The organism is Microbacterium sediminicola (assembly GCF_039531125.1).
In the GTDB taxonomy this organism is placed as follows: domain Bacteria; phylum Actinomycetota; class Actinomycetes; order Actinomycetales; family Microbacteriaceae; genus Microbacterium; species Microbacterium sediminicola.
In genome coordinates this window covers 974,853-1,032,137 of record NZ_BAAAPL010000001.1, presented here as the reverse complement: position 1 = coordinate 1,032,137, position 57,285 = coordinate 974,853, and the positions used below count along the sequence as shown (strand labels likewise).

Genomic DNA, 57,285 nt, shown 5'->3' with positions numbered 1-57,285 from the left:
CACGTCGAGCTCGCCGAGCAGGTCGTCTCGGTCGGCGAAGAGGTCTTCGTCAAGGTCATCGACATCGACCTCGAGCGTCGCCGCATCTCGCTGTCGCTTAAGCAGGCCAACGAGTCCATCGACCCCTTCGGTGTCGAGTTCGACCCGGCCCTCTACGGCATGGTCACGGAGTACGACGAGAACGGGGAGTACAAGTACCCCGAGGGCTTCGACCCCGAGACCAACCAGTGGAAGGAAGGCTTCGACGAGCAGCGCGAGAAGTGGGAGCAGGAATACGCTGCTGCCCAGGCGCGCTGGGAAGCCCACAAGGCCGCTGTCGCCAAGGCCGCCGAGGCCGAGGCAGAGGCTGCAGCCAACGCCGCCCCCGGCGCCGAGCGCGGGTCGTCGTCGTACTCCTCCGAGTCCAACGGCGGCACCCTGGCTGACGACGAGGCACTCGCGGCTCTCCGCGAGAAGCTCGCCGGCCGCTAAGACCCGGCACCACCTGCGTCACAGCCGGTAGCACCACACAGCAACGAAAGGCCGGGATCCCTCACGGGGTCCCGGCCTTTCAGTGTGTTCGGGGCGTTTCGTCTCGCTGCGCTCGCTCAACGACCAGACGAGGGCGTGCGCATGAAGCGGGCCGCGATCACCGCGGCGACGGCGGTCACCACGGCTGTGCCGAGGGTGATGCCCACGCGCAGGATGTCGCCGGCAACGGCATCCTGCGGGGTGAAGCTGGTGAGCACGATCGTCACGGTCAGCGCACTCGCGTAGATCCAGTACGCGATGCCCATGAGCATCGTGATCACGGTCGCAAGGCCCGCCGCGGCGCCGAGCACCGTGACCAACATGGGTGGCAGCCAGAGCACGGCCGCGAGCGCGACGGCGCCGCCGAGCACGGTCCCTGCGACCCGGGCGAAGAGCTTCTCGCGCATGTGGGCGCCGGTCGGCTGCAGAATCACGGCGACTGTGAGCACTGACCACCACGCGTTCGTGCCCGGAAACCACGTCAACGTCACGAACGTGAAGATTCCGGCGAGCACGGCCAGCAGCGTCGTGTAGGGCATCGTCGGTTGGGCGGCGTGGTGCTTCGGGATCTCGGACCTGCGAAGGATCACACCGACCACGGCGATCGTCCACGCGCAGGATGCCGCCACCAGCAGTCCCAGGACTACCGCATCCATCGCGAGAGGGCCGTCGATGACGGCGGATACCGGCCCCGAGGGTGCGGCCATGATGTACACCGCCAGCACGATGATGATCGCTCCGGTGCTGGCGCGGCCGATCTTCACCAGGGGCGAGGCAAGAAGCGCCAGCACGAGGACGAGCGCGGTCCCGAGCCAGGGGAGAAGCGCGCCCGTTCCGGTGAGGAGTACCGCGAGCATCGACACGACGGCAGCAACGGCGCCGGTGGTCGCCATGGCGCGCACGCCGGCGGTGGCGATGCCGAGCAGCGGCATGAGCCCCAGCAACACGACACCCGACAGCGCCGCCCATGGCGTGAGGGACACCACGATGAACGGCAGCGCCGCGATGATCGCGACGAGGAAGAGCTTGACGACGGTGCGGGGCGAGGGGGCCATCTGGCAGAACCGGCCTAGGAGACGAACGCGAACTGCAGGAACGGCACGACGAAGATGAGCACCGCGACCTGGATGGCGAGGAAGATCACGCCGAGGATCACAGCGATCTTCGCCGGGGTGTTGGTGACGCCGTTCTTCTTGCTCATCGACTGGGCGACGATCCCGAGGATGAGTCCCACGACCGAGAAGAAGAACACCGCGACCAGCGCGACGATGCCGAGGGCCTTCCCCGGTTCGGGCGGAGTCGGGGCGGGGCTGGCGTACGCGGTCATCGGGACTCCCGTCTTCGTGGGGTGACGATCGGTGTCTTGGCTCTTGCTGTCTTGGGGATCGTATCGGGGGAGGAGCGAGGCGACGAGACGAAACGCGTGATCGCTAGAGTGTGCGAGTGACAGCTGCCGCAGCATCCACACCGTCCGCACCCGCAGGGGAAGCGCCGGCGAAGGCGCCGTTGATCCTCACCGCGCTGATCCTCTCGGCGCTCGTGTGCAACATCAACCTCGCCTCGGCCAACATCGCCCTCCCCGACATCGGCGATGCATTCGGGGCCACGCAGACGCAGCTGAACCTCGTCGCGGTCGGCTGTGCGCTCGGCCTTGCGATGTCGGTGATGTACCTCGGCGCTGTCGCCGACCGCTACGGCCGCAAGCAGATCCTGCTGCTCGGCCTCTCGCTCACCGTGATCGCGAGCTTCTTGGCCGCCTTTTCGGTGTCGGTCGAGATGCTCATGGCCGCGCGTCTGTTCACCGGCATCTCGGCCGGTATGGCCTACCCGACGACGCTGTCGCTCATCAACGCACTCTGGAAGCCCGGCGCCAAACGCACCCTCGCGATCGCGCTGTGGTCCTCGATCTCGGCGACCGCCACGGTGCTCGGCTCGATCACCGCCGGCGTGCTGCTGCTGTGGTTCTGGTGGGGGAGTGCGTTCCTGGTGGCAGCCCCGATCGCGCTCATCGCGCTGCTGCTCGTCTGGTTCTTCGTCCCCTCCCACGTCGCCGAAGACGACCGCCCCGTCGACCACGTCGGCGGTGTCATCTCGGTGCTGATGGTCGCGTCCCTGGTCGTCGGTCTGTCGACGGTGTTCCTGCCCGAGACTTTCGTGCTCGGCGCGATCCTGCTCAGCACCTTCGTCGTGATGCTCGTGCTGTTCGGCTGGCGACAGGTGAAGACCCGCTTCCCGCTGTACGACCTCACGATCGCCAAGCGTCGCCTGTTCTGGGCGCCGGCCACCGGCGGCCTGATCGTCTTCGGCTCGCTGATGGGAGCGATGTTCGTCGGGCAGCAGTTCCAGCAGAACATCCTCGGCTACTCGACCCTGCAGGCTGCTCTTGCGGCCGTGCCCTCCGCCGTGGGCCTGCTGCTCGTCGCGCAATTCTCCGCCCGGCTCGTCCTCTCGCGCGGATCCCGCTTCACGATGCTTCTCGGCTACAGCCTCGTGCTGCTCGGGTTCGTGACGATGCTCTTTTGGGGTGAGAACACACCGTTCTGGTACGTGGCGCTCGGCTACTTCTTCATCGGCTGTGGCGCCGGGTTCGCGATGACACCGGCGTCGCGATCGATCACGCAGTCCACTCCCGTCAAGAAGGTGGGGATGGCATCCGCTACCGCTGACCTGCAGCGAGACCTCGGCGGATCGATCATGCAGGCCGTCCTCGGCGCGATCCTCGCCGCCGGCTTCGCGCACGCGTTCGGCAAGCTCATCGCGGCATCCAGCGAGGCATCCTCGATCAGCGCGCAGGTGACCACGGCGCTGCAGGCATCGTACGCCTCGGCGCTGCACGTGGCCGATCAGTACCCGCAGTACAAAGACCAGATCCTGCAGGGGGCCAGCGAGAGCCTGGTGTCCGGATCGATCGCCGCCTACGCGGTGGGTGCGGTCGCGATCTTCGGCGGGGCGCTCGTGGTGGGGATCTTCCTCCCGAAGCACTCCAAGGAGCTTGAGCTCATCCAGGCCTATGAGAAGGCCGACGCGGGCGTCTGAGGCGCCGCAGCGCGGGCGCCACCACCGCTGTGCGCGCTACGCCCCGACGTAGGCGGCGAGGTGCTCGCCGGTGAGGGTCGAGCGGTCCTCCACCAACGCTGACGGCGTGCCCTCGAACACGATGGTGCCGCCGTCGTGGCCGGCGCCCGGGCCGAGGTCGATGATCCAATCCGCGTGGGCCATCACGGCCTGGTGGTGCTCGATGACGATCACCGAGATCCCCGAGTCGACGAGGCGATCCAGCAGTCCGAGCAGGTTGTCGACATCCGCAAGGTGGAGACCGGTCGTCGGCTCGTCGAGGATGTAGACGCTGCCCTTCTCGCCCATGTGCACGGCGAGCTTCAGCCGTTGCCGCTCACCGCCGGAGAGGGTCGGCAGGGGCTGGCCGAGTCGGATGTAGCCGAGCCCGACATCCTCCATCCGCTGCAGGATCTTGTGGGCAGCGGGCACCTTCCCCTCGCCCTCGCCGAAGAACGCGGATGCTTCGGCGACGGACATGTCGAGTACCTCGACGATGTTCTTGCCGCCGAGGGTGTATTCCAGCACGGTGTCGGCGAAGCCCTTCGCATCGCACACGTCGCACGGCGTCTCCGCGGTCTCGAGCGGTCCGAGCTGGGTCACGATCACGCCCGACCCGTTGCAGACCGGGCAGGCGCCCTCGGAGTTCGCGCTGAACAGGGCCGGCTTCACGCCGTTCGCCTTCGCGAAGGCCTTACGGATCGGTTCGAGCATCCCGGTGTAGGTCGCGGGACTCGAGCGGCGCGACCCCTTGATCGCACCCTGGTCGATCGACACGACGCCTTCGCGGCCGGCCACGGAGCCGTGGATGAGTGAGCTCTTGCCCGAGCCGGCCACACCCGTGATGGCGACGAGCACGCCCAGAGGGATGTCGACATCCACGCCCGTGAGGTTGTGGGCGTCCGCGCCGCGCACCTCGATCGCACCGGATGCCTCGCGCACGGTGGTCTTGAGCTGCGCGCGATCGCCCAGGTGGCGGCCGGTGAGCGTGTCGGCCTCCCGCAGCTCATCGACGGTGCCTTCGAACACGATCTGTCCGCCGTTCGTGCCCGCGCCGGGCCCGAGGTCAACCACGTGGTCGGCGATCTCGATCGTCTCCGGCTTGTGCTCGACCACCAGCACCGTGTTGCCCTTGTCGCGCAGCTGCTCGAGCAGCGTGTTCATCCGCTGGATGTCGTGGGGGTGCAGTCCCACGGTCGGTTCATCGAAGACGTAGGTGACATCGGTGAGGGCCGATCCCAGGTGCCGGATCATCTTCGTCCGCTGCGACTCCCCGCCCGAGAGGCTGCCCGAGGCCCGGTCGAGCGAGAGGTAGCCGAGGCCGATTCCGACGAACGCGTCGAGCAGGTGCGTGAGGTTCTTCAGCAGGGGAGCCACAGTGGGTTCGTCCAGCCCCTTCACCCAGGCGGCGAGATCGGAGATCTGCATCGCGCAGGCATCCGCGATGCTCAGTCCTGAGATCTTCGCGCTGCGTGCGCCCGCGTTCAGGCGCGTGCCGCCGCATTCCGGACACGGCATGAACGCCACGGCACGCTCGACGAAGGCCCGGATGTGGGGCTGCATCGACTCGACATCCTTGGAGAGGAACGACTTCTGGATCTTCGGAACCAGCCCCTCGTAGGTCATGTTGATGTTCTCCATCTTGACCTTGCGGGGTTCGCCGTAGAGGAAGTCCTGGCGCTGCTCGTCGGTGAAGTCGACGATCGGGACATCCATCGGCACGACCGCGCCGAAGATGCGGACGTACCACCCGTCGGCGGTGTAGCCGGGAACCGTGAGGGCTCCGCCTTCGAGCGACTTCGTCTCATCGAAGAGCTGATCCAGCGCGATGTCGCTGACCTGACCCATGCCGTCGCAGTGCGGGCACATGCCGCCGGTCACCTGGAAGGCCTTGCGCTCGACCTTCTTGCCGGAAGAGGTCTGCATCGTCACCGCGCCCTTGCCGCTGACGGATGCCACGTTGAACGAGAACGCCTGCGGACCGCCGACGAACGGCTGGCCGACGCGGCTGAAGAGGATGCGCAGCAGCGCGTTCGCGTCGGTGGCGGTACCGACGGTGGAGCGGGAGTTCGTGCCCATCCGCTCCTGGTCGACGATGATCGCGGTGGTCAGCCCCTCGAGCACGTCGACGTCGGGGCGGGGCAGGGTCTGCATGAACGACTGCACGAAGCTCGGGTAGGTCTCGTTGATCATCCGTTGCGACTCGGCCGCGATCGTGCCGAAGACCAGCGAGCTTTTCCCCGACCCCGAGACGCCCGTGAAGACGGTGAGGCGGCGCTTGGGAAGCTCGACATCCACGTTCTGGAGGTTGTTCTCGCGGGCCCCGTGCACACGGATGACGTCGTGCGTGTCGGCGGTGGGCGTCGATTCAGACATGACAGAACGGTATCTCCCAGCATCCCTAAAGGTCTCGCGCTTAGCGTGAACAGTCCCCACCTGACCCACGGAGGAGACCATGGGATTCCTTGACCGCCTGTTCGGCACCGAGCCCCAGGCCGCACCGGCCGGCCGCACCTACGACCAGCAGAGCTACGCCCCGCGTTCTGCGGCATCGACACGCACCGAGGACGAGATCGCGATCGAGCGCTATCGGTACCTCCTTCGCACCGCACCTCCGGAGACCGTGGAGCAGGTGCACGCCGAGGCTTTCGGCAAGCTCACCGACGCGCAGCGCCAGCAGGTGCTCACCGAGATGGCCGCGACCCTCCCGGCATCCGAGCAGCCCCGCTCCGCGGACCCCGACGAGATGGCCCGCGCCGCCACCCGCGCCGAGTACATGAACCCCGGCACGATGGAGCGCACACTCGGCTCCCAGCGCCAGGGCCCGTCGTTCGGTTCGATGGTCGGGTCGTCACTTCTCGGCACCGTTGCCGGCTACGTCATCGGCTCCGCGATCGTGTCGGCGTTCATGGCCCCCGTATACGCCTCCGACGCGGGCGCGACGGATGCCACCACCGACGCATCCGCCGACGCCGGCGGGGACTTCTCCGCGGATTCCGGCTTCGGTGACTTCGGCGGAGATTTCGGGGACTTCGGCTTCTAGCGGCGCCCGTATCGGCGGTGACACGACGTCCCGCGACGAATTGTGGTCGCCGGGGCCGCCGTCATGGCCTGTCCGCGCCGCGGAGCCCGCGCGGCGCGATACCGTCAGTGCATGGAGTCTTCGGCGTCTGAGCGTGCAACGCGTCTGTCCGACGCACGCGGCGTCCTCGCTCGAATCTGGGTGATCCTCAAGAGCGGGAGCCCCGCCCGCGAAGATGAGACCCGCGCGCGGACTGTGGTGCTTCAGCAACTGATGCTCAGCGGCGCGGTCGTCGTGCTGTTTCTGATCGGCATGCTTCTCGAGCAGCACCTGAGCGATCCGCTTTTTCTCACCGGCGCATTCGGCATCCTGCTCCTGACGTTCGTCGCGTTCGCGGTGCCGTGGAATCGCTACCCGGTATGGGTCAGCATCGCCCTTCCCGCGCTCGATGCTCTCGGTGTGCTGGCCATGCGTGTGGCGGAGCCGACCTCGGGCGTCGCGATGCTCTGGGTGTTCCCGGCGATCTGGCTCTCATCCTCGTTCGGCGTGCTGGGGTACCTGCTGGCGTCGTTCGGGATCTCGGGCATGTACTGGTTCGCGATTCGATACACGGGCGCCACCCCGAGCGTCTTGGGCAACATCATCCTGCCGATCATGGTGATCGCGGTCTCGACCTCGACGTACTTCAGCTTCCGCCGCTATCACGCACAGCGACAGTTGCTCGACAAGCAGGCCACGCTGCTCAGTCGCACCCTGGAGCGCACGCAGCATCAAGAGCGTCTGGTCACACAGGTGCTCGACTCCGTCGATTTCGGCGTCATGCTCATCGGTATCGACGGCACCATTGAGGTCACCAACGAGGCTCACGACCGCGTGGACCGGAGTCTGCGCGATGCTCAGGGCGAGCGACTGCCGATCTTCGCCGCCGATGGCCGTACTCCCGTCGCTGACGCCGATCTTCCGCTGCAGCGCGCGCAAGACGGAGAAGTGTTCGATGACAGCATCATCGTCGTCGGCGCACCCGGCTCTCCCCAGCGCTCGATCAGCGTCAGCGCGCGGCGACTCGTCGACAGTCGGGGCGTGGATGCCGGCGCCGTCGTCGTCGGCCGGGATGTGACGGCCGAGCGCACCGCGCTGCAAGCGCGCGACAACGTCGTGGCATCCATTTCGCACGAGCTGCGTTCGCCTCTCACCGCGATCCTCGGCTACATCGACCTCGCGCTGGAACGAGACGATCTGCCGAGCGGTGTCAGCGACGACTTGCAGATCGCCTCCGACAGTGCCGAGCGGATGACGTCGATCATCTCCGAGATCCTCGCCGCGTCGTCGTCGTCGAACGCGACGATGGATGTGACGATCTCCCGCAGCGACGCCGATCTCGGCATCCTGGTGCTCGAGGCAGCGCAGGCGTGGGAGCCGGCCGCGTCGGCCCGCCATATCCAGATCATCACGACGGGTGTCGACTGGCAGATCCGCGCCTACATGGATGCCCCGCGCATCCGGCAGGTGATCGACAACCTCATCAGCAACGCGATCAAGTACGGCCGCGACGGCGGTGCGATCTGGCTGGACGTCTACGGCGACGAGATCGAGAGCTGGGTGGCCGTGCGTGACAACGGCATGGGAATCGCCGAGGAAGACCAGCAGCGGCTGTTCGGGCGGTTCGTTCGCGCCAACACAGAGGTGGGTGGAACAGGCCTCGGCCTGGCGATCAGCCGCGACATCGCACGCGCCCACGGCGGGGAGATCTACCTGGGCAGCACGGTCGGGCAAGGCTCGGCGTTCATCCTGCGACTGCCGGCCCGCGTCGACGTGATCCTTCCTCCGATCACGGCAGCCGATGCGCTGGCGATGCGCGGCGCACAGACCCCGGACGAAGCCTCCGAGGGCGTGTGACGATGCAGCTCGATCTGTTCTCCGTCTCGGTGATGACGGCCACGGTGGTGATCGTGACGGGCATCGTCTATGTGGTGGACACCCTCGTCCGCCGTGACGAGTCTTCCGGTCGCCACTGGTCTCTGGGATTCTTGGCGGGGATCATCACGACACTGGCCTACGCGCTCTGGGCTGCGGGCGACCACACCTGGATCACGATCGCCATCGGCAACGTGGCCTTCCTCGCCTCGGTCGGCTTCGTCTGGTTGGGATCGCGTAAGTTCAACGAGCGACCCATGGCATCGGCCTACATGGTCCTGACCGTCCTCGCCGTGATCGTGTTCGCAGCCGTCCCCCTGTCGGGGGACATCGACGGCGGGTGGGCAGGAGCGGCGTGGCTCTATGCGGCGCTGATCATCGTGCTGAGCGCGGGTGCGTTCGAGGCTCTTACCGGCGACATGGCACGTCTTCGCACCACCGTCGCTCTGGCCGTGGTGCTCATCGTCGCGGCTCTCTACACGCTGATTCGACTGATTACCTTTCTGACGCTGGGTCCCGGTGACCCCGTCTTCGACCAGTGGTTCTCCACCATCCCCTCCAGCTTCGTCACGATCACGCTCGTGATCATCAGCGCCATCATCACCTCGGTGCTCCGTGCCGGCCGGGCCGCGGCCCGCGGCTACGCCCACATCGGCTCGGCTGACGGATTCGACCGCGTGCTCTCGGCTCGACACTTCGCCTCGACCGTGGCCGATGTGGCGGAACGCTCGGAAGAGACCGGACTCATCGTCGGTGTGGTCACGATTCGCCTCGATGACCTCGAGAACATCGCAGCGGCTTTCGGCGGCGACACGGCGCGACGGGTGGCGCTGGCCGCGCGAGGAGCCGTGCGTTCCACCGTGACCCCGCTCGCAGTCGTCGGCGAAGACGGCGGGTCATCGCTGCGGGTCTGTTCCACCTTCACCGTCGCCGGCGACGCGCGGCAGAAGGCCAAGCGGCTCGCTGCCGCGGTGCTCGACGCGCTCGGTCGGGCCCAGAACGCGGTGATGCCGATCGTGGGGGTCGGTGTCGCGGTCAGCGCAGACTTCGGATACGACGCGCAGGCGCTCATCGCGGCGGCCGATACGGCGGCAGCGGCATCCACGGCGCGCGCGGATTCGTCGGTGCAGGTGGCGACGACCGATGCCAGCCGCACCACCGTTCTTCCCATCGATGCGGGGCAGCCGTTGATCGACCCGACGGTGACGGAGGGCTGACGTGCCCCTCATTGCTCTCACCGGGGGGATCGCTTCGGGAAAGTCGACCATCGCCGGCCGTCTCGCAGAGCACGGCGCCGTGATCGTGGATGCCGATCGGGTCGTCCGCGACGTGCAGCGGCCCGGGTCGCCCGTGCTCGACGAGATCGCGGCGGCGTTCGGCGACGACATCCTCTCTGCCGACGGATCGCTCAATCGCGCGGCGCTCGGGGCGGTGGTGTTCGGGGATGCGGAGAAGCTCGAGGTGCTCAACGGCATCGTGCATCCGGCGGTGCGGGCCGAGTCGGCCCGGCGCTTCGCCTCGGCGTTCGCGAACGACCCCGGCGCGGTCGTCGTCTACGACGTGCCGCTTCTCGTCGAGGCGCGGGTCACGGATCCCTGGGAGCTGATCATCGTGGCGCACGCTCCCGCCGAGGTGCGTGCCGAGCGGCTCGTCGAACTGCGGGGGATGACGGCCGAGGAGGCATCCGCGCGCATCGCATCGCAGGTCTCCGACGATGCGCGTCTGGCGGTCGCGGATGTCGTCGTGGACACCTCCGGCACGTTGGCCGAGACGATCGCTCAGGTCGACGAGCTCTGGGACGCGTTGGCGGCCCGGATCGCTGCCCGCGCATCCCGCTGACGTTTCACGCGCGGGATCAGGATCGCCGCGGTCACGATCGCACCCACGAGCAGGATGATGCCGACGATCGGCAGCACGATGGCGAAGATCGAAAGACCGAGGCTCGTGGCATCCTCCGCGGTGCTCACCACCGGGGCGGCGACCCCGCCGGTGGCGGCGTTCGCGAAGGGGCGGAAGGTCGCCTTGAAGATGTGGACCGCCAGGGCGATCACGACTCCGAAGGCGATCGGGACCCAGTTGACGTTCTCGAAGAACGTCGCCGGGTCATCCACGCGGATGGTTTCCGATGCCGCGCCCGCGCCGAAGACGATGCCGCCGGATGCCGGGCGGATGACGGTCTGGATGGCGTCGTTGACGGTGTCGACGACCGGGATCTTGTCGGCGACGAGCTCGAGCACCAACAGGATCCCGATGATCCACAGCGCGAGGTCGCTCGAGAGCCACGACCACGCCTGCGGCAGCTGCACTGCGTCGAAGAAGCGGGCCGCCAGGCCGAGTGTCAGCAGCGGCATCCAGGCATTCAGCCCCGCGGCCGCCGCCAGTCCCGCACCGACGAAGAACTCGATCACCCTCCCAGGGTACGCACGCATGGTCCGGTTGTCCGAGGGGGTGCCTACGCTGGAGGGGTGCAGCCCACGCGTTCCGTCCGCCCGTTCGAGGTCGTCAGCGAGTACGAGCCCTCCGGTGATCAGCCCCAGGCGATCGCCGAGCTTGCCGCGCGCATCACAGCCGGTGAGACCGATGTCGTGCTCCTCGGTGCCACCGGAACCGGAAAGTCCGCGACCACCGCGTGGCTGGTCGAGGCGGTGCAGCGCCCGACGCTGATCCTCGCGCACAACAAGACCCTCGCCGCGCAGCTGGCGAACGAGTTCCGCGAGCTGATGCCGAACAACGCCGTCGAGTACTTCGTCTCGTACTACGACTACTACCAACCCGAGGCGTATGTCCCGCAGACCGACACCTTCATCGAGAAGGACTCGTCGATCAACGCCGAGGTGGAGCGCCTGCGCCACTCCACGACGAACTCGCTGCTCTCACGCCGCGACGTCGTCGTGGTCTCCACCGTCTCGTGCATCTACGGCCTCGGCGCGCCCGAGGAGTACCTGCGCGCGATGGTCGCGCTGCAGGTGGGGGAGCGCTACGACCGCGACGCCCTCATCCGCAAGTTCATCGCGATGCAGTACAACCGCAACGACCTCGACTTCTCGCGCGGCAACTTCCGCGTGCGCGGCGACACGATCGAGATCATCCCGGTGTACGAGGAGTACGCGATCCGCATCGAGCTGTTCGGGGATGAGATCGAGGCGCTGTATCTGCTGCATCCGCTCACCGGCGATGTCATCCAGAAGATGGATTCGGTGCCGATCTTCCCGGCATCCCACTATGTCGCCGGCACCGACACCGTGCAGCGGGCGATCGGCACGATCGAGGACGAGCTGACGCTGCGGCTGAAAGAACTCGAATCGCAGAACAAGCTGCTCGAGGCGCAGCGCCTGCGGATGCGCACCTCCTTCGACCTCGAGATGCTCGGCCAGCTCGGGTTCTGCTCGGGTATCGAGAACTATTCGCGGCATCTCGACGGGCGTCAGCCGGGGGAGCCGCCCCACACGCTGCTGGACTTCTTCCCCGACGACTTCCTGCTCGTCATCGACGAGTCCCACGTGACCGTGCCGCAGATCGGCGCAATGTACGAGGGGGATGCCTCCCGCAAGCGCACCCTCGTCGACCACGGCTTCCGCCTGCCATCCGCGCTCGACAACCGCCCGCTGCGCTGGGACGAGTTCAAGAACCGGGTCGGGCAGACCGTCTACCTCTCGGCGACACCGGGCCGCTACGAAATGGGCATCGCCGACGGCGTCGTCGAACAGATCATCCGCCCGACCGGCCTCGTCGACCCCGAGATCGTCGTGAAGCCCTCCAAGGGCCAGATCGACGACCTGCTCGAGCAGATCCGCCTGCGCGTCGAGCGCGACGAGCGTGTCTTGGTGACCACCCTCACCAAGAAGATGGCCGAAGAGCTCACCGACTTCCTCAGCGAGCACGGTGTGCGCGTGCGTTACCTGCACTCCGACGTCGACACCCTCCGCCGCGTCGAGCTGCTGACAGAGCTCCGGGCCGGCGTCTACGACGTGCTCGTCGGCATCAACCTGCTGCGCGAAGGCCTCGACCTGCCCGAGGTGTCGCTCGTGTCGATCCTGGATGCCGACAAAGAGGGATTCCTGCGCTCGGGGACCTCTCTCATCCAGACGATCGGTCGCGCCGCCCGAAACGTGTCGGGCGAGGTGCACATGTACGCCGACACGATCACCGACTCGATGCGGTCGGCGATCGACGAGACCAACCGTCGTCGCGAGAAGCAGGTCGCCTACAACCTCGAACACGGCATCGATCCGCAGCCGCTGCGCAAGAAGATCGCCGACATCACCGACGCGCTGATCCGCGAGGGTGCCGACACCACGGCGATGCTGAACCGCAAGGATGCCGCGGCGTCGAAGAACGGCAAGGGCAAGAGCCCGACGCCGAACCTCCGGCGCGAAGGGATCGCCGCCGAGGGCGCGCAGCAGCTGGAGGCGACGATCGCCGATCTGTCGGACCAGATGTTGGCTGCCGCATCCGAGCTGAAGTTCGAGCTCGCTGCGCGCCTGCGCGACGAGGTGCAGGACCTGAAGAAGGAGCTGCGCGCCATGGAGCGCGCCGGCCACGCCTGAGCTCCGCCCAGCGCGCGCACAGCGCATCGATGTGGAGACGTTACCTCCCCCGGCCGGGGAGGGCCGACCCGTCTGGTTGGCTGGAATGCGGAGCCCACAGCACACGGCGCTCCCACCCGCACCCCCTGCCCCGCATCTCCCGCAAGGAGCTCGCATGCCCTCCCGCCGTCGTACCCTGCTCGCAGCATCCGCTCTCATCGCCGTGGCGGCGCTCACCGTCGGATGCGCGGCCGAGACATCTGGCACCGTGCCGCTGGTGGTGGGGGCGCAGCCCGGGCAGGACGTCGTCGCGCTGCCCACCGACCTCGACACCGCGATAGAGAACGCGCTGGCGCAGGTGCCCGAGCTGGCACAGACACTGCTCGATGACTCGGGTGTGCCGGGGATGGCCGTGGCCGTCGTCCACGGCGGTGTGACGATCTTCGCCGAGGGCTTCGGGGAGAAACTCGTCGGCTCGGGTGAGATGGTCGACGCCGAGACGGTGTTCCAGATCGCATCGCTGTCCAAGTCCCTCGCCGCGACCACGGCGGCCAAAGCTGTCACGGACGGCGCGATCACGTGGGACACCCCGGTGATCGAGGAGCTGCCGGAGTTCACGATGAGTGACCCCTACGTCACCGAGAACGCGACGATCGGCGACTACTTCTCGCACCGCTCCGGCCTGGCGACGGGCTCAGGAGACATCCTCGAAGACCTCGGCTACGACCGGGAGTACATCCTCGCCCGCCTGCAGCTGCTGCCGCTGGCGCCGTTCCGCACCACCTACCAGTACTCGAACTTCGGCTTCACGGTCGGCGGCGAGGCGGTGGCCGCCAGCGTCGGGATGAGCTGGGAGGATGCGGCCGAGCAGCTGCTCTATGAGCCGTTGGGGATGACATCCACGTCGTCGCGCTACGCCGACTTCGTGGCACAGACCGACCGCGCCACGATCCACGCCCTCACACAGGACGGGTATCAGCCGCTGTACGAGCGAAACCCCGATGCGGAGGCACCGGCAGGATCCGTGTCGTCCAACGTCATCGACCTGGCGGCCTGGATGAACCTCGTCCTTGCCCAGGGCGAGCTCGACGGTGAGGCGTACATCGCCCCGGAGGCGCTGCTCGCGGCGACCTCGCGGGAGGTCATCTCCAGTTATCCGTCTTCGCCCGAGGTGCGGGTCGGATCGTACGGATACGGGTTCAACATCGGCAGCGGCGCGAGCGGGCGTGTGCGGATCAGCCACTCCGGCGCGTTCGTGCTCGGCACCGGCACGAACTACCAGCTCGTTCCCGACCTCGACCTCGGCATCGTGGTGCTCACCAACGGATCGCCGGTGGGGATCGCGGAATCGCTCACCGACGAGTTCCTGGATCTCGTGCAGTACGGATACCTCACCCGTGACTGGGCACCCGGCTACGAGGCGGTCTTCGCGCCCTACTTCATCCCGGCCGGTGACCTCGTCGATGCGACCCGCCCGACCGGGGCAGCGAGCTCCGCATCGCTCACCGACTACGTCGGTACGTACACGAACGAGTACTTCGGTGATCTGGTCGTCAGCATCGAGGGCGGCATCCTGATCGGCGCGATGGGTCCCGGCGGCGGGTACACGTTCCCGTTGGAGGAATGGGACGGCGACGAGTTCGCCTTCATCCCGACCGGTGAGTCCGCCCCCGAGGGGTCGCTGTCATCCGCCGTTTTCGCCCGCACCGATGGCGCCGTGACCAGCGTCACCATGGCCTACTTCGACACCCAGGGCTGGGGCACCTTCGCCCGCGTCGGCTGACCACCCCACCCACCCCACCCACCCCACTCCACCCCACCTCGCCGAACCCACCACTTTGTTGCGAACCCACACGTTTGTGGCGCGATCAACTGGTGGGTTCGCAATCAACAGGTGGGCTCGGCGCCGGAGAAGGCGCGAGCTGGCGTGGGTGCGCGATTCCTCCACTGGGGGGAGGCCCGTGGGGAGATTCGACAGGCGCGTGACGCGCATGAGTGTGGTCGCGGCGGCTGGCTCATGATCGGCGAATGGATGAAGAGCCGCCGCGCGATGCGATTGAGGCCGTGCTCCAGGCGAGGGGTGACATCCTCACCACGTCACACCTGATGCAGAGCGGCCTCTCTGGACGCGCGATCGCGCGAGCCGTCGCGACGGGTGAATTGCACGTGCTTGGTCGCGGGACGTATGTGCTCGAGACGGTGTGGGCAGAGCTGTACGGTGAGGCTCGCCATCGGCTTGAAGTCGTCGCAGCGTCGATGCGCATGTTCGGTTCGAGCTTCGCGTTCTCGCACGTCTCCGCGGCGGTGCTCTGGGGGCTGCCGTTGTTCAGGCACCCGGCGCGCGCGGTCCATCTTGCCGGCGTCGGCTCTGACGGCGTCGCTCACGGGCGGTTCCGTGGGATCGCGCGGCACGATGTCGACCTGGACGCAAGAGACCGCGCCGAGGTCGCCCATGTGCCCTGCACGAATCTCGAACGGACCGTCTATGACGTCATTCGGACGACGCGGCTCGAGACGGCGGTGACGGTGGCGGATGCCGCACTGCGCCTCGCCGGGGCGGACCCGACGCACGGCGGCTATCAGGCCGACCGTGCCGAGGCGTGGCGTCTCGGGCTATGGCGGCGCATTGCTCGGCATCCAGGTGCTCGCGGCATCAGACAGGCGCGAGTGGTCGCGGGATTCGCCGACGGTCGTGCGCAGCTTCCAGGAGAGAGCGTGAGTCGTCTCTACCTGCGTGAGTTGGGGTTTGATGCCCCGCGTCTCCAGGTGCCCGTTCCTACGCGGGCGGGAACCACGTACTACGTCGACTTCGGGCTCGACGATGTCCACGCGTGGGGCGAGTTCGACGGCGTAGGCAAGTACACCGATCCGGGCATGCTTGCCGGCCGGAGCGGGCGAGAGGTGCTGCTGGCAGAGAAGGAGCGCGAAGACTGGATTCGCGCCACCACAGGACGCCCGGTCGTCCGGTGGGGGATGCCGCAACTCAGCTCGCCCCAGGCGCTGCGCACACGCCTCGCCGAGTCCGGCATCCACCCGCCCCGCTAGACCGTGCCTTCGCCGAACCCACCACCTTGTTGCGAATCCACACCTTCGTTGCGCGCTGAACTGGTGGGTTCGCAAGGAAGTGGTGGGTTCGGCGAAAGGGAAGGGGTGGGAGAGGTGGGGGAGGTGGGTGAGGTGGGAGCGGAGCCGGTGTCGGTGGGCGCTCCTACACTTGACGGGTGCCTATCGTGCCCGTGTCCTCCTCTGCCCACTCGAGCGGAACGCTCAGCGTCCGTGGCGCGCGCGTCCACAATCTGCAGGATGTCGATCTCGACATCCCTCGCGACTCGCTCGTGGTCTTCACGGGCCTGTCCGGCTCGGGTAAGTCCAGCCTGGCGTTCGACACGATCTTCGCCGAGGGACAGCGGCGCTACATCGAGTCGCTGAGTTCGTATGCCCGCCAGTTCCTCGGCCAGGTCGACCGTCCGGATGTCGATTTCATTGAGGGCCTCAGCCCGGCCGTGTCGATCGACCAGAAGTCGACCAACCGCAACCCGCGTTCCACCGTCGGCACCATCACCGAGATCCACGACTACATGCGCCTGCTCTGGGCGCGCATCGGTGTGCCCCACTGCCCCGAGTGCGGGGCGCAGATCCAGCGCCAGACGGTGCAGCAGATCGCCGACCAGCTCGCCGATCTCCCCGAGCGCACGCGGTACCAGATCGTCGCGCCGATCGTCACACAGAAGAAGGGGGAGTTCGTCGACCTCTTCAAAGAGCTCACCGCCAAGGGCTACGCCCGTGCGGTGGTGGACGGCGACCTCATCCAGCTCGCCGAGCCGCCGACGCTGAAGAAGAGCTACAAGCACGACATCGCCGTGGTGGTCGACCGTCTGGTCGCCGGTCCCGACATCCTGGGGCGCATCACCGACTCCGTCGAGACGGCCCTCGGCCTTGCCGGTGGCATCATGCAGGTCAACTTCGTCGACGAAGAGGGGGATGCCGCCTGGCAGTCATTCAGCGAGAAGCTGTCGTGCCCTAACGGCCACCCGCTGCAGCTGACCGAGATCGAGCCGCGCACCTTCTCGTTCAACGCCCCTTTCGGCGCGTGCCCCACCTGCTCGGGCCTGGGCACCCGGATGTCGGTGGATGTCGAACTCATGCTCGGCGATCCCGACCTCTCGATCCGTGATGGCGTCATCATCCCCTGGACGACACAGGGCAAGGGCCTCTACCAATATTACGACCGGCTGCTCGAGGGCCTCTCGGCGGATCTCGGGTTCTCGCTGGACACCGCGTGGCGTGAGCTCCCGGTCGAGGTTCAGAACGCGGTGCTCCACGGCGAGAACTTCAAGGTCAACGTGAAGTGGAAGAACCGCTACGGCCGCGAGATGCGCTACACCTCCGGCTTCGAGGGGGTCGTGCCCTATATCGAGCGCCAATACACGCAGGCCGAGTCCGACACGCAGCGTCAGCGCTGGTCGGAGTATCTGCGCGAGGTGCCGTGCGCGGCCTGCGACGGAGATCGCCTGAAGCCCGAGGTGCTGTCTGTGCTCGTCCACGGGCACTCGATCGCGGATGCCTCGCGGCTGAGCCTCGCCGAAGCCCAGGCCTACTTCGCTGAGCTCGAACTCACCGAGCGTGAGGCGATGATCGGTGCGGCCGTGCTCCGGGAGATTCGCGCGCGCCTGGACTTCCTCATCCAGGTGGGTCTGAACTACCTCAACCTCAGCCGCTCGGCAGGCTCGCTCTCCGGCGGCGAGGCGCAGCGCATCCGCCTGGCCACCCAGATCGGCTCGGGCCTGACGGGCGTTCTCTACGTGCTCGACGAGCCCTCGATCGGCCTGCACCAGCGCGACAACCGGCGCCTCATCGAGACGCTCGTCAAGCTCCGCGATCTCGGGAACACGCTGATCGTCGTCGAGCACGACGAGGAGACGATCGGCGCCGCCGACTGGATCGTCGACATCGGCCCGCGCGCGGGTGTGGACGGCGGCAACGTCATCCATTCCGGTCCGCTCGACCAGCTCCTGGCCGACCGCGCCTCGATCACGGGTGACTACCTGGCCGGACGCCGTGCGATCGAGGCTCCCGCGAAGCGCCGCAAGATCGACAAGAAGCGCATGCTCGAGGTCATCGGTGCGCGGGAGAATAACCTGCAGAACGTCTCGGCCGCTTTCCCGCTCGGTGTCCTCACCGCTGTCACCGGCGTGAGCGGGTCGGGCAAATCCTCGCTCGTGAACGACATCCTGTACCAGGTGCTCGCCGCGCGGCTCAACGGGGCGCGCACGGTCCCCGGCAAGCACACGCGCGTGACGGGGCTCGACAACCTCGACAAGGTCGTCCACGTCGACCAGGCTCCGATCGGCCGCACCCCGCGCTCGAATCCCGCCACCTACACCGGCGTCTTCGACCGCATCCGCACCCTGTTCAGCGAGACGCCGGAGGCGAAGGTCCGCGGCTACCAGCCGGGTCGCTTCAGCTTCAACGTGAAGGGTGGCCGCTGCGAGGCGTGCGCGGGCGACGGCACGATCAAGATCGAGATGAACTTCCTCCCCGACGTCTACGTCGACTGCGAGGTGTGCCACGGCAAGCGCTACAACCGCGACACCCTGGCCGTGCACTACAAAGGCAAGAACATCGCCGAGGTGCTCGAGATGCCGATCGCCGAGGCGGCGGAGTTCTTCGAGCCGATCCAGGCCATCCACCGGTACCTGAAGACCCTCGTGGATGTCGGACTTGGGTACGTCCGCCTGGGGCAGTCCGCGACCACTCTGTCTGGTGGGGAGGCGCAACGCGTCAAGCTCGCCACCGAGCTCCAGCGCCGCAGCAACGGTCGCTCGATCTACGTGCTCGACGAACCGACCACCGGTCTGCACTTCGAAGATGTTCGCAAGCTCCTCGAAGTGCTCGGGGGGCTCGTCGACAAGGGCAACACCGTCATCGTCATCGAGCACAATCTGGACGTCATCAAATCCGCCGACTGGATCATCGACCTCGGGCCCGAGGGCGGCTCCGGCGGAGGGCAGATCGTGGCGACGGGCACACCCGAGCAGGTCGCCAAGGTCACCGAAAGCCACACCGGCCGGTTCCTCGCCGAGATCTTCACCGCCGCCGCGATGACCGGTCGGGGCGTCGCCTCCACGTCCCGCAGTCGCTCGACATCCCCGGCGCGCAAGGCGGGCTGACCGTGGCGCGCGCCACCCACCCGCAGCTGTCGTACCGCCCGAAGCCCGGGGAGATCCCGACCGATCCGGGCGTATATCGGTTCCGCGACGCGAACGGCCGGGTGCTCTACGTCGGCAAGGCCAAGAACCTGCGCGCCCGCCTCTCGAACTACTTCGCGCCGCTCCACACGCTCCACGAGCGCACCCGCCGGATGGTCACCACGGCCACCTCCGTCGAATGGACCGTGGTCGGCAGCGACGTCGAGGCGCTCCAGCTCGAGTACATGTGGATCCAGGAATATAGTCCGCCGTTCAACGTGCGGTACAAGGACGACAAGTCCTACCCGTTCCTGGCTGTCACCCTGGCCGACGAGGCGCCACGGGTGATCGTCACCCGCAACCGCAAGATCCGGGGGGCGAAGTATTTCGGGCCCTACCCCAAGGTCTGGGCGGTGCACGAGGTCATCGACCTCATGATCAAGATCTTCCCGATCCGCACGTGCAGCGACTCCTCGTACAAGCGGGCGATGGCCACCGGGCGACCGTGCTTTCCCGGCCAGATCGGACGCTGCGGCGGGCCGTGCTCCGGGAAGGTCACGATCGAGGAACACCGGGCGATCGTCGACGACTTCATCGCGTTCCTCTCCGGCAGTGACCAACGCTTCGCCAAGCAGATCGGCGCGCGCATGCGCGAGGCATCCGCCGCCCTGGACTTCGAATCGGCCGCCGTCTACCGCGATCAGCTGCAGGCGATCGAGGCGGTGCTGAACAAGAGTGCGCTCGTCTTGCCGGATGACACGGATGCCGACCTGTTCGGCATCGCGGAGGACGAGCTGGCAGCCACTGTGCAGCACTTCGTGATCCGCGGTGGGCGCGTCCGCGGCGTGCGGGCGACGACGATCGAGAAGGAGCTCGACATCTCGGGGGGAGAGCTCGTCGACCAGATCCTGCAGCGCACCTACGGCAACGCCGCGCGCGACGACATCCCCAAACAGGTGCTCGTTCCCGAGCTGCCCGACGACGCGACCGAGCTCGAGACCTGGCTGCGGGAGCGTCGCGGAACGAACGTCACGATCCAGGTCGCTCAGCGCGGCGCCAAGGCCGATCTGCTGCGCAACGCCACGATCAATGCGCAGCAGGCCCTCGTGCTGCACAAGACGCGGCGCACCAACGACTATGTCGCGCGCACGCAGGCCCTCACCGACCTGCAGCAGGCACTCGATCTGAGCGAGGCGCCGCTGCGCATCGAGTGCTACGACATCTCGCACCTGTCGGGCACGAACGTCGTCGCCTCGATGGTCGTCTTCGAAGACGGCCTGCCCCGCAAGGATCAGTACCGCACCTTCTCGATCGCAGAGACGACCGACGACACCGACTCGATGTACCAGGTGCTCACTCGCCGCCTGCGCTACCTCGACACCGAACCGGACGAAACCGCGCCAGCAGCGGATGGTGGGGTCGCAGTCGTCAGCTCCGAGCCGACGGCCGAGGGCGCCGTCGTCACCGAGCGATCCCGCCCCCGCTTCGCCTACCCGCCGCAGCTTCTCGTCGTCGACGGCGGTGCCCCGCAGGTCGCCGCTGCCGCCCGTGCGCTCGAGGATGCCGGGCACAGCGACATCGCTCTGTGCGGCATCGCGAAGCGCCTCGAGGAGATCTGGCTGCCGGGGGAGGACTACCCGGTGATCCTGCCGCGCACCAGCGAGGCCCTGTACCTGCTGCAGCGACTGCGTGACGAGGCCCACCGCTTCGCGATCACCCACCAGCGCAAGCGCCGAAAGCGCGACATCCAGACGGTCCTCTCGGAAGTGCCTGGCCTGGGCGAGGCGCGCATCAAGGCACTCCTGCGTCACTTCGGGTCGGTCACCGCCCTCAAGGACGCGACGCCCGAGCAGATCGCGGAGCTCCCCGGCATCGGGCCGACGCTCGCGAACGCCGTCCACAGTCATCTGGCATCCCGCTAGGCTGGCCGCGCAGGTCCGAACCGACAGCAGGCGGGCCCGATCCGACAGCGGAATGACGGCCCGACCCGACAGCGGAGTGACGATGGACGAGACGACCCACACCGCCGGCGATGTGCTCATCGTCACGGGCATGTCCGGCGCGGGACGCTCCACCGCCGCCAACGCGCTCGAAGATCTCGGCTGGTATGTCGTCGACAACCTGCCGCCCCAGATGCTGGGGCCGCTGCTCGAGCTCACCGAGCACGCCGCCGCCACCCTCCCGAAGGTGGCCGCCGTCGTCGACGTGCGCGGCCGCGACCTCTTCGACCAGTTGCCCCACGAGATCCGGGGCCTGCGTTCCCACAGCAACGCCCGCATCGTCTTCCTGGATGCCTCGAATGAGGTGCTCGTGCGACGCTTCGAGGCCGTCCGTCGCCCCCATCCGCTGCAGGGCGCGGGCACGCTGGTCGACGGCATCCGCAAGGAGCGCGAGCGGCTGGCCGAGATCCGCGAGTCCGCCGACATCGTCATCGACACCTCTTCGCTGAACATCCATCAGCTCGCAACGCGCGTGTTCGAACTCTTCAGCGACGAGCGCGCCGCTCGCCACACGCTGACCATCATGAGTTTCGGCTTCAAGTACGGCCTCCCCACGGATGTCGACATGGTGGCCGATATGCGCTTCTTGCCGAACCCGTTCTGGAACGAGGAGCTGCGCGGCCTGACCGGTCAAGACGAGCGCGTGAGCGAGTACGTGCTGTCCCAGGAGGGTGCTCCCGAATTCGTGGATGCCTACGCCGCCGCACTGCGGCCCGTGCTGCAGGGCTACCAACGCGAGAACAAGCGCCACGCCGTCGTGGCGGTGGGCTGCACCGGGGGAAAGCACCGTTCCGTGGCCACGGCGGAGGAGCTTGCCCGGCGTCTGTCCGACGAGCCCGGGGTCGCCGTGCGGGTCATGCATCGCGACCTGGGGCGCGAGTAGGCTGGAGCGTCGCGCTGGTCACAAGCCGGCGCTGTGTCGAAAGGAGTTCCGTGTCGCTGACGGCGGATGTCAAAGCTGAACTGATCGCGGTGCGAGACCCGCTGCCGCAGGTCCGTGCCGCAGAGCTCACCTCTCTGCTGCGGTTCGCCGGGGGTCTGCACTCGATCGCCAACCGCGTCGCGGTCGAAGCCGAAGTCGACTCTGAGGCGCTCGCACGCCGCGTCGCCCGTGAGCTCATGGAGCTGTACGGAGTCCGACCCGAGATCGCGCAGACGCAGGCATCCGGCTCCCGCGCCGGCGCCCTGTTCGCCGTGCGGGTGATCGACGGCGGCGAAACCCTCGCCCGGCAGACGGGCTTGCTCGACCCGCGCCGCCGCCCCGTCCGGGGGCTGCCGAACCGGCTCACGACCGGTTCGCGTGCCGACCTCGCCGGCGTGTGGCGCGGTGCGTTCCTCGGAGCGGGCGCGCTCAGTGACCCGGGTCGTTCGGCCTCGCTCGACATCCTGTGCCCGTCGTCGGAGGCATCCATGGCTCTGGTCGGCGCTGCCCATCGGCTGGATATTCCGGCCAAGGCGCGCGAGGTGCGCGGTGCGCCCCGCGTCGTCGTGCGTGAGGGGGATGCCATCCGCGCAGCCCTCGCGGCCATGGGGGCCGCGCGAGCCGCCGCCCACTGGGATGAGATCCGGCAACGCCGTGAGGTGCGCGCGGGCGTGAATCGTCTCGTCAACTTCGATGACGCCAACCTCCGCCGATCGGCTCAGGCCGCCGTCGCCGCGTGCGCCCGTGTGGAGCGCGCGATGGAGATCCTCGGGGAGGAGATCCCCGATCACCTGCGCGAGGCCGGAGAACTGCGCCTGGCGCACCGCGACGCGAGCCTGGATGAACTGGGTCATCACGCCGACCCGCCGCTGACCAAGGACGCTGTCGCGGGTCGTATCCGGCGCCTGCTCGCCATGGCCGACAAGAAGGCTTCGAAGGACGGCATCCCCGGCACCGAGTCGGCCGTCCCTGCAAGCGCTTTGGATTGACTCTGAACGGCCCTCTGCGGGGTGCGCTCTCACTAGGATGACAAGCGTCACCCTCGCTGCGCCGGGGTCCCTGTGCGCAGTGCCGACAGGAAGAGAAGAGTAAATGGCAAAGTACACCCTGCCCGACCTCCCGTATGACTACGCGGCGCTTGAGCCGAGCATCAGCGCGACGATCATGCAGCTGCACCACGACAAGCACCACGCGGCCTACGTCGCCGGCGCCAACACCGCTCTCGAGCAGCTCGCTGAGGCTCGCGAGACGGGCAACTTCGCCGCCATCAACAAGCTTGAGAAGGACCTGTCGTTCAACCTCGGCGGTCACACGAACCACTCCATCTTCTGGACGAACATGTCTCCGGACGGTGGCGACAAGCCCACCGGCGAGCTCGAGTCCGCGGTCGATGAGTTCTTCGGCGGCTTCGACAAGTTCCAGGCGCACTTCACCGCTGCAGCCCTCGGCGTTCAGGGCTCGGGCTGGGCCGCGCTGTTCTGGGACTCGATCGGCGAGCAGCTGGTCATCCAGCAGATGTTCGACCAGCAGTCGCAGATCGCGGCATCCACCGTCCCGCTGCTCATGCTGGATGTCTGGGAGCACGCGTACTACCTGGACTACAAGAACGTCCGCGCCGACTACGTGAAGGCGTTCTGGAACATCGTCGATTGGGGCAATGTTCAGTCGCGCTTTGTCACGGCCCGCGAGAAGACCTCGGGTCTCCTGCTAGGGTCATGATCAGGTGAGGGAGCCTTGGGGCCCTCGCTCACGCGGGGGCCCCGGCACCCTTGTCTTTCTGGTGGAACCCCACCGTAAAAATGACACCCTCTCCGGGTCGTCGATCCGGAGTCAACTGGCGCTTCGGCGCGACGAGAAACGGGAGACTCAGTGTCTGTCAAGATCGGCATCAACGGCTTCGGCCGCATTGGACGCAACTACCTGCGCGCAGCGCTCGAGCAGGGCGCAGACCTCGAGATCGTTGCGGTCAACGACCTCACCGACAACAAGACGCTCGCTCACCTGCTGAAGTACGACTCGGTCGGTGGCCGCCTGAACGAAGAGGTCTCGTACACCGAGGACTCGATCACCGTCGGTGACATGACCATCAAGGTGTTCGCAGAGCGCGACCCCGCCAACCTCCCCTGGGGCGAGCTGGGCGTCGACATCGTCATCGAGTCGACCGGCCGCTTCACCAAGGCAGCAGACGCCAAGAAGCACCTCGAAGGCGGGGCCAAGAAGGTCCTCATCTCGGCTCCCGGCACGGATGTCGACGGCACCTTCGTCGTCGGTGTCAACGACGGTGAGTACGACTCGGCGACGATGGACATCATCTCCAACGCGTCGTGCACCACGAACTGCCTCGCGCCCCTGGCCAAGGTCTTCAACGACAACTTCGGCATCGAGCGCGGCTTCATGATGACCGCCCACGCCTACACGGCCGACCAGAACCTGCAGGATGGCCCCCACGGCGACCTGCACCGCGCCCGCGCCGCGGCCCTGAACATCGTTCCGGCCGCCACCGGTGCCGCCAAGGCCATCGGCCTGGTCCTTCCCGAGCTCAACGGCAAGCTCTCGGGCTCGTCGTACCGCGTTCCGATCCCCACCGGTTCGATCGTCGACCTCACGATCATCACCCCCACGGAGGGCCTCACCAAGGAGGTCATCAACGCGGCGTACGAGAAGGCTGCCGCCGAGGGTGAGCTCGTCGGCTACCTGAAGTACAACACCGACCCGATCGTCTCCACCGACATCGTCCATGACCCGCACTCGTCGATCTTCGACGCCGGTCAGACGAACGTCAGCGGCAACCTGGTCAAGGTCTCGGCCTGGTACGACAACGAGTGGGGCTACTCCAACCGCCTCGTCGACCTCACCGAGCTCGTCGCTTCGAAGCTCTGAACCGGTAGGTAGACATGGCTCTGCGCACCCTGGATTCACTGGGTTCGCTGGCCGGCAAGCGCGTCATCGTCCGTTGTGACCTGAACGTTCCTCTCAAGGACGGCGTCATAACGGACGATGGCCGTGTGCGGGCCTCGGTTCCCACGCTCAACGCCCTCATCGATCAGGGAGCACGCCTCGTCGTGTGCTCGCACCTGGGTCGACCCGACGGTGAGCCCAACCCCAAGTACAGCCTCGAGCCGGTCGCCCAGCGGCTGTCCGAGCTGCTCGGCAAGCCCGTCGCGTTCGCGCGCGACACCGTGGGCGAGTCCGCGCAGGAGGCCGTCGCCTCGCTCGAGGACGGGGATGTCGCCGTCATCGAGAACCTGCGGTTCAACCCGGGAGAGACCTCGAAGGATGCCGACGAGCGCGGTGCCTTCGCGGCCCAGCTCGCCGCACTCGGCGACGTGCTGGTCTCGGACGGCTTCGGTGTCGTGCACCGTAAGCAGGCGAGTGTCTACGACCTCGCTGAGATCGTGCCCTCGGCTGCCGGGTTCCTGATCGAGAAGGAGGTCGACGTCCTCGACCGCCTGACGGAGAAGCCCGAGCGTCCCTACACGGTCGTGCTCGGCGGCTCGAAAGTCAGCGACAAGCTCGGGGTCATCGAGCACCTGCTCCCGCGCGTGGATCGCATCCTCGTCGGCGGCGGCATGCTGTTCACGTTCTTCGCGGCCAAGGGCTTCCCGGTGGGCAAGAGCCTGCTCGAGGAAGACCAGATCCCCACGGTCACCCGCTATATGGAGACCGCCGAGGCCACCGGCGTCGACCTGGTGCTCCCCGTGGATGCCGTCATGGCGGCATCCTTCGGTGCGGATGCCGAGCACGTCGTCGCCTCGGCCAACGCCCTGGAGGAGACGCCCTTCGGTGAGACCGGCATGGGCCTGGACATCGGACCCGAGACGGCGAAGATCTTCGCCGACGTGATCCGCTCGTCCAAGACCGTGTTCTGGAACGGGCCGATGGGCGTGTTCGAGATGGCCGCGTTCGCCGCCGGCACCAAGACGGTCGCCGAAGCGCTCACCGAGGTCGACGGCCTGAGTGTCGTCGGCGGTGGCGACTCCGCCGCGGCCGTTCGTCAGCTCGGCTTCGCCGACGACCAGTTCGGTCACATCTCGACCGGTGGCGGCGCGAGCCTGGAATTCCTTGAGGGCAAGAAGCTGCCCGGACTGGAGGTGCTCGGATGGGAGCAGTGAGAACCCCGCTCATCGCCGGCAACTGGAAGATGAACCTCGACCACCTGCAGGCGGTCGCGTTCGTCCAGAAGCTGCACTGGACGCTGAAGGACGCCAAGCACGAGGACGGGAGCGTCGAGGTGGCGGTCTTCCCGCCCTTCACCGACCTGCGCTCGGTGCAGACGCTGCTGGATGCCGACAAGATCGCCTTCGCGCTCGGTGCGCAGGACCTCTCGACGAAGGATGCCGGCGCCTACACCGGTGAGATCTCGGGAGCGTTCCTGGCCAAGCTCGACGCGCGGTACGTGATCATCGGCCACTCCGAGCGTCGCGAGTACCACAACGAGTCCGATGACGTGATCGCGGCCAAGGTGCAGGCGGCCCTCCGCCACGGCCTCACTCCGGTGATCTGCGTCGGCGAGACCGCCGAGGATCTCGAGAAGTTCGGCGCGAGCGCCGTTCCGGTCGGACAGCTCGAGAAGGCGCTCGAAGGCGTCCCGGCCGACACCGAGATCGTCGTCGCGTACGAGCCGGTCTGGGCGATCGGTTCGGGCCAGGCCGCCACACCCGAGCAGGCTCAGGATGTCTGTGCCAAGCTCCGCGGTGTCATCGGCGCCGCCATGGGCGAGGACGCAGCGGCACGCACGCGCGTGCTCTACGGCGGGTCGGTGAAGGCCGCGAACATCGCGAGCTTCATGCGCGAGCCCGACGTGGACGGTGCCCTGGTGGGAGGTGCGAGTCTCGTCGTGGACGAGTTCGCTTCGATCATCCGCTTCCAGAAGCACGTCGGCGTCTGACCGTTGATACGGCGAAAGGCCGTGGGTGCGGCATCCGCTCCACGGCCTTTCCGTATACTGGACCCTTGTGCGACCCGACGTGGTCGCCACGAAAGGCCTTTGCATCGTGCAGATTCTCGAGTTCGTTCTCCAGGTGATCCTCGGCATCACGAGCCTCCTGCTGACCCTCCTCATCCTGCTCCACAAGGGCCGCGGCGGCGGCCTGTCCGACATGTTCGGCGGCGGTATGACCTCCGCGCTGGGCTCGTCCGGACTGGCAGAACGCAACCTCAACCGATTCACGATCATCCTCGCGCTCGTCTGGTTCGTCGCCATCGTCGCGCTGGGTCTGATCACCAAGTTCCAGGGGATCTGATGGCAACGGGCGGCAACGCAATCCGGGGAACCCGCGTCGGCGCGGGCCCGATGGGTGAGCAGGATCACGGCTACCACGCGGACCGCGTCGCGGTCTCGTACTGGGACGCGATGGGCAACGAGACCGTCCGCTATTTCGCGGCCGGCATCCCCGACGAGGAGATCCCCGAGCAGATCGACTCCCCGCACTCCGGTCTTCCCGCTGGGCGCGACAAGAACAACCCGCCGCAGATGGCCAAGACCGAGCCCTACAAGACGCACCTCGCGTACGTGAAGGAGCGGCGCACCGAAGAAGAGGCGGAGACCCTTCTCGATGACGCCCTCGCTCAGCTGCGCGAGCGTCGCGGCCTCTGACGCACCTCCGTCTTCCGCACAACGCACGAGGAAACGCCCCGGGAGTCCCGGGGCGTTTCTCGTTGGTCGGTGCGCCGGTTCAATACTCCGGGTCGATGAGCTCGGCCGGCACCTGCGCGGCTGCGGCTTCGTCGACGAAGAACACGGTCCGACGGGTGCCGTGTGCGCCGGCGGCGGGGACACTCGCGTAGTTGGCGCCCGCGAGGGCCAGGCCGAGGGCGGCGGCCTTGTCAGTGCCGGCCATCACGAGCCAGATCCGCTCCGAGCTGTTGATCACGGGACGGGTGAACGTCACGCGCTCGGGCGGCGGCTTGGGAGAGTTGCGCACCGGCAGCACCGTGGCATCCGTCACCGTGATCTCCGAGCGGTCGGGGAACAGCGACGCGATGTGTGCGTCGGGACCCACGCCGAGGAAGCAGATGTCGAAGTGCGGCCAGGCCTGGTCGGGAGAGGCCGCGAAGCGGGCCAGTTCGGCGGCGTAGCGGGCGGCAGCCGCATCCAGATCGATGCCGTCGTCGGTGGATGCCGGCACGTGGATGTTCTCGGCCGGGATGTCGAGCTGGGCTAGCAGCGCGTCGCGCGCCTGCTTCTCGTTGCGCTCGTCACTGTCTCGCTCGACGAAGCGCTCGTCGCTCCACCAGAAGTGGACGTTCGCCCAGTTCACGGCAGCGATCCGCGGGTTGCGTGCGGCCGCCGCGAGTGTGCCGATCCCCATGCTGCCGCCGGTCAGCGAGATGTGGATCGGGCGGGAGGCGGACTCGATCTCGAGGCGGCGCAGGAAGCGGTCCGAGACGTAATCGGTCAGGTCGGCCGGGGTCGCGCTGACGTGAACGCGCTTCGCGTTGGTGATCTCAGGCATGTGTCTCTCGGGTTCGCGCGGGGCCGAGCAGATCCAGGCCCTCGGTGATCACCCGACCATACAGGAGGTCGGCATCCAGGCGGCGCAGCTCCTCGGCGAGGCACTCGCGCAGCGTCCGCCGCGGCAGCACGAGGTCGTGCTGCGGTTGGCCGGGCTGGGTCAGGCAGGCGACGGTGTCGGAAGAGCGCTCGAGCAGGATGTCGCCACTGCGGCGGGTGAGGCGCACGGACTTGATGCCGTGATCCCACTCGTCGGGCGTGAGATAGGTCCAGGTCACGGGCACATCGAGGGCCAGGCGCAGCCAGGCTGCCAGCAGCGCGGTCGATGGCGAGGTCTCGGCGCCCTGCACCTCGACTTCGACGATCGGCTCGTACGGCGGCTGGTCCAGGACGGCGGCCAGTTGCTCGCGCCAGTGTGTCAGGCGTGTCCAGGCGAGGTCGGTGTCGCCGGGAACGGAGCATTCGCTAAGGCCGGCGACCCGCGCGGCGTCGTACGGACCGGTGGAGGCGTCCGTGATGCGGCGCTGCGCGATGCGACCCAGGGGAGAGGCGGACGGCACCGCGGGCGGCGAGTCCGGCCACCACACCACAACCGGGGCATCCGGCAGCAGCAGACCCGTGACGAGGCTCTCCACGTTCGAGGCTGCGTCACCGAAGGCGCGCAGGACGACGACCTCGCTCGCGCCGGCGTCACCGCCCACGCGGATCTCGGCATCCAACCGCGGCTCGCCGCCGGGTGCGAGCATCAGACTGATGACGCGCATCGGATGCTCGCGGGAGGCGTCGTTGGCCGCCTCGATGACATCCTCGCTCGCGTCTTCGGTCGTCACGATGATGAGGGTCAGGACGCGGCCGAGCGCGACTGCGCCGCCCTCTTCGCGCACCGTGACCAGGGCGCGGGAGATCGTGCTGACGGTGGTGTCGGGAAGATCGACGATCATGGACGCCTCCAGCTCCGGCCGTCGCGGGCCATCATCTCGTCGGCGGACTTCGGGCCCCATGAGCCGGGCTCATACTGCTCCAGCGGCCCGCCCTGGGCGCTCCAGTACTCCTCGACGGGGTCGAGGATCTTCCACGAGAGCTCGACTTCCTCGTGGCGGGGGAAGAGCGGAGGATCACCGAGCAGCACGTCGAGGATCAGGCGCTCGTAGGCCTCAGGGCTGGCCTCGGTGAACGCGTGACCATAGCCGAAGTCCATTGTGACGTCGCGCACGTACGTGCCCGCGCCGGGAACCTTCGACCCGAACCGGATCGTGACGCCCTCGTCGGGCTGCACGCGGATGACCAGCGCGTTCTCGCCCAGACCGGAGGTCTGCGACCGCGTGAACAGGTGCTCGGGCGCGCGCTTGAAGACGACGGCGATCTCGGTGACACGTCGGCCGAGGCGTTTGCCGGTGCGCAGGTAGAAGGGCACGTCGGCCCAGCGGCGCGTGTTGATCTCGAGCTTGATCGCCGCGTAGGTCTCGGTCGTGGAGTCGGCCGCCATGCCGTCCTCGTCAAGGAAGCCGGTGACGTTCTCGCCGCCCTGCCAGCCGCCCGCGTACTGTCCGCGCGCGGTCGCCTGCGACAGGTCCTGCGGAAGGGTGACGGCGGCGAGCACCTTCTCCTTCTCGGCGCGCAGGTCTTTCGCGTCGAACGAGATGGGCTCCTCCATCGCCGTGAGCGCCAGCAGCTGCAGCAGGTGGTTCTGGATGACATCCCGGGCCGCACCGATGCCGTCGTAGTAGCCGGCTCGCCCGCCGACGCCGATGTCCTCGGCCATCGTGATCTGCACGTGGTCGACGTAGTTGCGGTTCCAGATCGGCTCGAACAGCTCGTTGGCAAAACGCAGCGCGAGGATGTTCTGCACCGTCTCCTTCCCGAGGTAGTGGTCGATGCGGAAGATCGAGTCGGTCGGGAACGTCGCCCGCAGCGAGTCGTTGAGCTCGCGGGCGGATGCCTGGTCGTGGCCGAACGGCTTCTCGATCACCACGCGGCGCCAGCGCTCGGCGCGGTCGGCGGTGTCATCCACGAGACCCGAGGTGCGCAGCTTCGTAGCGACGACGGGGAAGGCCTTCGGCGGGATCGAGAGGTAGAACGCGTGGTTGCCCATGGTGCCGCGCTCAGTGTCGAGACGCTCCACCGTCTCGCGCAGACGTGCGAAGGCCTCGTCGTCGTCGAACTCGCCCGAGACGAAGCGGATGCCCTGCAGCAGCTGCTGCCAGGTCTCTTCGCGGAACTCGGTGCGCGCGTGCTGTCTGACCGCGTCGTGCACGACCTGCGCGAAGTCCTCGTCCGCCCAGTCGCGTCGGGCGAAGCCGACCAGACCGAAACCGGGGGGAAGCAGGCCGCGATTGGCCAGGTCGTAGACGGCGGGCATGAGCTTCTTGCGGGACAGGTCGCCGGTGACGCCGAAGATGACGAGGGCGCTGGGACCGGCGATCCGGCTCAGGCGAGCGTCATCGGGGTCACGCAGCGGGTTATGTCCGTGCGAGATCTCTACTGTCATTGGGGATGAGCCTTACTGTGCCGCTTCGAACAGCGACAGGACTTCGACCCGAGGGTCGGTGAGGGTGAGAGTCACGACGGGACGACCGTGGGCGGCGAGCACGCTCGCGTCGCCCGCGGCCTGAGCCTGAATGAGCTGCCCGAAGGTGAAGGGACGGCCGGGGATCTCGACATCCACATCGGTGCCCTCGGAGATCTGCAGGAACACGCCGTTGGCGGGCCCGCCCTTGTGATACTGACCGGTCGAGTGGAGGAACCGTGGTCCCCACCCGAACGTGGTGGGACGGCCCGAGTCGGCCGCGATCATCTCGCGAAGCCCCGAGAGCTGGGACAGCTCGAGACGATCGACATATGCCTGAACCGACACATACCCATCTGCCGGAACCCGAGCCCACAGCGCATCCAGCACGCCGGCGATCGTTCCCGATGCAGCCAGCTCCGGATCGCTGACGCGAACCTCGACACCGTCGACCGTGAAGGCCGGGGCGGCGGGTGCAGGGCGCGCTTCGAGAAGACCGCGGGTCGCGGCCTTCGCGGACTCGACGTCAGGCTGGTCGAACGGGTTGATTCCGAGCATGCGTCCAGCGATCGCGGTGGCGTGCTCCCAGACGACGAACTGCGCGCCGAGCGATCCGCTGATGAGGATCTCGCCGTGGTGGTGTTCGAACAGGTGGAACTCGTTGGCCTCGTCGACCAGGCGCACCACCTGCAGGTCGGCGGGGGCCGACTCGAGCTCGGGGGAGACGGGCAGCATGACCACGGGCAGGATGCCGGTGCCGTCCTTGCCGGTGGACTCTGCCAGCAGCTGCTCGATCCAGTCGGGGAGACCGATGAGATGGGTGCCGTCGGCGATCAGCGCGAGCTTGTCCCGCCGCGGGTCGCCACCGGCGATCGCGGCGGCGAGCACCAGCGCCGGGTTGTCGGGGCTGTCGATCGCGACCTCGAGGACGGTGGCATCCGCTTCAGCCAGGAGCTCTTCGATATCTGCGCCGGCAAGTCCCGCCGGGACCAGCCCGAACGCGGTCAGCGCCGAGTAGCGGCCACCGACGGTGGGGTCGGCGTTGAATACGCGGTAGCCGGATGCGCGGGAAGCGGCATCCAACGGTGAAGCCGGGTCGGTGACCACGACGATCCGCTCCGCGGGATCGATGCCGAGGTCACGGAAGGCCGCCTCGAAGGTCCGCAGCGCGGAGTCCGTCTCGACGGTCGAGCCGGACTTCGACGAGACGACCAGGACGGTCTGGGCGAGGCCACCGGACTCAGTGTCGCCATCGAGCGCCGCAAGCACCTGGCCGGGCGCCGTCGAATCCAGGATGACGAGCGGAACGCCGGCCGTGCGCGCGATCACCTCGGGGGCGAGCGAGGAGCCCCCCATGCCCGCCAGCACGATGCGGGTCAGGCCCTGCGCGCGGAACTCGTCGCGCAGGGCGATGATCTGCGGCACGAGGGCCTGCGAGACCGTGACGGCCTGCACCCAGCCGAGGCGGCGCGAGGCCTCATCTTGCGCGGCCTCACCCCACAGCCAGGCGTCGCCCGCGGAAATGCCCGAGGCGACCATATCCCCGATGAGGGATGGAAGCGTCTCCTGGACGACCGCTTTGGGGCGGCCGGTCAGGTGGATGTCGAAGGCCATCTCGGCTCAGGCGTTCGCGAGCGCCGTGGCGACGGTGTCCTGCAGCTCGTGCCACGAGGTGATGAACTTCGACACACCCTCGTCCTCGAGCACCTGGGTGACATCGGCGAAGTCCACGCCGACCGCGGCCAGGGCATCGAACACACCGTGGGCGTCGGCGTACGCACCGGTGATGGTGTCACCGGTGACGACACCGTGGTCGAAGGTGGCCTCGAGGGTCTTCTCCGGCATCGTGTTGACGGTGCCGGCGGCGACCAGTTCGGTCACGTACAACGTGTCGGGAAGCGCCGGGTCCTTGACACCGGTCGAGGCCCAGAGCGGACGCTGCACGGTGGCGCCGGCCGCGACGAGGGCGGCGGCGCGCTCGGTGGCGAACTCCTTCTCGAACAGCTCGTACGCCAGTCGCGCATTCGCCAGGCCGGCCTTCGACTTGAGGGCCAGGGCATCCTCGGTGCCGATCGCGGTGAGGCGGTTGTCGACCTCGGTATCCACGCGCGACACGAAGAACGACGCCACCGAGTGGATCGAGGCGACGTCGTGACCGTTCGCCTTCGCCTGCTCGATGCCCGAGAGGTACGCGTCGATGACGGCGGCGTAGCGCTCGAGGCTGAAGATCAGGGTCACGTTGACCGAGATGCCCTCGGCGAGCACAGCGGTGATCGCGGGGAGACCGGCCTTGGTGGCAGGGATCTTGATCAGGGCGTTCGGGCGGTCGACCGTGGCCCACAGCTCCTTGGCCTGGGCGATCGTGCCCTCGGTGTCGTGCGCGAGCTCGGGCGAGACCTCGATCGAGACGCGACCGTCGACGCCGTCCGTCGCCTCGAACACGGGGCGGAAGATGTCTGCGGCGTCGCGCACGTCGGTGGTGGTGATCGCGAAAATCGCCGCATCCGTGTCGGCACCCGCGGCCTTGAGAGCCGCAACCGACTCGCCGTAGGTCGTGCCCTTGGCGAGCGCCCCCGCGAAGATCGTCGGGTTGGTGGTGACACCGGAGACCGTGCGGGACTGGATCAGATCCGCGAGGTTTCCGCTGGAGATGCGGTCGCGCGAGAGGTCGTCCAGCCAGATGCTGACGCCGGCGGCTGCGAGCTGCTCAGTGGGGGTGGTCATGCGTTCTCCTTGAGGGTTTCGTGCGCGGCGGCGACGACCGCCTCAGTGGTGATTCCGAACTTCTGGAACAGGGTCTTGTAGTCAGCCGAGGCGCCGAAGTGCTCGATCGAGACCGAACGGCCGGTGGATCCGACAATGCCCTGCCAGGTGAGGGCCAGGCCCGCCTCGACGGACACACGTGCGGTGACGGCGGCGGGGAGCACGCTCTCGCGGTACTCGGCGTCCTGCTCCTCGAACCATTCGAGGGAGGGGACCGAGACGACGCGGGCGCCCACGCCCTCTGCGGCTAGCTGCGCGCGGGCCTCGACGGCCAGCTGCACCTCGGAGCCGGTGGCGATCAGCAGCACGTCGACGGTCCCGGTGGGGGACTCGGCCAGGACGTACGCGCCCTTGGCCGCGCCCTCGGCGGAGGCGAAGACCTCGCCGGATGCCGCACCCTCGCCGCGTTCGAACACCGGGAGGTTCTGGCGGGTGAGGGCGATGCCGGCCGGGCCGGCGTGACGACGCAGCGTCTCGAGCCACACAACCGAGGTCTCGTTCGCGTCGGCGGGACGCAGCACGGCCAGGTTCGGGATGGCGCGCAGCGACGCGAGCTGCTCGATCGGCTGGTGGGTCGGGCCGTCTTCGCCGAGTGCCACCGAGTCGTGGGTCCAGACGAAGATCGAGGGGACGTTCATCAGCGCGGCCAGACGCACCGCGGGGCGCATGTAGTCGCTGAAGATGAGGAACGTGCCGCCGAACGCACGGGTCGGGCCGTGCAGCACGATGCCGTTGAGGATCGCGGCCATGGCGTGCTCACGGATGCCGAAGTGCAGCACACGGCCGTACGGGGAGCCCGTCCACTCGTGCGTCGACCACTCCTCGGGGATGAAGGAGGCGGCACCCTTGATCGTGGTGAGGTTCGACTCGGCCAGGTCTGCCGATCCGCCCCAGAGCTCGGGGAGCTCGGCGGCCAGCGCGTTGATGACCTGGCCCGAGGCGGCGCGGGTGGAGACATCCTTGCCGGCGGGGAACACCGGTAGGGCGGCGGAGATGTCTGCGGGCAGTTCGTGGGCGCTCACGCGGTCCCACAGGGCCTTCCGCTCGGGGTTCGCTGTGGCCCACGCGTCGAACTTCTCCTGCCACGCGGCGTGGCTAGCTGCGCCCCGCTCGACGAGTTCGCGCGTACGCTCGATGACCTCGTCCGGAACCTGGAAGGTCTCCTCGGGATCCCAGCCGAGCACCTTCTTGGTGGCGGCCAGCTCGTCGGCGCCGAGGGCGGCACCGTGGATCTTGCCGGAGTTCTGCTTGCCGGGCGAAGGCCAGCCGATGATCGTCTTGAGGATGATGAGCGACGGCTTGTCGGTGACACCCTTGGCCGCCTCGATCGCCGCGTACAGCTCGGCGGTGTCTTCGACGTACTGACCGGTCTTTTTCCAGTCGACGGTCTGCACGTGCCATCCGTAGGAGGTGTAACGCTCGGTGATGTCCTCGGTGAAGGCGACGTTCGTGTCGTCCTCGATCGAGATCTGGTTCGAGTCGTAGATCGCGATGAGGTTGCCCAGCTGCTGGTGGCCGGCGAGCGAGGATGCTTCGCTCGTGACACCTTCCTGCAGGTCGCCGTCACCGGCGACGACGTACACGAAATGGTCGAACGGCGACTGGCCGGCGGGGGTCTCCGGGTCGAACAGGCCGCGCTCGTAGCGGGCGGCGTAGGCGAAGCCGACGGACGATGCCAGGCCCTGGCCGAGGGGACCGGTGGTGATCTCCACGCCCTTCGTGTGGCCGTACTCCGGGTGACCCGGGGTCAGCGAGCCCCACGTGCGCAGGCTCTTCAGGTCGTCGAGCTCGAGACCGAAGCCGCCCAAGTACAGCTGGATGTACTGGGTCAGCGAGGAGTGTCCGACCGAGAGAATGAAACGGTCGCGACCGGGCCAGTGGGTGTCGGCCGGGTCGTGGTTCATGACCTTCTGGTAGAGCAGGTATGCCGCCGGGGCCAGGCTCATCGCCGTACCGGGGTGACCGTTGCCGACCTTTTCCACGGCATCCGCCGCGAGGACGCGCACGGTGTCCACCGCGCGCGAGTCGATCTCATCCCAACGCAAATCCGTCACCGGACCGCCTTCCGTTCGTGAGGGTGTGCGCCAACAAGTGCCGGTCCGCAGACCGCGTCACCACGGGAAGAGCAGCCGGCGCAGAGCGCGCGTGTGGTCTCAGCATAGCGAAGCGGACCGGCCCGAGGGCCTCGGGCTTCGGCGGTCGGCGGTGCGGTGTGACGTAGACTGGCAGGCGCCTGTGTGACGGCTGATTGTGGGGGCGATGGACATCTCGACGACGACGATGGGGCGGACTGACCGCTCGATCGGCCGCACGATCCGCGCCTACGTCGCTTTGACGAAGCCTCGCGTCCTCGAACTGCTTCTGGTGACGACCGTCCCGGTGATGATCCTCGCCCAGGGGGGACTGCCCAACCTGTGGCTCGTTCTCGCCACGGTGATCGGCGGCTCCGCGAGCGCGGGGTCGGCGGCGGCGTTCAACATGTACATCGACCGTGACATCGACGCGCACATGCAGCGCACTGAGAACCGGCCGCTCGTCACGGGCGAGGTCTCGCCGCGCGGCGCCCTCATCTTCGCCTGGACATTGGCGTTCGGATCGACGATCTGGCTTGCGCTCACGACCAACTGGCTCGCCGCGGCGCTGTCGGCCGCCGCCATCTTCTTCTATGTCGTCATCTACACGATGCTGCTCAAGCGCCGCACCGAGCAGAACATCGTGTGGGGCGGTATCGCGGGCTGCTTCCCGGTGCTCATCGGTTGGAGCGCTGTCACCGGCTCGTTGACGTGGACGCCGGTGATCCTCTTCGTCCTCGTGTTCCTGTGGACGCCGCCGCACTACTGGCCGTTGTCCATGAAGTACAAAGACGACTACGACGAGGCCGACGTCCCCATGCTCGGCGCCACCCGCTCGGGCTCTCAGGTCGGCCTGCAGGTCATTCTCTACGCCTGGGCGACCGTCGTCACCTCGTTGCTGCTGATCCCGGTGGCCTCCATGGGCATCGTGTACACGGCCTCGGCCGTCGTGTTCGGCGGCTGGTTCATCTACGAGTCGCACGTGCTCTACAACCGTGCGGTTCGCGGCACCGAGCCCCGGCCCATGCGCGTCTTCCACGCCTCGATCACCTATTTGACGCTGCTGTTCGTGGCGATCGCGATCGACCCCCTCCTGCCTTTCTGACGCTCGTGCTGCCTTTCTGACGCCCGTGCTCTGACGAGGTCGTTCCGGACGTAGAACGGCGACGCAGAACGGGCCCGGATGCATCGCGCATCCGGGCCCGTTCGCAGTCAGAGCTGGAGATCACGCCTTCTCGGGCGTCTCCTCGCTCGGAGCCTCTTCAGAGGTCTCTTCGGCGACCTCTTCCGCGGCTTCCTCAGCCACCGGGGCATCGGGAAGGTCATCGGGGGCGGCGATGATCGCGACGTTCTCCTCGACCTCGACGAGGTCGCCTTCCACCTCGGTGATCATCTCTTCGATGACAACGGGCTGGGGGAGGGCGGACGCGAGCGCGGCCAGCACGAGGGCGAGCAGCACGCCGAGCACACCGACGCCGGTGAGGATGCCGCCGAAGCCGATCCAGGTGGGGTTGACGTAGACCTGCTCGTAGCCGGCGGAGCCGTCGGCGAGGGTGGTGCTGAGTTCGGCGCTCTTGCTCAGCACGAGCCAGAGGCCGATGCCGAGGCTCACCACCGAGGCGACGATGAGCACCCAGAAAGGCAGGCTGCGGACAAGACGGTTGGGCATGGAAGCTCCAGACAAGATGACGGAAAGGGCGTGCCGATACGGTCGGCGCATTCAGTCTGGTGCGTTCACGCGCAGTCTGTCGATGAGCGGCCTATGGATTACCTGTGTGTCCTCGTTGCGAGGAGAGCGTCCTCGCTCGCGGCAACCGGCGCCTTCAGATGCATCACGACTGCTGCCATCGCTGCGACCAGCAGCACCGCGAGCGTCATGTGGATGTTGACGAGCACGATCGGAAGACCCGTGCGCGCCTGCCAGAGCCCGATCAGCGTCTGCGCGACCTCCACCGCCAGCAGCAGACCCGTCCACAGTGGCAGTCGCAGCGTCCGCGGCATCCGGAACGCGCCCACCAGCAACACGAGGGTCAGCGACAACAGGATGTACGCGGGCCACGAGTGCACGTGCTGCATGAATTCGGCATCCAGGCCGTTGCGAGCGGCACCGCCGTCGCCGGCGTGCGGGCCGGAGCCGGTGACGAGGATGCCGACGATCACGGTGATCGCGACGAACAGGCTCGTTACGTGCGTGGTGATCGCGTACCAGCTGGGCACGGCGCGCGCGCGAGGGCCGGGCGCGGCGTAGACCCGCGCGACGAACACCGCTGCCAGAGCCACGAGGATCGCGGAAGCCAGGTAGTGCAGACCCACGACATAGGGGTTGAGGTTGGTGAGCACGGTGATCCCACCGATGATCGCCTGCACCGGCACGTAGAGACCGATGATGAGCGCGAGCCAGAACAGGTCGCGCCGCGTCCGTCGCATCCGGACCACGAACAGGAACGTCACGATCGCGACGATCACCAGCACGAAGGTGAGCAGTCGATTGCCGAATTCGATGACACCGTGGATGCCCATTTCGGGGGTCGCGACGAAAGAGCCGTCGGTGCAGCGCGGCCAGGTGGGGCATCCCAGGCCCGATCCCGTCAGGCGCACCAGCCCGCCCGTGGCGACGATCCCGATCTGGACGACGAGGGTCGCCCAGGCCGCGGCGATCACGCGCCGGTCGATCGAGTCGGGGAGCAGTCGCCACATCCGGCGGGGGAGTGAGGGACGTTTCGGGATGGGGGATGCCGCGGACACGCGAATTTCCTCCTGGGTGAGGTCTGCGAGTGCAGACGGGGTTCCGTCGGCCCGACGAAGGGGCGGAACCTGTAGAATCGAAGCACTGATCCGGGCGCGCACCGCGCTTCGGGTCGAGGTTCAGTCTAGGCGCGAGATCCCGCGCCGCATGAGAGGCCCCTGAGCGACGTCCTTCTCCGGTGCTCCGCCGGAGAGCCTGGGATGTCGGTGCGGATGACACCGCAATGGCCGAAGGAGAGTGTGATCGTTGTCTGATGTTCTGATCGATCGTCCCGAGCTTGAAGGTCTGGGCGTCTACGAGTTCGGGTGGCATGACCCGGACGCCGCGGGCGCCAGCGCCAAGCGCGGCTTGAGCGACGCTGTCGTCCGCGACATCTCGGCGCTCAAAGCCGAGCCCGAGTGGATGCTCAAGGCGCGCCTCAAGGGTCTGCAGCTGTTCGATCGCAAGCCCATGCCCACCTGGGGTGCTGATCTCAGCGCGATCGACTTCGACAACATCAAGTACTTCGTGCGCTCTACCGAGAAGCAGGCCCAGAGCTGGGAGGACCTGCCCGAGGACATCCGCACCACCTACGAGCGTCTGGGCATCCCCGAGGCCGAGCGTCAGCGCCTGGTCGCGGGCGTCGCGGCGCAGTACGAGTCCGAGGTGGTCTATCACCAGATCCGTGAGGACCTCGAAGAGCAGGGTGTCATCTTCATGGACACCGACACGGCGCTGCGCGAGCACCCCGAGTTCTTCGAGGAGTACTTCGGCACCGTCATCCCCGCCGGCGACAACAAGTTCGCGGCTCTCAACACCGCTGTCTGGTCGGGCGGCTCGTTCGTCTACGTCCCCAAGGGCGTGCACGTCGAGATCCCGCTGCAGGCGTACTTCCGCATCAACACCGAGAACATGGGTCAGTTCGAGCGGACGCTGATCATCGCCGACGAGGACTCCTACGTCCACTACATCGAGGGCTGCACCGCACCGATCTACAAGAGCGACTCGCTGCACTCGGCCGTCGTCGAGATCATCGTGAAGAAGAACGCCCGCGTGCGCTACACCACGATCCAGAACTGGTCGAACAACGTCTACAACCTCGTCACGAAGCGTGCTGTCGCGCACGAGGGAGCGACGATGGAATGGATCGACGGCAACATCGGCTCCAAGGTGACGATGAAGTACCCCTCGATCTTCCTCATGGGCGAGCACGCCAAGGGCGAGACCCTTTCGGTCGCTTTCGCCGGACCCGGTCAGCACCAGGATGCGGGCGCGAAGATGATCCACATGGCGCCGCACACGACCTCGTCGATCGTCTCGAAGTCGATCGCCCGCGGCGGCGGCCGAGCCGGCTACCGCGGCGAGGTGAAGGTGGATGCCAACGCGCACCACGCGGCCAACACCGTGCGCTGCGACGCGCTCCTGGTCGACACCGTCTCGCGCTCGGACACGTATCCGGCCATCGACATCCGTGTCGACGATGTGCAGCTTGGGCACGAGGCCACGGTCTCGCGCGTCAGCGAAGAGCAGCTGTTCTACCTGCAGTCCCGCGGTCTTCCCGAGGACGAGGCGATGGCGATGATCGTGCGGGGGTTCATCGAACCCATCGCGCGTGAGCTGCCGATGGAATACGCACTCGAACTCAACAAGCTCATCGAGATGAGCATGGAAGGCAGTGTCGGCTGAGATGACGACGACCACGCAGGCGCCGGTGACGGTGCCCGGATCGACCGCGCACACCGATGGGGCGTGGGACGGCGTTCCCGTCCAGACCCGCTCCGAGCGTCCTCGCTCCTACGAACCTGCCTCGTTCGGCGCCCCCACGGGTCGCGAGGTGAACTGGAAGCACACCCCGCTTTCCCGGATCGCCTCGCTCCTGCAGGACGTCGACGGGAGCGCAACAGCGGTATCGACCACCGTGAGCGGCCCCGTTGCGGCATCCATGCTCGCCGTCGGTCAGGCGCCCCGCGGTGATGTCTTCATTCCCGAGGACCTGCCCGCGGCCATCTCATGGCAGCGTTCGCCCGAGGCGCTCGCTCTGATCGTGCCGGCGAACGCCGAGCTCGACGAGCCGACGGTCGTCACGGTTTCCGGCTCCGACGAGGCACTCACGGCCCACCAGCACATCGTCATCGAGGCGAAGCCCCACTCGAAGGCGACGATCGTGCTGCGCCACGAGGGCGCCGCCAACCTCGGCCAGAACGTCGAGATCATCGTCCGAGACGGTGCACAGCTCACCGTCGTGTCGCTGCAACGCTGGGAGGACTCGGCCGCCCACGTCGCTGCGCACCAGGCTCGCGTTGACCGCGACGCCGTGCTCACGCACGTCGTCGTCAGCCTCGGCGGAGGGGTCGTCCGCGTGAACCCCTCGATCGACCTGGCCGGCAGCGGTGCGCAGGGCAAGGTCTTCGGGCTCTCGTTCGCCGACAGCGGTCAGCACCTCGAGAGCCAGGTGTACGTGCACCACCGCGGGCCGCACACCACCGCAGACGTGCTCTACAAGGGTGCGCTGCAGGGGGAGAGTGCCCGTTCGGTCTGGATCGGTGATGTGCTCATCGGTCGCGAGGCCGTCGGCACCGACTCATACGAGGCCAACCGCAACCTCGTCCTCACCGACGGTGCTCGCGCGGACTCGATCCCGAACCTGGAGATCGAAACCGGTGACATCGCGGGAGCCGGGCACGCCAGTGCGACGGGGCGTTTCGACGATGAGCAGCTGTTCTACCTGCAGGCTCGTGGCATCCCCGAGGAAGAGGCCCGCCGCCTCGTCGTCCTCGGGTTCCTGAGCGACATCATCCAGCGCCTGGGAGTTCCCGATCTCGAGGCCGAGCTGACGGCCGCGGTCGTCGCCGAGCTCGAGCAGGGAGCCGCTGCGTGAGCGCCACCCGGGTGTGCTCGCTCAGCGAGCTCGAGCAGGACACCGCGCTGCGTGTGGTCGTGGACGGCACCGCCATCGCCGTCGTCAAAGACAGCGAGGGTGAGGTGCACGCGATCGGTGACACGTGCACGCACGGCGACATCTCGCTGGCCGAGGGTTTCGTCGAGGGCGAGACCCTGGAGTGCTGGGCCCACGGCTCCGCCTTTTCACTGCTCACCGGCAAGCCCCTGAACCTTCCCGCGTACGAACCGGTCCCGGTGTTCGCGGTCACCATCGACGGCGATGACGTCCTCATCGACCCCGCCGTCACCAAAGACGTCAACTGAAGAAGGAAATTCCATGTCAGTTCTTGAGATCCGCGACCTCCACGTGACGGTCGAGACCGAAGCCGGCGAAACGCCCATCCTCAACGGCATGACCCTCACCATCAAGACGGGTCAGACCCACGCGATCATGGGCCCCAACGGCTCGGGCAAGTCGACCCTGGCGTACACGATCGCCGGGCACCCCAAGTACACCGTCACGAGCGGCTCCATCACCCTCGACGGTGAGGACGTGCTCGAGATGTCGGTGGACGAGCGTGCACGCGCTGGCCTGTTCCTCGCGATGCAGTACCCGGTCGAGATTCCCGGCGTGACGGTCACCAACTTCCTGCGCACCGCCAAGTCGGCGATCGACGGTGAAGCACCGTCGCTGCGCGCCTGGACCAAGGACGTCAAGCAGGCAATGTCGAACCTGCGGATGGATCCGAAGTTCGCCCAGCGCAACGTCAACGAGGGTTTCTCGGGTGGCGAGAAGAAGCGCCACGAGATCCTCCAGCTCGAGCTGCTCCAGCCGAAGATCGCTGTCCTCGACGAGACGGACTCGGGTCTGGATGTCGACGCGCTCAAGATCGTCTCCGAGGGCGTGAACCGCGCCAAGGAGGCTACCGACCTGGGTGTGCTGCTCATCACGCACTACACCCGCATCCTCCGCTACATCCGCCCCGACCACGTGCACGTCGTCGTCGGTGGGCGCATCGTCGAGGAGGGCGGCCCCGAGCTCGCCGACCGTCTCGAGGACGAGGGCTACGACCGCTACCTCGCTCCGGCGGATGGCGCTGTCGCCGGCGTCGAGGCCTAAGATCGCGCTATGACCGCGACTCTCACGCCCGAGAAGTACGACGAGGTCACCGAGGCCCTCAAAGACGTCATGGACCCCGAGCTGGGGATCAACGTCGTCGACCTGGGCCTGATCTATGATCTGGCCTGGGATGACGAGAACGACGCCCTCGTCATCCACATGACGCTCACCTCGGCTGGCTGCCCGCTGACGGACGTGCTCGAAGAGCAGACGGCGCAGGCGCTGGATGACGTCGTGGAGCGCTTCCGCATCAACTGGGTGTGGATGCCGCCGTGGGGTCCGGAGCGGATCACCGATGACGGTCGCGACATGATGCGCGCTCTCGGCTTCGCCATCTGAGATCTCCCGGAGGCAGGCACGTGAGCACCGGGTCCGGCAGCGCTGCGCGTAGTGGCGCCGGCACTGATCGCTCACGTGATCTGTCGACACCGCTTCCTGCGGCGCTGAGCTGGACGGTCCTCGGTGTGTTCGCGGGCGTGTTCGTTCTGGCGTCACTCGTCGTGGGGCTGCCGCTGTGGCTCGCCGCTGTTTATCTTGTGATGAGCGTCGTGGCCTTCGCGGCATACGGCCTGGACAAGGCAGCCGCAGCGGCTGACCGGCGGCGCATATCGGAGAAGACCCTCCTCACTCTCGGCGTGCTGTGCGGGTGGCCCGGTGCCCTGATCGCGCAACAGGTCTTCCGTCACAAGACCCGCAAGCGTTCGTTCCGGCGCATGTTCTGGGTGACGGTCGTCCTCAACCTGCTGGTGCTCGTTGCCGTCACGCTGCTCGTGGCGATGATTCCGGACGCACGTGACGCCCCCGTTGTCGGGGCGCTCTGACGACACTTCGGCACTTCGGCACTTCGGCACGGACGGTGCGGCGGGCTCTTCGCCCTGAGTGGTGCGGTGCCTCCGGCGCCCGTGGGATCATTCCGGTGTGCGCAACACCGTTGCGCCACTGGGCAAGGTTGGGGACGGACATGGGAACCACAGGATTCAGCGCGGACGAGCGCGCCGCGATGAGGCAGCGCGCGGACGAGATCCGCGCGACGAAGGGGCTGAAAGGAGCGGCCAAGAAGGCGCAGGAGTATGAGGCCTGTATCGCAGCGATCGATGCCCTGGAGGGGGTCGACAGCGAGGTGGCGACACTGCTGCACCGCGTGGTGACCGAAGAGGCCGCGCACCTCGATCCGAAGACCTGGTACGGCTTCCCGACTTACGCGAAGGACGGGAAGGTCATCGTGTTCTATCAGCCGGCGTCGAAGTTCGACACCCGATACGGGACGGTCGGATTCCAAGACGCGGCCGCGCTCGATGACGGCGACATGTGGCCGACGGTCTTCGCTGTGGTCGCGGTCACTGATGCCGTCGAGAAGAAGCTGCGCGCTCTGGTGAAGAAGGCCTCCGGGTAGAGGTGGTTGGCGTGACGTGGAGCGGCTCGCGACGGGTCACCGCACGTGGATGACAACGACTCCTTCGTCGAGGCCCTTGTCACCGGGGCTTGGCGCGGGAGCGGGCATCTCACTCTGAGCATTCCACTCGGCGTGCGCGTCTTGCGCTGAGGGCCGCCAGACGGCATCGAGGGCGGCACCCATCCCGCCGCCGCCCATGCCGTTCGCCCAACGGCGACGCGTGTCGCGGCGGATGAGCGGAACGAATGCGAGCACGATAGCCGTCGCCGCGAGGACTGCGGCGATTGCGATCAGGACGTCGACACCCACGACACGAGTGTCTCACTGCGCGACCTCGCCGCGCCGCGCCCCGATGTTGCCGCGCCACGCCCCGATGTCATAGCCACGACCTCACGTCCTCCTCCACGACACGGAGTCAGGGAGCGATGCGCGTCAGGCGGCGGCGGGTCGGAATACGGGCAGGCGTCGTTCGGGCGCCACGATGTAGCGGCGTCCGTTCGGGGATGTCCATTCCAGTGAGCCGTCGCCGGTTTGTCGGATGGTCCATCCGCCGTGGTGTTTGACGGTGTGGTGGCCTTGGCACAGTGGCGCGGTGTTGGTGAGCGAGGTGTCGCCGCCATGTTCCCACGCGATCGTGTGGTCGACCTGGCACCGCGAGGCGGGGATCCCGCATCCGGGTGCCATACACCGGTCGGCTCGCCCTTTCACGAGCTTCACCAGTTCGGGTGGTGGCCGGTACCGGGTGCGACCCACCGAGAGGACGATCCCCGTCTCGGGGTGGGTGAGCACCCGCATCCACCCGTCGGCCTGACCGCACAGCTCGCGGGCCCGATCGATGGGGATCGGCCCCACCCCCTCGACTTCCGCCGGATCTCCCTGCGCGCCGGCATCGGCCTCGAGGAGGGATAGGGCGGGGACGGTCACGACGACGGTGGGGCGGATACCCCGGGCAGCGGTGGGATGCTCGGACACGGTGCCGTCGATCAGGAGATCGCAGAGCACATCGGCACGGATCTCATCCACAGACCGCTCCGTGTCGACGCGGGCGCCACCATGATCCGCCGTCCCACCACGAGTAGTGCCCCGTTCGTCATCCCGGATCACAGTGGCGATCGCGGTGAGACGTCCGTGGATCGCGTGGGCTTCGACCGAGGGAAGCAGCGCGTATAGCCAGGACATCCCGTCTGCCGCCGGTTCGATAGCGACCCGACGTTCCCGTACCGCGGACTCGTGACGCGCGGTCAACGTCGGGGCCTGCTCGCGGTCGATCAGTCGTTGCAGCGCGCGCCGGAATGACCCGACCGGGAGCGATTCCGCCAGCTGTAGGGCGGGCGCTTCCAACCTCGACGCCAGCGAAGCGTCGAGAACCCCGAGCGCGTCCACGAGCACGTGTGCGTGACGTTCAGTGATCTGCGCGTGGGAAAGAGCATCCAAGGCATCCGGGAATCGGTGCACAAGCGCTTCCGCACGCGTGAGCAGCATGCCGGCAGCGTTTTCCGTGATCCGCAGCAACGACGCGAGCTCCAACCGCACTGATCGTTCGATCAGCTCCCGCGACCCGCCGCCGTACCGGGTCACATCAGCGAGCGCTTCGCTGCGCATCCACTCGACGCGCACGAACCGCTGCGCCGCGAACACCGCTTCCATGTCGAACACCTCACGCACGAGGTCGGCGGTGTCCGGCGGCGCCGGAACTCCGTCCGCGTCGACGAGTTCGCTCTCCCACCGCGCATCATCAACCCACACATCGGCATCCCACGCGTCAGCGTCGCGAGCACCAGGCTCGTCGCCCCTCCTCGCGCCCCCGAATGCTTCCATAGCCACACACTACGAGGGGGGTCAGACATCGGCCGCGACTCGGTATCGTTGCCGGATGCCCGACCTCCACCACGCCCTGTTGCGGGACATCGATGCCGAGACGCTCTACCGGATCATGTGGCTGCGCGTGAGCGTCTTCGTCGTGGAGCAGGCTGCCGCCTACCCGGAACTCGATGGGCGCGACCTCGAGCCGGGCACCCTGCACTTCTGGGCGGCGGGCGACACCGGTGACGTGCTCGCGACGCTGCGACTGCTGGACGACGGGGATTCCGCACGCATCGGCCGTGTCGCGACGGCGCCATCATCACGGGGTTCCGGTCTGGCGGGTCACCTCATGCGTCAGGCCATCGCGACATCCACCGAGCTGTGGCCGGATCGCGCGATCCACCTCGACGCGCAGGCCCACCTCGCGCCTTGGTACGGACGGTTCGGTTTCGACGTTTCCGGTGCGCAGTTCGAGGAGGACGGGATTCCGCACCTCCCCATGACTCGCGCGTCTTGAGGCCTACTGGGGGCGCGGGCGCACGCGCGCGGGTGTCGAAAGATAGGGTGGCCAGGTGAATGCGCCTGCCTCGACGAGCCCCACCCAGGTCACGAGACCGGGCTTCATCTACTTTCTCGGCCGAGTCGTCCTGCGCCCGCTGTTCTGGGTCATGTACCGGCCGCGCATCATCGGGCGAGACAACATCCCGGCATGGGGACCCGTGCTCCTCGCGAGCAATCACCTGGCCTCGCTCGACACGGTGATCATCCCGACATCGGCGACCCGCCCCGTGCAGTTCCTCATCAAGGCGTCGTATTTCACCGGCTCGGGGATCGTCGGACGATGCAAGAAGTGGTTCTTCACGTCGATCGGCGGCGTGCCCGTGCACCGGGCAACCGGTCGCGACGCCCGCGCGGCGCTGGATGCCGGCAGCAGCATCCTGCGCGCCGGGAGCGTGTTCGCGGTGTTCCCGGAAGGCACGCGATCTCGTGACGGCAAGCTCCACGACGGCCACGGCGGAGCGGCGTGGATGGCGCGTGACACCGGGTCTGCGGTCGTCCCCGTCGGACTCATCGGCACGGGGACGGTGAAGCCGCTGACGCACCTCCTTCCCGGCCGCCCGCGCGTCGAGGTGCACTTCGGCGCACCACTGGACCTCTCCGATCTGGAAGGCGTCCCCGACGGGAAGGCGCGCCGGGAGATCACCGAACGCATGATGGCCGCCATCGCCGGCCTCAGCGGGCAGGAGCGCTCGGGCAGCGTGAATGCCACCTCGCGCGACTGAGTACGCCTGGGTGGCACCGCGTTAGTCGTGCCCGGCGAGTTTCAGACCGACGACGCACCCCACGAGCCCGAGGAGTAGCAGGAGGCGGACGATCGAGAATGGCTCCGCACCGGTGATCATCGCGTAGCCGACGGTCAGCGCCACGCCGATGCCCACCCACACGGCATAGGCGGTGCCGATCGAGATGTCCCGCATCGCCCACGACAGTCCGCCCATGCTCGCGACCAGGCCCACGGCGAAGATGATGCTCGGCCAGAGCCTGGTGAAACCCTCGGACTTGCCGAGTGCGGTCGCCCAGACCGCTTCGAGGATGCCGGACAGAACAAGGATGACCCACGACATGACTGTGCTCCTGGCCAGTCTTGTCGCACACCGGGTACTGATCCTTCGTCCGGGGATCCGGTTGCGGACCCGACATCACCGTATCGGGCGGGACTGGGCAGTGCCTGGGCACTCGCGTGGATCGGAGACGATGCGCGTGTCGCGCGGCGTCCCAATGTTACGGACGCGGTTGCGGACGTGACGCCGATCGGGGATGCTCGACGGATCGCAGCATGACGCGAAGCCTCGCGCTCGGACCTTCTCTCCCCGGGCACGCGCTGCGGCTCCCTGATTCCCTCAGCGGGCCGCCTTGGCTCGCTCCGAAAGATCGGTCCGTCATGCGTCTGACATCCCCCTCCGTTCTCGCGTTCTCGATAGAGCGCACGCGCTTCGACGAGGACTACGCGCCCCTCGGCAACACGCGTATCACCACGAACTTCGCCAATCTCGCGCGCGGCGAGAGCCGCCGGGAGAACCTGCGCAACACGTTCGCGATGATCGACAACCGCTGCAACCAGCTCGCGCACTGGGACAACGAGGACGCGGATCGCTACGCGGTCGAGCTTTCCATCGTCTCGGTGAGCGCACGGATCGACGGTCAGGCCAGCAGCGAGCCCTTTCCGCTCATCGAGATGCTGCAGACCAGCATCCTCGATCGCCGTTCCGGCGCGCGCCTGGAGGGCATTGTCGGGAACAATTTCTCGTCCTACGTCCGCGACTACGACTTCAGCGTCGTGCTGCCCGCGCACAAGCGTGCACACGGCGGGGCGGGCATCCCCGAGGACTTCGGAGTGCTCCACGGCAACCTCTTCCAGAGCTTCCTGCGGTCGGATGCCTACGCGCAGCTCTTCTCAACCCAGCCGGTGATCTGCCTGAGCGTCTCGAGCAGCCAGACGTACCGACGCACACACAACCAGCACCCCGTTCTCGGTGTCGAGTACCGGCAGGACGAGTACTCGCTCACCGATGAGTACTTCGCGAAGATGGGCATGAAGGTGCGCTATTTCCTGCCCGAGGGAAGCGCTGCACCGCTGGCGTTCTACCACCTGGGTGACCTGCTCGCGGACTACACGAACCTGCAGCTCATCTCCACAATCAGCACGATGGAGTCGTTCCAGAGGATCTACCGGCCCGAGATCTACAACGCGAATGCCGCGGCCGGTGCGATCTACCGCCCGAGCCTGACGCACGCGGACTACTCGACGACGCGGGTCGTCTACGACCGCGAGGAGCGCAGCCGTCTGGCTGTCGAGCAGGGGACGTTCGCCCAGGAGACCTTCATCGAACCGCACCGGGAGGCTCTCGCCGCGTGGTCCGCCGACTACTCGGCGCAGACCGTGGAGCTCGAGGGGGCCGGCCGATGACGACGCTTTTTCCCACCACCTCCGCCGGAAGCCTCCCCAAGCCGTTGTGGCTCGCCGAATCCGAGAAACTGTGGTCGCCCTGGAAGCTGCAGGACGCCGAGCTCACCGAGGGCAAGAAGGACGCGCTGACGCTCTCCTTGGCGGAGCAGCAGCGCGCGGGCATCGACATCGTCAGCGACGGCGAGCAGACGCGCCAACACTTCGTCACCACGTTCATCGAACACCTCGACGGTGTGGACTTCGACAAGCGCGAGACCGTCAGAATCCGCGATCGCTACGACGCGTCGGTCCCGACGGTGGTCGGTGCCGTCACGCGGGACAAGCCGGTGTTCGTCGCGGATGCCGGATTCCTGCGCGCGCAGACCGACCAGCCCATCAAGTGGGCGCTCCCGGGCCCCATGACGATGATCGACACCCTCTACGACGCGCACTACGGCAGCCGGGAGAAGCTGGCGTGGGAGTTCGCCGGCATCCTGAACGAAGAGGCCAAGGAGCTCCAGGCCGCGGGTGTGGACATCATCCAGTTCGACGAACCGGCGTTCAACGTCTTCTTCGACGACGTGAACGACTGGGGGATCGCGGCACTCGAGCGCGCCACCGAGGGGCTGACCTGTCAGACCGCCGTGCACGTCTGCTACGGCTATGGCATCAAGGCGAACACCGACTGGAAGAAGACGCTCGGATCGGAGTGGCGCCAGTACGAGCAGATCTTCCCCAAGATCCAGCAGTCGAGTCTCGACATCGTGTCGCTGGAATGCCACCACTCGCACGTGCCGATGGAGCTCATCGAGCTCATCCGGGGGAAGAAGGTCATGGTCGGGGCGATCGATGTGGCATCCGCCGACATCGAGTCGCCGGAGGAGGTCGCGGACACATTGCGCACGGCGCTGCAGTTCGTGGATGCCGAGAATCTGATCCCCGCGACCAACTGCGGTATGGCGCCGCTCGCACGCGACGTCGCGCGTGGCAAGCTCGCCGCGCTCACAGCCGGGGCCGAGATCGTTCGGCGGGAGCTGGCGACATCGCGCTAGTTTGAGGGCGTGGACACCCTCATCTTCGGCATTCTGCTCGCCGTCTCACTGCTGATCATCTTCTCGAAGAGCCGATGGCTCGTGCTCGGATCGTGGGCCGTCGGCGCCATCGCGACCCTCGGCCTGTTCGCCTACCACGCGAACGATGTCCTGGATCTGAGCTTCTGATGGGTCGGGAACTCGTGATCCGCAAGCTGTCGTTCTGGGCGTTCATCGCGTTCCTCGTGGCCTACGTCGGCATCCTCTCGATGGCGATGTTCGTCTTCCAGTTCGGATTCGACGAGCTGCCGTGTCCGCTGTGCATCCTGCAGCGCATGGGGATGATGCTCGCGAGTATGGGGGCGCTGTACGTCGTCGTCCGTGCGCTGCGGGGAGATCTGGCGCTGCGCGACCTGGCGATGGGGCTCGGGTTGGCGATTCTCGGCGCGGTTGCGGGTGCCGCGATGTCGATCCGCCAGATTCTGCTGCACATCGAGCCCGGTGACCCCGGCTACGGCGAGGCGGTGATGGGCCTGCACCTGTACACCTGGGCGCTCGTGACCTTCGTGGTCGTGATCATCTTCGCCGGGCTGGTCGCCGTCTTCGCGCAGGACCTCGTGCCGGTGGCGCCGTCGACGCCCTGGCTGCGTATCGTCGCGTGGGTCGTGGTGTGGGCGTTCGTCGCCACCATCGCGATCAACATGGTGGTGGTCTTCGCCGAGGAGGGATTCAACTGGGTCCTCCCCGACAACCCGACGAAGTATCTGCTCTTCGGGTGACACGGGACCTGCGTCCCGGGCGGCCATGCGAGCGCACAGATAGGCTCGATGGGTGACCGTACCCCCGCTCGAAGCACTGCCGATCGAGGAGCTGCGTCGCCGCTCCAGCACCAAGTGGCGGGCGTTCCCCGATGACGTCCTGCCCCTGTTCGTCGCCGAGACTGACTTCCCGCTCGCGCCCGCGATCACCGAGCGTCTGCGCACCGCCGTCGAGCTCGGCGACACCGGCTACACCCCTCCGGAGCCCGGTCTGCGAGCCGCCTACTCGGGCTTCGCCGAGCGCCGCTTCGGCTGGCAGATCGAGCAGTCCGGCATCCGCAGCACGGGGGACGTGATCATGGGCGTCGTCGAGCTGCTGCGCCACACGATCAGCCCGGGCGACCGTGTCCTCATCACCCCACCGGTGTACCCGCCCTTCTACGACTGCATCCCCGAAGCCGGCGGCGAGGTCGAGACCGTCCCTCTCGTTGAGACCGAGGAGGGCTGGTCTCTCGACCTCCTGGGGATCGAGGCGGCCTTCGCCGGGGGAGCGCGCGCGATGCTGCTGTGCAATCCGCACAACCCGACCGGAACGGTGCATTCGCGTGAGACCCTCGCCGAGCTCGCCGACATCGCGGCCGGCTTCGGCGCTGTGATCATCAGTGACGAGATCCACGCGCCACTTGTGCACGCGCCGACGGTGTTCACGCCCTTCCTGTCGGCGTCGAAGGTCGCCGCGGCCGTCGGCTACGCCGTCACGAGCGCGAGCAAGGCCTACAACCTCGCGGGCCTCAAGTGTGCCCTCATGCTGACCGCCTCACCCGAAACGACCGAGGTCGTGAAGGCCATGCCCGCCGAGGTGGAGTGGCGCACCGGCCTGTTCGGTGCCCTCGCCGGGGTCGCGGCCTTCGACCCGCAGAGCGACGACTGGCTGGATGCCATGAAGGCGACGCTCGATCAGAATCGCCGACTGCTGGCAGATCTCCTCGCTACGCACCTGCCGAAGGCGCGCTACCGCATCCCCGATGCCGGTTACCTCGCCTGGATCGATCTCTCCGCCTGCGGCTGGGGCGATGACCCGGCCGACAAGATCCTTCGGGAGACCAAGGTTGCGCTGCACCACGGATCCGCCTTCGGGGAGGGCGGCTCAGGGTATGTACGCCTGAACTTCGGCTGCTCACCGGAGGTGCTCACCGAGGCGATCACCAGGATCGGCGCCCTGGCGGGCTGAGGTCAGTTCTTGCGGGCGTCCACGGCGCGCACCAGCGCCCAGGCGCCGGGGATGAGGAGGGCCGCCACGCCGGCCTTGATGAGACCCGGGACGATGAAGGGCCACAGGCCCGCGTCCAGCACCGAGGCGACGGTGATGTCGACGCCCATGACCGCTGAGAGCACGACCGCGAGGTAGGGCACGCCGATCAGGAACGGGATCGCGCTGGCGGCGACGAAGCCGACGAACGCGAGCACCGGGCGCCGGTCCCACGCACGCTGCGCGAACCAGCCGGCGACGAACGCGGCGGGGATGAAGCCGAGGATGAAGCCGAACGACGGCGAGAGGACGTACGCGGGCCCCGCGACGGGACCGGCGAAGACCGGAAGGCCAGCCACGCCCAGCACCGCGTAGCTGGTGAGCGCCGCCGCACCACGGGCGGCGCCGAGAGCGGTGCCGACCAGGATGACGCCCAGGGTCTGCCCCGTGATGGGGATCGGGCCGATGTAGAACGAGACCTTCGCCAGCAGTGCGACGACCGCGACACCTGCGAGCACGAGCGACGCGTCGATCGCGAATGCGCGGGTGCGGGAGGAGGGACGGGCGATGAGATCCGCGAGAACACGGGAGGTCGGGGCGGATGCGGCCGCAGTCGTCATAGGGATCCTTCGGTCGTCTGCACAGCAGGGCTCGGAGCGTTGCGACCTATACTAGGGGGCTGGCTCTCTGCCGCCCTTTGTACCCCGCCTCTGAACGAAACGGACGTCTGCTGTGCTCGCCGTGCATGACCTCGAGATCCGGGTGGGCGCCCGCGTCCTGATGTCGGAGGTCTCATTCCGGGTGGGCGACGGCGACAAGGTGGGACTGGTCGGGCGCAACGGCGCCGGCAAGACGACTCTCACCAAGGTGCTGGCCGGCGACCTGCTCCCCTCGGACGGTCGCGTCGAACGCACCGGCGAGCTCGGCTACCTTCCGCAGGATCCCCGCTCCGGCGATCCCGCAGACCTTGCGCGCACCCGCATCCTGGACGCCCGCGGGCTCGGCCGGCTCACGATCGGCATGCAGGAGGCGAGCCTCCACATGGCCGACGAGGACCCGGATGTCGCCGCTCGCGCCATGAAGCGCTACGGCTCCATGCTCGAACGCTTCGAGGCGCTCGGGGGCTATGCGGCTGAGGCCGAGGCCGCCTCGATCGCCCACAACCTGTCGCTTCCCGACCGCATCCTCGATCAGCCCTTGAGCACGCTCTCGGGCGGTCAGCGGCGCCGCATCGAGTTGGCGCGCATCCTGTTCTCGGATGCCTCCACCATGATCCTCGACGAGCCGACCAACCACCTCGACGCCGACAGCGTCGTATGGCTGCGCGAGTTCCTCAAGGGCTACAAGGGTGGCCTCATCGTCATTTCCCACGACGTGGAGCTCGTGGGGGAGACCGTCAACCGCGTGTTCTACCTTGACGCGAACCGTCAGGTCATCGACGTCTACAACATGAACTGGAAGAACTACCTCCGCCAGCGCGTGGCCGACGAGGACCGCCGGAAGAAGGAGCGCGCCAACGCCGAAAAGAAGGCGACCGCGCTCCAGCAGCAGGCGGCGAAGTTCGGTGCCAAAGCGACCAAGGCCGCCGCAGCGCACCAGATGCTCGCGCGCGCCGACAAGCTGCTCGCCGGCCTCGAAGAGGTGCGGCAGGACGACCGGGTCGCCAAACTCCGCTTCCCGAAGCCCTCGCCGTGCGGCAAGACCCCGATCACGGCATCCAACCTGTCCAAGTCCTACGGGTCGCTGGAGATCTTCACCGATGTCGATCTCGCGATCGACCGCGGATCCAAAGTCGTGGTCCTGGGGCTCAACGGCGCGGGAAAGACGACGCTGCTGCGGATTCTCGCCGGCGTCGACGCGCCCGACACCGGTGAGGTGGAGCCCGGACACGGTCTGAAGATCGGCTACTACGCGCAGGAGCACGAGAACCTGGATGTCTCGCGCTCGGTCCTCGAGAACATGATGTCCGCCGCACCCGACATCACCGCCACAGAGGCGCGCAAGGTGCTCGGATCGTTCCTCTTCACCGGTGATGACGTGCTCAAGCCGGCAGGGGTGCTCTCGGGCGGCGAGAAGACGCGCCTGTCGCTCGCGACCCTCGTGGTCTCCAGCGCCAACGTGCTGCTGCTGGATGAGCCGACCAACAACCTCGACCCCGCCTCGCGAGACGAGATCCTGGGTGCCCTCTCGCACTACGAGGGAGCGGTCATCCTCGTCTCGCACGATGAGGGCGCCGTGGAAGCACTCAACCCCGAGCGGGTGCTGATCCTTCCCGACGGTGTGGAAGACATCTGGGGTCGGGACTACATCGACCTCATCACCCTCGCGTAGCGCTCAGCGCGAGAGGCTGTCGAGGATCGCGTCCTCCTCGTCCATGTCGCGGTCGCGCTTGCGGCCGGAGCGCGGCGCAGACGGCGGGGGAGCGCTGTCCTTGTCCCGGTCGTACCCCGCATCGGGGTCGTCCTCGGCGTCCTCGCGGCGCGCTCGGATCTCGGTACGGATGACGTAGCCGATGAAGCCGAAACCCATGGCCGCGAACAGGATCCACTGGATCGCATAGGACAGGTACGGTCCGGGATCCTCGGAGGGATCATCCAGCGCGTTGGGTGCCGTGGGGGGTGCCGGGTCTTCGCTGACCATCAGGCCGTATGCGCCGGTGATGAGGTCGCTGTCGACCTTCTCCGCGACCAGGGGGAGGTAGATCGTCGGGACCTGCCCGTCGGGGGCGTCTGTGCGGCCGGAAGCGGGGAGGGATTCCGAGGGCCGCAACCGCGCGATCACGGTCACCGTGCCGTCCGGGACGGCGGGCACGGCGCTCGGTTCGCTGTCCTCGCCCGGGGGGATCCAGCCGCGGTCGATGAGGAGCACCCGCCCGTCGTCGGTGCGGAAGGGGACAAGCACCTCGAACGCCGAGGTGCCGCCGCGAGGGCGATTGCGCACCAGTATCGTCTCGTCTGCCAGGTACGTGCCGGTGAGGGCGACGGGATGCCACTCACTGTCGACGGGAAGCTCGTCGTCGCTTGGCAGGAGGTCGGCGAGCGACCCGGGCTCGGCGTCGTAGTTGGCCGCGACCAGGGCGAGCTGTGCCGAGCGTTCGGCATTGCGGCTGAACTGCCAGTTCGAGAGGAACGCGCACACGATCGCGAACACGATCGCGACGGCCACGTATCCGGTCCATCGCCACACGGTGCGCGCGTTCGTGTTCACGAGGCGGGCACCGTGAACGCCGACACCGTCAGCGGGAAGTCGCGCGCGGCGAGGAATTCGCGAAGGAACTCCAGGTGATCAGCGCACGCCAGCCAGGTCTTCGTGCGACCGTCGACGTGGATGCGGGGATTGCGCCAGACGATCTGCCACGTGGCATCCGAGCGGCAGCCCGCGCGCGAGCAGATTCCCTCGTTCACCGGTCCTCCCGAGGGGGAGGCTGGTCGTAGGTCGGCAGAGTGCGCTCGTGCAGGCGGATGACGCGCGTCGGCGGTTCGGGAGTCTGCGGTGCCACCTCGGGGGCGGCAGCGATCGCGCGGTCGGGAGTGTCGGCGCGGGGTGCGCGCACATCCGCGCTCACATTGGCGATGACGACCGCAACGTAGGGGAGGAAGATCGCGGCCAACGCGAAGACCCAGGTGTACCAGCCGTACGGGGTCACGAACAGCACGAGGGCGAAGCACGCGACGCGGATGCCCATCATCACGAGATACGTCGTCGAGCGCTTGCCCGCATCCTCACGCGGTGCGCGGGGGAGCGAGGTCGCCGGCTGTGGCTTGGAGGACGCTTTCACGATTCCTCCAGCGTACGCCGATCACGTCACCTCAGCGCCGCGCGCGTCGACCGCGCGCGGCGGCGGCGTTCACGTGAAGGTGTACGACGCGGAGGCGAGGGTGATGAAGAACATCACGAACAGCACGATGCCGATGATCCACAGGCCCATCGACACCCAGCCCACGATGACCCCCGCGAGTGCCAGTCCGCGTCCACCCTCACCGGTGTGCTTGATCTGTCCCAGCGAAATGTGTCCGGTGATGACACCGACGATCTGACCGATCACCGGGATGATGAACACCCCCACCAGCGACGAGATCAGCGAGACGATCGCGAGCGTATTGGTGGAAGGTGCGGGCGGGTAGCCGCCGGGAGCGGCCGCCGGGTACACCGGCGGCGCCGTGGGCGCTGCGCCGTACGCCGGAGGAGCGGCGGGGGGAGTGGGTGCGGGCGGAACGTTCGCCGCGGGTGATGCGGGCTGGTTCGGATCGGTCACGGCAGGGCCTTCCTTCGGTCGCTGACACCAGGGTCCCAGCCGCCACGGGAAGGTGTCAACGCGGCCGGTAGGCTGATTCGGTCCGCGCACACGCCCGTCTCCTTCGGGCGCACGGAGGGAGCACAGCTATGTCCACCGATCACGTCGTCCTCGTCACCGGCGGAAACCGCGGCATCGGCCGCGCCATCGCCGAACGCTTCGTTGCGGAGGGCTATCGTGTGGCAGTCACCGCCCGCTCCGGCGAAGGCCCCGAGGGCACGCTCACGGTGCGCGCCGATGTCACGGACGCAGCCTCCGTCGACGCGGCCTTCACCGAGGTCGAGCAGCAGCTCGGACCGGTGACCGTCCTTGTCGCGAACGCCGGCATCACCAAGGACACGCTGTTGCTGCGTATGACGGAGGACGACTTCGACAGCGTGGTCGCCACGAACCTGGGCGGCGCTTTCCGGGTGGTCAAGCGCGCCTCCAAGGGCATGCTGCGCGCGAAGTGGGGGCGTGTCATCCTCATCTCGAGTGTCGTCGGGCTCTACGGCTCGCCCGGACAGATCAACTACGCCTCGTCCAAGAGCGGGCTCGTCGGCTTTGCGCGCTCCCTCACCCGCGAGCTCGGCGGACGGGCGATCACCGCGAACGTCGTGGCGCCGGGCTTCATCGAGACGGACATGACGGCAGAACTGCCGGAGGAGACGCAGGCCCAGTACAAATCGACGATCCCCGCTGGGCGCTTCGCTTCGCCGGACGAGGTCGCGGGTGTCGTCACATGGCTGGCATCCGACGATGCGGCTTACATCTCGGGCGCGGTGATCCCCGTCGACGGCGGCCTCGGGATGGGGCACTGACCGAACAGGTCAGGCGCTCGAGCATCAGGGGAGCAGCGGCAGAAGCTGTCTGAGATCGACGGGGCCGACGACGATGTTCGCCTGCGCGCGAACCGTCGGTTTCGCATTGAATGCGACCCCGAGGCCGGCCGCGCGCATCATCACCAGGTCGTTCGCGCCGTCCCCGACGGCGATCGTTCGGGTGGGGGGTACCCCCAGCTGCGCGGACCACTCCTCGAGCGTGGCCGCTTTGGTCGCGGCATCCACGATGGGACCGTCCACGACGCCGGTCAGGCGACCGTCCGCGACCTGCAGGCGGTTGGCGCGCCACCGGTCGACCCCGAGCGGGGGAGCCACATGGTCGAGCACCTCGTG

General features: G+C 67.6%; 57 protein-coding genes and 1 riboswitch (2 of these 58 running past the window's edge). Of the genes, 36 read left to right on the top strand and 21 right to left on the bottom strand.

Translation table 11 applies throughout. The features are described from left to right. A protein-coding gene (rpsA, locus tag ABD206_RS04810) for a 30S ribosomal protein S1 (RefSeq protein ID WP_344069950.1) crosses the window boundary here: on the top strand, window positions 1-471 show its 3' end. 993 nt of this gene lie to the left of the window's left edge; only the last 471 of its 1,464 coding nucleotides appear in the window; the start codon falls outside the window, past its left edge; its stop codon occupies window positions 469-471. A 116-nt stretch (window positions 472-587) separates the two neighbouring features. Here the strand turns inward: rpsA and ABD206_RS04805 are convergent, their stop codons facing one another. Both ABD206_RS04805 and ABD206_RS04800 read right to left on the bottom strand, forming a co-directional pair. Continuing rightward, window positions 588-1,565, bottom strand: coding sequence for an FUSC family protein (locus tag ABD206_RS04805; protein WP_344069948.1), 978 nt, complete (start codon window positions 1,563-1,565; stop codon window positions 588-590). Between the two features lie 14 nt (window positions 1,566-1,579). Then, window positions 1,580-1,837, bottom strand: a complete 258-nt coding sequence (locus tag ABD206_RS04800) for a hypothetical protein (protein ID WP_344069946.1) — start codon at window positions 1,835-1,837, stop codon at window positions 1,580-1,582. A 116-nt stretch (window positions 1,838-1,953) separates the two neighbouring features. Between ABD206_RS04800 and ABD206_RS04795 the strand changes: the two genes are divergently transcribed. Then, window positions 1,954-3,546, top strand: coding sequence for an MFS transporter (locus ABD206_RS04795; RefSeq protein WP_344069944.1), 1,593 nt, complete (start codon window positions 1,954-1,956; stop codon window positions 3,544-3,546). Window positions 3,547-3,582: 36 nt separating this feature from the next. On the opposite strand, the gene ABD206_RS04790 is transcribed toward ABD206_RS04795, so the two are convergent. Beyond that, a complete protein-coding gene (locus tag ABD206_RS04790) occupies window positions 3,583-5,940 on the bottom strand; it encodes an ATP-binding cassette domain-containing protein (protein ID WP_344069942.1) in 2,358 nt (785 codons plus the stop codon). 79 nt (window positions 5,941-6,019) lie between these two features. On the opposite strand from ABD206_RS04790, the gene ABD206_RS04785 reads away from it, so the two are divergent. From ABD206_RS04785 to coaE, 4 genes are all read left to right on the top strand, one after another. Next, on the top strand, window positions 6,020-6,607 hold the full coding sequence (locus ABD206_RS04785; protein WP_344069940.1) for a hypothetical protein: 588 nt from the start codon (window positions 6,020-6,022) through the stop codon (window positions 6,605-6,607). Window positions 6,608-6,718: 111 nt separating this feature from the next. Further along, window positions 6,719-8,482 carry a sensor histidine kinase gene (locus ABD206_RS04780; RefSeq protein ID WP_344069939.1) on the top strand — a complete coding sequence of 588 codons (1,764 nt, stop codon included), beginning with the start codon at window positions 6,719-6,721 and terminating at the stop codon, window positions 8,480-8,482. 2 nt (window positions 8,483-8,484) lie between these two features. After that, a complete protein-coding gene (locus tag ABD206_RS04775) occupies window positions 8,485-9,717 on the top strand; it encodes a hypothetical protein (protein ID WP_344069937.1) in 1,233 nt (410 codons plus the stop codon). Between the two features lies 1 nt (window position 9,718). Further along, window positions 9,719-10,339 (top strand): dephospho-CoA kinase, encoded by a 621-nt coding sequence (gene coaE / locus ABD206_RS04770; protein ID WP_344069935.1) that lies wholly within the window; start codon window positions 9,719-9,721, stop codon window positions 10,337-10,339. Here the strand turns inward: coaE and ABD206_RS04765 are convergent. Next, window positions 10,279-10,908, bottom strand: a complete 630-nt coding sequence (locus ABD206_RS04765) for a DUF4126 domain-containing protein (protein ID WP_344069933.1) — start codon at window positions 10,906-10,908, stop codon at window positions 10,279-10,281. The two genes, coaE and ABD206_RS04765, sit on opposite strands and share 61 nt — an antisense overlap. Before the next feature lie 57 nt (window positions 10,909-10,965). Here ABD206_RS04765 and uvrB point away from each other — a divergent pair, with 57 nt between their 5' ends. From uvrB to ABD206_RS04700, 13 genes are all read left to right on the top strand, one after another. Beyond that, entirely contained in the window at window positions 10,966-13,047 is a 2,082-nt protein-coding gene (uvrB, locus tag ABD206_RS04760) for an excinuclease ABC subunit UvrB (protein WP_344069931.1), read from the top strand. Between the two features lie 154 nt (window positions 13,048-13,201). Next, window positions 13,202-14,809, top strand: coding sequence for a serine hydrolase (locus tag ABD206_RS04755; RefSeq protein ID WP_344069929.1), 1,608 nt, complete (start codon window positions 13,202-13,204; stop codon window positions 14,807-14,809). A gap of 245 nt (window positions 14,810-15,054) precedes the next feature. Continuing rightward, window positions 15,055-16,071: a type IV toxin-antitoxin system AbiEi family antitoxin domain-containing protein gene (locus tag ABD206_RS04750; protein WP_344069927.1), complete on the top strand. Its 1,017-nt coding sequence runs from the start codon at window positions 15,055-15,057 to the stop codon at window positions 16,069-16,071. Between the two features lie 176 nt (window positions 16,072-16,247). Beyond that, window positions 16,248-19,196 carry an excinuclease ABC subunit UvrA gene (gene uvrA, locus ABD206_RS04745; protein WP_344069925.1) on the top strand — a complete coding sequence of 983 codons (2,949 nt, stop codon included), beginning with the start codon at window positions 16,248-16,250 and terminating at the stop codon, window positions 19,194-19,196. Window positions 19,197-19,198: 2 nt separating this feature from the next. Next, the gene (gene uvrC, locus ABD206_RS04740; protein WP_344069923.1) at window positions 19,199-21,136 is read left to right on the top strand and encodes an excinuclease ABC subunit UvrC; all 1,938 of its coding nucleotides are present in this window, start codon (window positions 19,199-19,201) and stop codon (window positions 21,134-21,136) included. Between the two features lie 82 nt (window positions 21,137-21,218). Beyond that, window positions 21,219-22,097 (top strand): RNase adapter RapZ, encoded by an 879-nt coding sequence (gene rapZ / locus ABD206_RS04735; protein WP_344069921.1) that lies wholly within the window; start codon window positions 21,219-21,221, stop codon window positions 22,095-22,097. A 50-nt stretch (window positions 22,098-22,147) separates the two neighbouring features. Next, entirely contained in the window at window positions 22,148-23,125 is a 978-nt protein-coding gene (gene whiA, locus ABD206_RS04730) for a DNA-binding protein WhiA (protein WP_344069920.1), read from the top strand. 103 nt (window positions 23,126-23,228) lie between these two features. Next, complete coding sequence (locus ABD206_RS04725; RefSeq protein WP_344069919.1) at window positions 23,229-23,855, top strand: superoxide dismutase; 627 nt, start codon at window positions 23,229-23,231, stop codon at window positions 23,853-23,855. A gap of 150 nt (window positions 23,856-24,005) precedes the next feature. After that, complete coding sequence (gene gap, locus ABD206_RS04720) at window positions 24,006-25,016, top strand: type I glyceraldehyde-3-phosphate dehydrogenase (RefSeq protein ID WP_344069918.1); 1,011 nt, start codon at window positions 24,006-24,008, stop codon at window positions 25,014-25,016. Window positions 25,017-25,030: 14 nt separating this feature from the next. Beyond that, complete coding sequence (locus ABD206_RS04715; RefSeq protein ID WP_344069916.1) at window positions 25,031-26,248, top strand: phosphoglycerate kinase; 1,218 nt, start codon at window positions 25,031-25,033, stop codon at window positions 26,246-26,248. Further along, on the top strand, window positions 26,236-27,024 hold the full coding sequence (gene tpiA / locus ABD206_RS04710) for a triose-phosphate isomerase (RefSeq protein WP_344069914.1): 789 nt from the start codon (window positions 26,236-26,238) through the stop codon (window positions 27,022-27,024). Before ABD206_RS04715 ends, tpiA begins: the two co-directional genes overlap by 13 nt. Before the next feature lie 106 nt (window positions 27,025-27,130). Then, window positions 27,131-27,379 (top strand): preprotein translocase subunit SecG, encoded by a 249-nt coding sequence (gene secG / locus ABD206_RS04705; protein WP_344071422.1) that lies wholly within the window; start codon window positions 27,131-27,133, stop codon window positions 27,377-27,379. After that, a complete protein-coding gene (locus ABD206_RS04700; protein ID WP_344069912.1) occupies window positions 27,379-27,732 on the top strand; it encodes an RNA polymerase-binding protein RbpA in 354 nt (117 codons plus the stop codon). The genes secG and ABD206_RS04700 overlap by 1 nt, the downstream gene beginning before the upstream one ends. Window positions 27,733-27,811: 79 nt before the next feature. Here the strand turns inward: ABD206_RS04700 and pgl are convergent, their stop codons facing one another. Genes pgl through tkt form a run of 6 tightly spaced genes read right to left on the bottom strand, consistent with a single transcriptional unit; the run spans window position 27,812 to window position 35,913 of the window. Then, entirely contained in the window at window positions 27,812-28,591 is a 780-nt protein-coding gene (gene pgl / locus ABD206_RS04695) for a 6-phosphogluconolactonase (protein ID WP_344069910.1), read from the bottom strand. Next, complete coding sequence (locus ABD206_RS04690; protein ID WP_344069908.1) at window positions 28,584-29,531, bottom strand: glucose-6-phosphate dehydrogenase assembly protein OpcA; 948 nt, start codon at window positions 29,529-29,531, stop codon at window positions 28,584-28,586. Before ABD206_RS04690 ends, pgl begins: the two co-directional genes overlap by 8 nt. Continuing rightward, the gene (zwf, locus tag ABD206_RS04685) at window positions 29,528-31,078 is read right to left on the bottom strand and encodes a glucose-6-phosphate dehydrogenase (RefSeq protein WP_344069906.1); all 1,551 of its coding nucleotides are present in this window, start codon (window positions 31,076-31,078) and stop codon (window positions 29,528-29,530) included. Before zwf ends, ABD206_RS04690 begins: the two co-directional genes overlap by 4 nt. Window positions 31,079-31,090: 12 nt before the next feature. Beyond that, a complete protein-coding gene (locus tag ABD206_RS04680) occupies window positions 31,091-32,710 on the bottom strand; it encodes a glucose-6-phosphate isomerase (RefSeq protein ID WP_344069904.1) in 1,620 nt (539 codons plus the stop codon). 6 nt (window positions 32,711-32,716) lie between these two features. Further along, the gene (gene tal, locus ABD206_RS04675) at window positions 32,717-33,820 is read right to left on the bottom strand and encodes a transaldolase (RefSeq protein ID WP_344069902.1); all 1,104 of its coding nucleotides are present in this window, start codon (window positions 33,818-33,820) and stop codon (window positions 32,717-32,719) included. Next, entirely contained in the window at window positions 33,817-35,913 is a 2,097-nt protein-coding gene (gene tkt, locus ABD206_RS04670; protein WP_344069900.1) for a transketolase, read from the bottom strand. Before tkt ends, tal begins: the two co-directional genes overlap by 4 nt. A 211-nt stretch (window positions 35,914-36,124) precedes the next feature. On the opposite strand from tkt, the gene ABD206_RS04665 reads away from it, so the two are divergent. After that, window positions 36,125-37,036, top strand: a complete 912-nt coding sequence (locus ABD206_RS04665) for a heme o synthase (RefSeq protein WP_425561175.1) — start codon at window positions 36,125-36,127, stop codon at window positions 37,034-37,036. Between the two features lie 120 nt (window positions 37,037-37,156). On the opposite strand, the gene ABD206_RS04660 is transcribed toward ABD206_RS04665, so the two are convergent. Both ABD206_RS04660 and ABD206_RS04655 read right to left on the bottom strand, forming a co-directional pair. Next, window positions 37,157-37,600 carry a hypothetical protein gene (locus tag ABD206_RS04660; protein ID WP_344069896.1) on the bottom strand — a complete coding sequence of 148 codons (444 nt, stop codon included), beginning with the start codon at window positions 37,598-37,600 and terminating at the stop codon, window positions 37,157-37,159. Window positions 37,601-37,698: 98 nt separating this feature from the next. After that, on the bottom strand, window positions 37,699-38,628 hold the full coding sequence (locus tag ABD206_RS04655) for a COX15/CtaA family protein (protein WP_344071420.1): 930 nt from the start codon (window positions 38,626-38,628) through the stop codon (window positions 37,699-37,701). A 295-nt stretch (window positions 38,629-38,923) separates the two neighbouring features. Between ABD206_RS04655 and sufB the strand changes: the two genes are divergently transcribed. The 7 genes from sufB (at window position 38,924) to ABD206_RS04620 (ending at window position 44,049) form a co-directional block, all read left to right on the top strand. Continuing rightward, complete coding sequence (sufB, locus tag ABD206_RS04650) at window positions 38,924-40,342, top strand: Fe-S cluster assembly protein SufB (RefSeq protein WP_344069894.1); 1,419 nt, start codon at window positions 38,924-38,926, stop codon at window positions 40,340-40,342. A gap of 1 nt (window position 40,343) precedes the next feature. After that, window positions 40,344-41,534 (top strand): Fe-S cluster assembly protein SufD, encoded by a 1,191-nt coding sequence (gene sufD, locus ABD206_RS04645; RefSeq protein WP_344069892.1) that lies wholly within the window; start codon window positions 40,344-40,346, stop codon window positions 41,532-41,534. Further along, complete coding sequence (locus ABD206_RS04640; protein WP_344069890.1) at window positions 41,531-41,860, top strand: non-heme iron oxygenase ferredoxin subunit; 330 nt, start codon at window positions 41,531-41,533, stop codon at window positions 41,858-41,860. The genes sufD and ABD206_RS04640 overlap by 4 nt, the downstream gene beginning before the upstream one ends. Before the next feature lie 13 nt (window positions 41,861-41,873). Beyond that, window positions 41,874-42,656, top strand: a complete 783-nt coding sequence (gene sufC, locus ABD206_RS04635; protein ID WP_344069888.1) for a Fe-S cluster assembly ATPase SufC — start codon at window positions 41,874-41,876, stop codon at window positions 42,654-42,656. Window positions 42,657-42,665: 9 nt separating this feature from the next. Then, window positions 42,666-42,995 (top strand): metal-sulfur cluster assembly factor, encoded by a 330-nt coding sequence (locus tag ABD206_RS04630; RefSeq protein WP_018170657.1) that lies wholly within the window; start codon window positions 42,666-42,668, stop codon window positions 42,993-42,995. Between the two features lie 20 nt (window positions 42,996-43,015). Then, entirely contained in the window at window positions 43,016-43,477 is a 462-nt protein-coding gene (locus tag ABD206_RS04625) for a DUF1294 domain-containing protein (RefSeq protein ID WP_344069885.1), read from the top strand. Between the two features lie 140 nt (window positions 43,478-43,617). Then, the gene (locus ABD206_RS04620; RefSeq protein WP_344069883.1) at window positions 43,618-44,049 is read left to right on the top strand and encodes a hypothetical protein; all 432 of its coding nucleotides are present in this window, start codon (window positions 43,618-43,620) and stop codon (window positions 44,047-44,049) included. A 36-nt stretch (window positions 44,050-44,085) separates the two neighbouring features. Here ABD206_RS04620 and ABD206_RS04615 read toward each other — a convergent pair whose 3' ends face one another. Next, window positions 44,086-44,358 (bottom strand): hypothetical protein, encoded by a 273-nt coding sequence (locus tag ABD206_RS04615; RefSeq protein WP_344069881.1) that lies wholly within the window; start codon window positions 44,356-44,358, stop codon window positions 44,086-44,088. Between the two features lie 123 nt (window positions 44,359-44,481). Next, a complete protein-coding gene (locus tag ABD206_RS04610) occupies window positions 44,482-45,867 on the bottom strand; it encodes an HNH endonuclease signature motif containing protein (protein WP_344069879.1) in 1,386 nt (461 codons plus the stop codon). Window positions 45,868-45,922: 55 nt separating this feature from the next. On the opposite strand from ABD206_RS04610, the gene ABD206_RS04605 reads away from it, so the two are divergent. Beyond that, window positions 45,923-46,369, top strand: a complete 447-nt coding sequence (locus ABD206_RS04605) for a GNAT family N-acetyltransferase (RefSeq protein ID WP_344069877.1) — start codon at window positions 45,923-45,925, stop codon at window positions 46,367-46,369. A gap of 55 nt (window positions 46,370-46,424) precedes the next feature. Beyond that, window positions 46,425-47,135, top strand: a complete 711-nt coding sequence (locus tag ABD206_RS04600) for a lysophospholipid acyltransferase family protein (protein WP_344069875.1) — start codon at window positions 46,425-46,427, stop codon at window positions 47,133-47,135. Between the two features lie 21 nt (window positions 47,136-47,156). Here the strand turns inward: ABD206_RS04600 and ABD206_RS04595 are convergent, their stop codons facing one another. Next, on the bottom strand, window positions 47,157-47,477 hold the full coding sequence (locus ABD206_RS04595; RefSeq protein ID WP_344069873.1) for a DMT family transporter: 321 nt from the start codon (window positions 47,475-47,477) through the stop codon (window positions 47,157-47,159). A gap of 9 nt (window positions 47,478-47,486) precedes the next feature. Beyond that, a riboswitch (guanidine-III (ykkC-III) riboswitch) is annotated at window positions 47,487-47,551 on the bottom strand. 243 nt (window positions 47,552-47,794) lie between these two features. Between ABD206_RS04595 and ABD206_RS04590 the strand changes: the two genes are divergently transcribed. Genes ABD206_RS04590 through ABD206_RS04570 form a run of 5 tightly spaced genes read left to right on the top strand, consistent with a single transcriptional unit; the run spans window position 47,795 to window position 51,819 of the window. Further along, window positions 47,795-48,820, top strand: coding sequence for a putative oxygenase MesX (locus tag ABD206_RS04590; RefSeq protein ID WP_344069871.1), 1,026 nt, complete (start codon window positions 47,795-47,797; stop codon window positions 48,818-48,820). Next, complete coding sequence (locus ABD206_RS04585) at window positions 48,817-49,851, top strand: methionine synthase (RefSeq protein ID WP_344069869.1); 1,035 nt, start codon at window positions 48,817-48,819, stop codon at window positions 49,849-49,851. The genes ABD206_RS04590 and ABD206_RS04585 overlap by 4 nt, the downstream gene beginning before the upstream one ends. A 9-nt stretch (window positions 49,852-49,860) precedes the next feature. Then, entirely contained in the window at window positions 49,861-50,019 is a 159-nt protein-coding gene (locus ABD206_RS04580) for a DUF5993 family protein (RefSeq protein ID WP_344069867.1), read from the top strand. Continuing rightward, window positions 50,019-50,609 (top strand): disulfide bond formation protein B, encoded by a 591-nt coding sequence (locus ABD206_RS04575; RefSeq protein ID WP_344069865.1) that lies wholly within the window; start codon window positions 50,019-50,021, stop codon window positions 50,607-50,609. The genes ABD206_RS04580 and ABD206_RS04575 overlap by 1 nt, the downstream gene beginning before the upstream one ends. A 52-nt stretch (window positions 50,610-50,661) precedes the next feature. Further along, window positions 50,662-51,819: a MalY/PatB family protein gene (locus ABD206_RS04570; protein ID WP_344069864.1), complete on the top strand. Its 1,158-nt coding sequence runs from the start codon at window positions 50,662-50,664 to the stop codon at window positions 51,817-51,819. A gap of 2 nt (window positions 51,820-51,821) precedes the next feature. Here the strand turns inward: ABD206_RS04570 and ABD206_RS04565 are convergent, their stop codons facing one another. Continuing rightward, window positions 51,822-52,457, bottom strand: a complete 636-nt coding sequence (locus ABD206_RS04565) for a biotin transporter BioY (protein WP_344069859.1) — start codon at window positions 52,455-52,457, stop codon at window positions 51,822-51,824. 112 nt (window positions 52,458-52,569) lie between these two features. On the opposite strand from ABD206_RS04565, the gene ABD206_RS04560 reads away from it, so the two are divergent. Further along, window positions 52,570-54,168, top strand: coding sequence for an ABC-F family ATP-binding cassette domain-containing protein (locus ABD206_RS04560; RefSeq protein ID WP_344069858.1), 1,599 nt, complete (start codon window positions 52,570-52,572; stop codon window positions 54,166-54,168). A gap of 3 nt (window positions 54,169-54,171) precedes the next feature. Here ABD206_RS04560 and ABD206_RS04555 read toward each other — a convergent pair whose 3' ends face one another. The 4 genes from ABD206_RS04555 to ABD206_RS04540 all read right to left on the bottom strand — a co-directional run bounded on the left by ABD206_RS04555 (window position 54,172) and on the right by ABD206_RS04540 (window position 56,092). Beyond that, complete coding sequence (locus ABD206_RS04555; protein WP_344069856.1) at window positions 54,172-55,044, bottom strand: SURF1 family cytochrome oxidase biogenesis protein; 873 nt, start codon at window positions 55,042-55,044, stop codon at window positions 54,172-54,174. Next, entirely contained in the window at window positions 55,041-55,241 is a 201-nt protein-coding gene (locus tag ABD206_RS04550) for a hypothetical protein (RefSeq protein WP_344069855.1), read from the bottom strand. The genes ABD206_RS04555 and ABD206_RS04550 overlap by 4 nt, the downstream gene beginning before the upstream one ends. Beyond that, on the bottom strand, window positions 55,238-55,615 hold the full coding sequence (locus ABD206_RS04545; protein WP_344069853.1) for a DUF3099 domain-containing protein: 378 nt from the start codon (window positions 55,613-55,615) through the stop codon (window positions 55,238-55,240). Before ABD206_RS04545 ends, ABD206_RS04550 begins: the two co-directional genes overlap by 4 nt. A 69-nt stretch (window positions 55,616-55,684) precedes the next feature. Then, complete coding sequence (locus ABD206_RS04540; protein WP_344069851.1) at window positions 55,685-56,092, bottom strand: DUF4190 domain-containing protein; 408 nt, start codon at window positions 56,090-56,092, stop codon at window positions 55,685-55,687. A gap of 128 nt (window positions 56,093-56,220) precedes the next feature. Here ABD206_RS04540 and ABD206_RS04535 point away from each other — a divergent pair, with 128 nt between their 5' ends. Further along, on the top strand, window positions 56,221-56,931 hold the full coding sequence (locus ABD206_RS04535) for a beta-ketoacyl-ACP reductase (RefSeq protein WP_344069850.1): 711 nt from the start codon (window positions 56,221-56,223) through the stop codon (window positions 56,929-56,931). Window positions 56,932-56,955: 24 nt separating this feature from the next. Here the strand turns inward: ABD206_RS04535 and serB are convergent, their stop codons facing one another. Then, on the bottom strand, window positions 56,956-57,285 hold the 3' portion of the coding sequence (gene serB / locus ABD206_RS04530; protein WP_344069848.1) for a phosphoserine phosphatase SerB. 306 nt of this gene lie beyond the right edge of the window; 330 of the gene's 636 nt are visible here — the last part of the coding sequence; its start codon lies off the right edge, out of view; its stop codon occupies window positions 56,956-56,958.

Bases quoted from the DNA above. Each gene is read 5' to 3' on its own strand.
- ABD206_RS04805 (WP_344069948.1), bottom strand. From the start codon at position 1,565: ATGGCCCCCTCGCCCCGCACCGTCGTCAAGCTCTTCCTCGTCGCGATC.
- ABD206_RS04800 (WP_344069946.1), bottom strand. From the start codon at position 1,837: ATGACCGCGTACGCCAGCCCCGCCCCGACTCCGCCCGAACCGGGGAAG.
- ABD206_RS04790 (WP_344069942.1), bottom strand. From the start codon at position 5,940: ATGTCTGAATCGACGCCCACCGCCGACACGCACGACGTCATCCGTGTG.
- ABD206_RS04785 (WP_344069940.1), top strand. From the start codon at position 6,020: ATGGGATTCCTTGACCGCCTGTTCGGCACCGAGCCCCAGGCCGCACCG.
- ABD206_RS04780 (WP_344069939.1), top strand. From the start codon at position 6,719: ATGGAGTCTTCGGCGTCTGAGCGTGCAACGCGTCTGTCCGACGCACGC.
- ABD206_RS04775 (WP_344069937.1), top strand. From the start codon at position 8,485: ATGCAGCTCGATCTGTTCTCCGTCTCGGTGATGACGGCCACGGTGGTG.
- ABD206_RS04755 (WP_344069929.1), top strand. From the start codon at position 13,202: ATGCCCTCCCGCCGTCGTACCCTGCTCGCAGCATCCGCTCTCATCGCC.
- ABD206_RS04750 (WP_344069927.1), top strand. From the start codon at position 15,055: ATGGATGAAGAGCCGCCGCGCGATGCGATTGAGGCCGTGCTCCAGGCG.
- rapZ (WP_344069921.1), top strand. From the start codon at position 21,219: ATGGACGAGACGACCCACACCGCCGGCGATGTGCTCATCGTCACGGGC.
- ABD206_RS04725 (WP_344069919.1), top strand. From the start codon at position 23,229: ATGGCAAAGTACACCCTGCCCGACCTCCCGTATGACTACGCGGCGCTT.
- ABD206_RS04715 (WP_344069916.1), top strand. From the start codon at position 25,031: ATGGCTCTGCGCACCCTGGATTCACTGGGTTCGCTGGCCGGCAAGCGC.
- tpiA (WP_344069914.1), top strand. From the start codon at position 26,236: ATGGGAGCAGTGAGAACCCCGCTCATCGCCGGCAACTGGAAGATGAAC.
- ABD206_RS04700 (WP_344069912.1), top strand. From the start codon at position 27,379: ATGGCAACGGGCGGCAACGCAATCCGGGGAACCCGCGTCGGCGCGGGC.
- pgl (WP_344069910.1), bottom strand. From the start codon at position 28,591: ATGCCTGAGATCACCAACGCGAAGCGCGTTCACGTCAGCGCGACCCCG.
- ABD206_RS04690 (WP_344069908.1), bottom strand. From the start codon at position 29,531: ATGATCGTCGATCTTCCCGACACCACCGTCAGCACGATCTCCCGCGCC.
- zwf (WP_344069906.1), bottom strand. From the start codon at position 31,078: ATGACAGTAGAGATCTCGCACGGACATAACCCGCTGCGTGACCCCGAT.
- ABD206_RS04680 (WP_344069904.1), bottom strand. From the start codon at position 32,710: ATGGCCTTCGACATCCACCTGACCGGCCGCCCCAAAGCGGTCGTCCAG.
- tal (WP_344069902.1), bottom strand. From the start codon at position 33,820: ATGACCACCCCCACTGAGCAGCTCGCAGCCGCCGGCGTCAGCATCTGG.
- ABD206_RS04660 (WP_344069896.1), bottom strand. From the start codon at position 37,600: ATGCCCAACCGTCTTGTCCGCAGCCTGCCTTTCTGGGTGCTCATCGTC.
- ABD206_RS04655 (WP_344071420.1), bottom strand. From the start codon at position 38,628: ATGTGGCGACTGCTCCCCGACTCGATCGACCGGCGCGTGATCGCCGCG.
- sufD (WP_344069892.1), top strand. From the start codon at position 40,344: ATGACGACGACCACGCAGGCGCCGGTGACGGTGCCCGGATCGACCGCG.
- sufC (WP_344069888.1), top strand. From the start codon at position 41,874: ATGTCAGTTCTTGAGATCCGCGACCTCCACGTGACGGTCGAGACCGAA.
- ABD206_RS04630 (WP_018170657.1), top strand. From the start codon at position 42,666: ATGACCGCGACTCTCACGCCCGAGAAGTACGACGAGGTCACCGAGGCC.
- ABD206_RS04620 (WP_344069883.1), top strand. From the start codon at position 43,618: ATGGGAACCACAGGATTCAGCGCGGACGAGCGCGCCGCGATGAGGCAG.
- ABD206_RS04610 (WP_344069879.1), bottom strand. From the start codon at position 45,867: ATGGAAGCATTCGGGGGCGCGAGGAGGGGCGACGAGCCTGGTGCTCGC.
- ABD206_RS04605 (WP_344069877.1), top strand. From the start codon at position 45,923: ATGCCCGACCTCCACCACGCCCTGTTGCGGGACATCGATGCCGAGACG.
- ABD206_RS04595 (WP_344069873.1), bottom strand. From the start codon at position 47,477: ATGTCGTGGGTCATCCTTGTTCTGTCCGGCATCCTCGAAGCGGTCTGG.
- ABD206_RS04590 (WP_344069871.1), top strand. From the start codon at position 47,795: ATGCGTCTGACATCCCCCTCCGTTCTCGCGTTCTCGATAGAGCGCACG.
- ABD206_RS04585 (WP_344069869.1), top strand. From the start codon at position 48,817: ATGACGACGCTTTTTCCCACCACCTCCGCCGGAAGCCTCCCCAAGCCG.
- ABD206_RS04575 (WP_344069865.1), top strand. From the start codon at position 50,019: ATGGGTCGGGAACTCGTGATCCGCAAGCTGTCGTTCTGGGCGTTCATC.
- ABD206_RS04565 (WP_344069859.1), bottom strand. From the start codon at position 52,457: ATGACGACTGCGGCCGCATCCGCCCCGACCTCCCGTGTTCTCGCGGAT.
- ABD206_RS04535 (WP_344069850.1), top strand. From the start codon at position 56,221: ATGTCCACCGATCACGTCGTCCTCGTCACCGGCGGAAACCGCGGCATC.